Raw genomic sequence first — 57654 nt, 5'->3', positions numbered from 1 at the left:
TCAGGTCGTCGAAGTAGTAGGTACGGTCTGACGGCATGGGTGCGTAGCCGCCGGCGCCGACGAAGTAGTCGAAGAAGACACTCACCTTGTTGTAGGTGATGGTCAGGTTCAGATTCTGGGTTGGCTTGGTTAGGTCGTAGGTCGTGGGGCCGTCCGGGATGTAGTGCGTGGACGTGTCGCCGAAGTCGAATGTGAGGGTCTCCCATGCGCCGGATGTCGTGGTGAAGGCATCCGTTTCGACGTTCTGTCCGGGGTTACCGGCGTTCTCGGCCTTCATCCGGACCCGCACGCCTGCAGCAGGGCTGTAAACGCGCATCGTCATTTTGGTCTGGGTGGCTGTGAACGGGATCGTGTCGACGGAGAGGTTGGCGCCGGTGGACACGGTGGTGCCCGCGGTCGCCGACGCCGTGACTGACTTGGACACGGTGCCGACCTTGTTCGTGCCACCGGCCGGGTCGGCCACGACTGCGCCACCGTTGTTACCGAAGTCGGTGAGCGTGTACGTTTTCGCGGGGTCATCGAACGTGAGCGACCATGCCGGGGGCGGAGGCGGCGTCGAGGTCGTGTTGAACGCCTGCTGCGCGGTGGCAGCGGCGGCGTTCGCGTTTCCGGCCAGATCGGTGAACGTCCCGGCAGCCACGCTGACCCCGACGGTTCCCGTCGAGTTGGCCGGAGGCGAAACCACCAGGGTCGCGTGAGTGGCATCGGCGCGGACAAACGCACCCGCGGTGCCACCGGTGACCACGACGTCATCAGCGGTGAAGCTGGTGCCGACGTCCCTGTTGAACGCGAACGCGAACGTCACATCACCGGTCGCGGATGCGGTCGGAACGTTGTCCGTGATGGCGAGCGTCAGCGGCGTGGTGGTGTTGAACCCCTGCTGGGCGCTGGCGGCAGCGGTGTTGGCTGTGCCGGGCAGGTCGGTGAACGTGGACTCGGCCATGCTCACGTCGATGTTTCCGCTCGAGTTCTCAGCGGGCGGAACAACCAGGGTGGCCGTCTTGGCGTCAACGCGGGTGAAGGAACCCCGCGACCCACCCTTGACGACGATGTCGTCGGCGGTGAAGCTGCAGACATCCTCGCTGAAGGTGAACGTGAACGTGACCTTGCCGGTCGCCGTGTCGCCATCGACGTTGTCGGTAATGGCGACTGTGGGCGGCGTGGTGTCGTCAGAGGGATAGAGGACCACGCAGCTGGGTTGTCCGACCCCGGCCTGGTTCACCGCCAAACCCTTGTCGTTGATGACGTGGTCCAGGGTTCCGGCGCCGAGCTGGACGCTCAGCAGGTTGTGTAGCTTCACCCCCGGCTTGCGGGGCACCTCGAAACCGACCGAGGCGTGGATGGTGGGATCGACGTTGTTGAAGACGTAGCTGCCACCGCCCCACAACTCGTTCGTGGTGACAGTGTCGGCAACCTTGTAACCGGCCCAACCCAGGACGCCATCGTGCTGCCAGGCTGCCTGGTTGGGGGCGTCATAGGGCAGTTCGTTCTGGAAGAAGACGGTCCTGCCGTTCTCCCCGTTCCAGATGACGTTGTATTGCTGGTAGTGCTCGACGAAGAGTCCGGTGGCGGTGACGTTGTCGCCGTTGATGATGACACCGTTCTGTCCGGTGCTGATGTCCCAGCCGAAACTGCCGGGCTTGCCGTGGTCGGCACGCCAGGCCCAGATGTTATCGAGGATGGTGTTGTCGGTGTTGACCTCCAGGCTGACGGTGGCCTTTCCTACGTGCGGGCCACCGATCCTGAAGAACACGTCCTGCAGCGCCGTCGGGTTGGCCGGGCTGGACGTCCCGCGATGGCCGGCCTTGGTGCCGACCTGGAGCAGCACCGGCGAGTTCTTTGTTCCCGCATCGATCGTGATGCCGGCGATGTCGATGCCCTGGACGTCGGCGGTGCTCATTACCACTGCACCGTCCACGGCGGTCAAAGTGGCCAGGCCCATGCCGAGCACCACGGTGTCAGCAGCCTTGACTGCGATCGTCTTGTCGACGTCGTACGCCCCGGGTGTGAACAACAAGTTCAGGCCCTTGGCGAGCTTGCTGTTGATGGCCGATGCCGAATCATTGGGTTTGGCGATGAAGAACTTCGACAACGGGATCGAGCGCCCGGGCGTCGGTCCGTTCTCCCAGGTGGTTCCCGAGTAGTTGGTCCTCGGCGCGGGCACGAAGACCTGCCATGCGCCTGCGGAATCCACGTAGAGGTAGGGCTTCTCCCGGCTCGCCGGGTTCTTGGCGAGGGTGGTGTACGGGGGCTCCGGGTAGGACTCTGCCGGTGCGCCTTTAACCCCGGCGAACACCTGGTTCCACACGCCGTTCGACCAGGCACCAATGCTGCTGTCCCGCACCAGATACTGCTGCTGAGAGCCGTTGACGATATCGCCCGTCTTGGAATCAGCGATGAAGCCACCGCTGGCGAACTGCGGCCCGTCGGTGCAGAAGTCCATCAACGAGAGTTTGCCGCCGGTGATGTTGACGCGCCGAATCGGCGAGGCCTGCGACGCAGCCCAGAAATTGGTTCCCGCCCGGCAGCCATCCAGACCCGTGACGTTGATCGTGAGGTTGGAAACCGAGCGCCAGAAACTGTCCAGCGCAAAACAGCCCGTTGCGGGCCTGCACCGGTTGTACACGTCGACGTGGCCATTGATAGTGACATCCGTCGGCGAGAGGCCCAGGCCCGCCACCTCGGTGTAATAGCCGACCTGAATGATGAGAGGTTTCTCGGCGCTGCCGTAGACGCCTGGCTTGAACAGGAGAGAGTATCGGTTCGTTCCCATTTCATCATTGACCTGTGTGGCCGTGATGGCGTCGACCGAGGCCTGGATATCGGCCACCGGCATACTGGGGTCGAAGATCCGGACGTTCGGGCCGAAGTCCGGGGTCGTGGCCACGGGTGCTGGTTTGACGGGGGCTGCAAGGGCAGCGGCGGGGGCCACCACGCCTGTCCCGGCCGTGAGTACGCCCAGCAGGACGGCAACGGCTCCCGCGATCAGGCGCCCGCGAAATATCGCAGGTTTGCGGCGTTGGGATATGGGGGGCGGTGGGCGGTGCTGGAGGTGGGCTAGCGGCATTGCTGGACCTGTTCTCTGGTTTACGGACTCCACGCCGGCTGCAACGGCTTCACCGTCATGTCTTGTGGGCAGGACGAACAGTGCAGGCAAACGGGTAGCCCGCTGTGCTGGCATAGGGTGCTATGCCGGAGCAGGGGGCATCCGGGTGGGGGTGGATGGGGTGGTTAAACGGAGAGAGACCTTGCCATTAGGACAGCCGTGGGAGCGCTCCCGTCCGGGGAAGCGTAACACCGCCTCTGCGGTCGGACAAGAGGGAAGCTGGCAATAACAGCACTACAGGTCCCCACGCGGATTTCTCCAGGGCGCCCTCGACTAGGAAGCGCTCTCCGGTCCGTGGGTGTCGTTGTGGGCGTCTGAGCCGCAGTGTGGCCAACGGTCTGACGCTCTCCGAACTGCCGCCGGAACCGCTCCGACCCGGCACAGGTTCACCTGCGGGGTGGAAGCCCGCTGGCGTTCCCGTGCACTGAACACCACGCACCACGCCGAAACCCTCGCCCGGAACGTCGCCGCCGTCCCGGGCAGCGTCCACAGCGCCAACTCGGCAGGATGCCACCGGCTCCTCAAAGACGGCGGCGCGGTACTGGTGACCGACGCAGCCGAACTCACAGAACTGCTCGCCAGCTAAACCCGGGAGCGGTGGCCGGTGCCTTGCGCGGGCCGGTCACCGCTGGCGGTCCGCCGTAGGGGCCGGTTGTACCGGGCCCCTCGGGCAGTCGCCATTTCAGGAGTTCTCGCCGGAAAAACAGTCACTCATATTGCCCAAGGCGATACTCACACATGCGTACTCGCGGACGGGCAACCATACTGCTGGGGTGACAATACTGACGGCCAGCTAGGAACCGGATCAACTCCAGGCACCATTTCATGGGCACCGGTATCTGTCGCGACCGCAGGTGCAGCACCATCGTCGCCTACGCACCCTGATTCTCTGCATCCAACCCGACGGGAGGTTCACATTGAAAGTTGCCAGTATGGCCTGGTCGTTGCGCTCTATGGGAGCCCCAGTGTCGGCTCCCTCGGGGGTTTTCCTTCCGCGCCTGCCGCAAGAAAGTTAGAGTGACGAAATGAAGGCCGCACGGGGATTTTATGTTGCAACGCAGACGATCAACGTCATCGTGGCCATGGTAGGTGTAGCCGGGATCATTGTGACCATCATCAACTTTCTTGAATTTCTTGAGAGCGTTCCGATCCCGGGCCTTCTGCCGGGAGCATCCGGGCCGGGAAACTTCTTCGCGGTCATGGGAGGCTTGGGAATGGCACTCTTGGCGGTTGTTGCTTTCCTAACCTTGCGTCGCGGTCATCGGTGGGCATGCTGGCTCAGCATTCCGATGTGGTTGGTTATATGGGTGATGGCGTATGTCTTGCAGTTCTTTTTCACCCAGTTGATTCCCGGTTTTAAGGGCAAGTACGGGATGCCGGTGGTCTTCGTCGTCGCAGGCATCTGCCTAGTCGGGGTCGGTATCGCGGCACGGACGTTCTTCCTGATGCCTGCACTGGAAAGGAAACAGCTAGGCGAAAAGAACGTCGTTCCCAGTCGCGAACTCTAGAACAGAAATTATCGGCTCCTGTGAGGGTAGTTCTGTGGCTCCGACTCTCCGGAACGTCAACGCCGAAAATGATCGCCTCGGGCGCTTCGCTAGAGCGCTCCATCTGATCCGTGTCTCTCTTGGCTGAACTGAGGGGGACCATGCGGCAGGTTCGTGCGTTCGACCCTGCGAGAGCGTCTATCCTGCATAGTGATTCCTGCCGCGAGAACACTGTGGCGGGTGAACGGCACCGGATAGTTTGAGTTGGTGTTGCGGCCCGTGTAGATGTGCAGACGACTTCGGACATTCAGTGCAGGCGACTTCGGAAAATGACACCAGCACAAACGCAGTCCCGCGGAGAGCCGCCACCGTAAGACCCGTCCGATGGAGTGCCCGGTGACGGTGGCATATCTGGTCCGCCCAAAAGTCGCGTGGCACACTGTTGCGCATGACCGCTTTGCTGGTCGGCTACGCGCGGGTGTCCACGGAGCAGCAGGACCTCACGGCGCAGCGCGACGCATTGTCAGCTATGGGGATCACCCCGGCCCGGATCTACGTTGATCACGGGCTGACGGGCACTGACCGGAACCGCCCGGGCCTCCGGGAAGCGATGGCGGCCTGCCGGGACGGGACACGTTTGTGGTCACAAAGCTGGACCGCCTGGCCAGGTCCGTTCGGGATGCCCACGAAATCGTCGACGAGCTCGCCCAGCGGAATGTGAAACTCAGCATCGGCGGATCGGTGCACGATCCGACCGACCCGGTGGGAAAGCTGCTGTTCAACGTCTTGGCCATGGTGGCTGAATTCGAGAGCGACCTGATTCGTGCCCGCACCCGCGAGGGCATGAAGATCGCGAAAGCCAAAGGCCGCCTGCGCGGCAAGAAACCCAAGCTGTCTCCGGCGCAGGAAGCCCACTTAGTGAAGCTGCACGACGCCGGCGAGCACACCACGGGCGAACTCGCGGAGCTCTTTTCCGTGGCCAGGTCCACGGTGTACCGGGCAGTCCAACGCGCCGGGCACAAGACGGGGCCAACTGCTAAGCGTTGACCGTGGTGAGCCGCGGGATCGCCAACGCAACAGCCCCTTCGAACCTGATGGTTCGGAGGGGCTGTTGGTGGTGCAGGGGCGGCCCGGCTGGGCGCCGGTGCCGTTACCCTAAGCCTTTAGAGAGGGCGGATGTTCTCTGCCTGCGGGCCCTTCGGACCCTGGGTCACATCGAATTCGACCTTCTGGTTCTCGTCCAGTGAACGGTAACCGCTGCTAGCGATCGCCGAGTAGTGGGCGAAAACGTCAGCTGATCCGTCATCGGGGGCAATGAAGCCAAAACCCTTTTCGGCGTTGAACCATTTAACTGTGCCTGTTGCCATGGCTGCATTCCTTTATGTGACTCTGATTTTCTCTGCAGACACGGATGCCCGCAGAGCGGAGAACGTCCCCCGCTGTCCCCAACGTACGGGGCTGACGCATAACGTGCAAGGGTATAAGTGCCCTTGCGACACTTTGTGTCTCTCTCAGTTGTCCGCGGCATACATGGCAAGCAGGTCCCGGCCGAACTGGTGCGGCGACGTTTCGGACGGGCTATGGCCTCCGCCGTAGACCGAAATCCGGGCACCTATCGACTGCGCGAACTGGCGGTGCAGCCGTAGCGGCCAAAGATCGTGCTGTCCCACAGCCACGAATTTCGGCACCTTGGCGGCGGCGATGGCCCGCCGGAGGTCCGGCACATGTTTCATCAGTTCGTAGATGTCCCGGACTGATTGCCGGCGCGTAAACCGGAACCGGTCCCGGACAAACCGGAGCCGGTTGGGGGAGACCTTGTTGACGTTGCGACGGATGGCCCAGATCATCACCGCGGCCCCCACCCGGCCGTTGGCCCAGCCGGTGAACCTCCCGATCCTCCTGACTCCGCGGAAACACTGCCCCGTCAAGGGCGGGCAGCTGAGGAGCGTGAGGCTGCGGAACAGTTCCGGGCGCTGTGAGTAGGCGATCTGCGCCAGGATCGCGGCAAAGGAGTAGCCCACCACATGCGACGGACCTTCGCCCGACTCAAGAACAGCGATGAAGTCGTTCACGAAGAGCTCATAGTCATAATGCCGTCGGGGCGGGACGAGGTTCTCCGGACCGGCGCCTGCCGATTCATACTGGCCCGCCAGATCGTAACTCAGCACGTAAAAGCCGGCCTCGGCGAGCTCGGGCATCATCACGGCGAAGTCCTCCTTGGAACCGGTGGCCCCGGGAACCAGCACCACCCGCGGGTTCTGCGGCTTTCCCATGGTGACCACCGCCAAGCCTCCGCTTGGTGCTGCAAACCGGCTACTCGTCGAGCCCTCGGGAAGGACGGCCCAGTCCCAGTCGCGGATCTCCGCGTCCCTTTGCGTCGCGTTGTCCGCAACCCCACCGGCGGAACGGGGTTCCTCCTGCGCCATGGAAAAGAGCCTCACCACGTTACGGTTCCGGCCGCACCGTCCACCGTGACGGTCTGTCCGTCGCGCAACCGAACGGTGGCATCAGCCACACCCACGACGGCGGGGATGCCGTACTCACGGGCCACCACCGCCCCGTGAGAGATGACACCGCCCATCTCCATCACCAGGGCACCCGCCGTCATAAACAACGGCGTCCAGCCGGGATCAGTGGACGGGGCCACCAGGATCTCCCCGGGTTCCAGGTGCGCCCCGATAGGATCCATGACCACCCGGACCTTCCCGGAGGCGGTGCCTGCGGACGCGGGCGTCCCTGACAGCCGGTCCGGTGCCGCAGTCTGGGGCAATCCTGAGGCCGCGGCCATCATGGCTGCCTCGACGTCGGTGCCGTCCGAGAGCAGGAGGCGCGGAACGCGCCGCCGCCGCAATTCGACGTCGTACAGCCGACGGCGGCCGGCGACAATTCCTTTCAGGTCCGCCCCGCGCAGGCCCACCCGCAGTTCATCGAAGTCCAGGAAGAACACGTCGCCGGCGGCCGCGACGGTGCCGTTCCCCGCCAGCTCGGCGCCCACGGCCATGAGCTGCCGGTGCATCTCCGCGAGCACCATCACGATGTAGAACTTGGGCAATTCACGCAGCCCGGACAGCTGGCGTGCCCGGCGCAGGCACAGCGCCACGAGTCTTCCGCGCAGCCGGCTATTCTCCCCGGCCCGGTCCACCAGCTCGCTGATCCGCGCCTCCGCATGATCGGCGGCCCTGGCAAACTGGCGGTCGGGCGCCTGTTCGGGATCCTCCACCCGGAGGTAGTTCGAGATCATTCCCAGGAGATGGTCGGGTTCCTCGGCCCACCTCGGCATCCCCAGGTCGATCTCCGCCACGGCCCGGTGGCCGTACTTGGACAGGAACTTCCGCAGCCCGGCCTGGGCAGCGGCAGGGAGCGTGCCTGCCCGATACAGCGCGGCCAGCTCACCGGGCTTCAGCTCCGAGAACACCCGCCGCGCGTCCGGGTCCCGGCCCAGGGACACCGCCAGGTGCCACAATTCCAGGTCCATAATGGTGGTCACGTTGTGGGGAAGCCCCCGAAGGACCGCCTCAAGTTCGCGAGGCTGGGCAATCCCGCGGAGCAGCCTGCGGGCCGCGGCCAGCATCAGGTACCCCACGGACGGCCCCGGCAGGGTGGCCTGGATCAACCCGTTGATGACACCGGTTCCCAGGACATTCTCCGCGTGCTTCAGCCGCCTCGCCGCAGAGGCCGGGAGGCGGAGCTTCAGCCTGGCTTCGAGGCGGTCCTGGAAACGGCGGGCCCTGCGCAGTTCCCCGTCCGGCCACAGCAGAGCACGGATCATGGCCGGAATGAGCCCTATCATCAGGCCCAGGCTCTGGGTTCCCTCGCTGCCCTTCGCCTCGGTCCTGCCGGCGCCCTGAGTGACCTTCCGGTCCGATTTCTTGCGGGGACGCCGGACAACGGCAAACCTCGGGTCCTCCAGCAGCGACGGGAAGACGGCAGCCGACCTTCCGTCCGCGAGCGGCAGCATCCTCACCAGTGCCTTACGGCCGGATTTGCTGCGGATGATCGGTGTCAGCTCGATGTACATCCGCAATCCCGGGTTCACGTATTTCCAAGGCCCCTTGTTGCCCCTCATGAGGCCCAGGACCGAGAGCCCCATCGGTGTGATGGGGCGGGTGAGTCCCTGGAGCAGCGTGCCGCACAGGTAAACCCGCGTATCCGAGCCAGCCGTTTGCTCCGTCCCGGCTTGTCCGCCGAACGGGTCGTCGTCCGGCAGCGGATACAGCGTGGTGATGGGCCGCGACTGGGTCAGCCAGGCCTTACCCCCGGCGTCGATCACCCACTCCACGTCCTGGGGCGCGCCAAACAGCCGTTGGGCGGCGTCGCCGAGGGAGGTCAGTTCGCGCAGCTGGTCCTTGGCCAGGCTTAGCGCCGTGCCGTCCGGCGGCTGCAGGATCCGGCCCGACGCGGTCTCCACTACGAAATGGTCGGGATTTACGGCGCCGGACACCACCGCCTGTCCCGGCCCCGGAGCGGCGTCAATGACGGTCTCGGTCCGCGTGCCGGTCACCGGGTTGGCGGTGAACAGCACGCCGGCCATGCCGGCGTCGACCATTTGTTGAACGACGACGGCGAGGCCCACCTCGCGGTGGCTGATCCCGTTCGAGGTGCGGTAGGCCACCGCACGGTCTGTCCATAGGGAGGCCCAGCAGCGGCGGACCGCCTCGACGACGGCATCGGCGCCAACGACGTCCATGAAGGAGTCCTGCTGCCCCGCAAAACTTGCGAACGGCAGATCCTCGGCGGTGGCCGAAGACCGCACCGCCACCGGCGCATTGCCCATCGTCCTGTAGGCTCCGCGGACTGCGGCCTCGACGTCGGGCGGCACCGGTGCTGCCACCACCGCCTCCCGGGCACGCCGCGCCAGTTCATCACGCTCCCCGCCCGACAGCCCGGGTGCCCCGTCCAGTACGGCCCCGTCCAGTACGGCCCCGTCCAGGCGGGCCGCAATGGCGTCCAGTTCCGCCGTCGCAGCCATCCGGTAACCCGCCGTCGTCAGGCAGAAACCAGGCGGAACCGGAAAGCCGGCAGCCACGAGTTTTCCGAGGTTCAGCGCTTTGCCGCCCACCAGTGCCAGCGACCCCGAGGCCAGCTGAGCGAGCTCAACAACGAGGCTGCCCCCGCCGGCGGTGTCCGGCCCCGGACCACGGCCTACCGAAACCATGTCCTGCTCCTAGCCGTTGTCCGCGCCCTCTCCGGTGTCCTCCCACATGACGTCCAGGTTGTGGAAGATCACGGGGCCGTCGCACAGGGCGGCCATTTTTGCAGCGAACTCCGATGTCTCAGGGCGTCCGGAGTTCTCCATCGCCGAGTCAAAGGAATCGAAGTCCACGATGGTGAAGTAGGTCCCTGGATGGTCCCGGTCCGCTGCGGCAACAATGCGGCGGAACGTGGGCGTGGTGCTGCCCTCCGTTCTCGACGGACGGCCCAGCTCTTCGATTTCCTTGATGCGGGACGTCTGGAATTGGATGATCTGCACAAACCCGGCCATGACGGCTCCTTGACGGCGTTGGATGCTGATGCGGATCAGGCTAGACCCCGCGGCGGGGCGCGCAAAGGGGAGAAGTGCCCTACTTTGTCCGGGCTACGGCGTGGGGATTCCCCGGACCGTGCGGTTGCGGCCCTGGGATTTGGCCTTGTACAGGGCGGCATCCGCCGTAGCGATCAGCTCGTCAAGGTCGGACGCCCCGTGACCGATGGGCGCGATGCCGTAACTGACCGTTGGCATCCGGGAACCGCCCGGGCCGCGTACTGCCTTCAAATGCCGGTTGATTTCCTGGGTGATGGCCTCTGCCCGGTCCGGGCTCACACCCGGAAGGAGGAAGATGAACTCCTCGCCGCCGTATCGTCCCACCAGGTCTGTTGAGCGGACCGTGCCGTTGCACGCGGCGGCGAAGGACTGCAGGGCCGTGTCTCCGGCAGCGTGGCCGTAGGTGTCGTTGACCGCCTTGAAATGGTCCAGGTCGGCCAGGATCAGCGAGCCCAACGCTCGGGTGTGCCGCAGCCGCTGCAGCTCGTCGGAGGCCAAATCCAGGAAGGCCGCGCGGTTGAGGAGCCCGGTGAGGCCGTCCTGGGTGGCGACGGCGCGAAGGGCGCGCGTCTGCTGTTCGCTGCTCAGGGCCGCCATACTGAAGGACACCACCACCAGCAGCACCATGGTGACCAGGGTGGTGACCGCCGAGCCGAAATAGGCAACGAAGATCCGGCCGTCCGGGCCTTCGCCGACGTACACGATCAGCCGGCAGAAGTAGTAGGCGGAGAAGAAAGCAGCGGCGATGGCCAGCGGGATCCGGACCCTGGAGTAGCCCGGTTCCAAGCGCCAGAGTTCGCGGGAGGCCAGGCCCAGCATCAGGCTCATCAGGGCGAGGAAGACGGCGCCTCCGGCCCAGATGTTTACCCCCGGATTTTCGAGGGCCGATGACACCGTCACCACCGCAGGGCCTGCGGCCAGCTGCCAGGAATGCGGCCGCGAAGCCCGCAACGACCTGGCACCTGCCCACACGCAGGCCGCCCCGGCCACAAGCAGGCAGTTCCCCAGCGGATTGGCCCACACCTGGTGCGCTGTTCCGTTGAAGAGGTAGGACGCGGAGCCCGCGAGGAAGAGCGTCAGGGCCACGCACCACCAAGCACTGTACGGGGAGCGCGTGCTGCGGTACGCGGCGAAGTAGAACAGGAGCGCCAACGTGAACGCGACAATGGCGAAGGCAACCCTGAGGGTTAAAGTGTCGAGTTGCATTCAGTTCCCCCGGCTCGCAACGAAGCGAGGTCCCGGACTGCACGCGGCCCGGGACACTACGCACACTTAGTATCGCATTCGGCGGCCCTGGCGGGATGCCGATATCGCGCCTGTTAACTGCGTGCGGGCCGCGGCCGGATCAGGGAGTCAGCAGCACCTTGATGGCGCGCCGTTCATCCATCGCCTTGTACGCTTCCGGCGCTTCCTCCAGCGGCATCACGGAGTCAAAAACGCGGCCGGGGTTGATGGCTCCGGACAGCACATCCGCCAGCAGTTCGGGGATGTACGTTCGCGCGGGAGCCATGCCGCCGGCGATGGAGACGTTGGAGTCGAACAGGTAGCGCAGCGGGACCTCGCCCCCGCCGGTGGGGACGCCCACGAAGCCAAGGGCCCCGCCCGGCCGGACACAGTGCAGCGCCTGCTCCATGGATTCCTTGGTGCCCACGCATTCCAGCACGGAATCGGCCAGCACTCCGCCCAGCAACTCGCGGACCTTGGCCACGCCGTCGTCGCCCCGTTCCTCCACGATGTCCGTGGCCCCGAACTCGCGGGCCAGCGCCTGCCGGTCCGCGTGGCGGGACATGGCAATGATCCGCTCCGCCCCCAGCCGCTTGGCCGCGAGGACGCCGCAAAGCCCGACGGCGCCGTCGCCCACCACTACAACGGTGCGGCCCGGTGCGACCTTGGCCGCAAGCGCCGCGTGGTGGCCGGTGGCCATGACATCGGACAGCGTCAGCAGGTTGGCTGTGAGCGCAGCGTCCGGCTCGGTGACGCCCGGAACCTTGACCAAGGTGCTCTCGGCGCGCGGAACGCGGACGGCCTGGCCCTGGCCGCCGTCGATCTTGTGTCCGGTGTCATCCCGGCCGCCCCAGCCGGCCAGGTGGTCGCAGGCAACGGTGACGCCGTTGAGGCACTGCGGGCACTCGCCGCAGCTGACCACGAACGGCGCGATGACAAAGTCGCCCGCCGCCAGTTCGGTCACGTCTTCTCCAACGCTCTCCACCACGCCGACGAATTCGTGGCCGATGGCCGTCGGTTTCTTCGTGGGCCTGACACCGCGGTACGGCCACAGGTCGGAGCCGCACACACAGGACGCCGTCACCCTGACCACCACGTCGGTGGGCAGCTGGATGGTGGGGTAGTCCCGGTCTTCAACCCGGATGTCTCCGGGGCCGTGGATGATGGTGGCGCGCATGGGGGCTCCTTCGGTGGGGTGCTGGGCCAGATCCGAGTCTAAACCCGGCTGCCGGACCCGTGCAGGCTGCGGCAGGAATCCGCTACCGCATTCCCTCCCGCCGGATCGCCGTGGCAATTGCCGCGGCCCGGGTCTCCACGCCGAGTTTGGCATAGATGTGCGCCAGGTGGGTTTTCACGGTGGCCTCGGAGATGAACAGCCGCCGGCCGAGCTCACGGTTGCTGAGGCCTTCGATCAGCAGGCTCAGCAACTCCGCCTCGCGGGGTGTCAGGATCTCGTCCGGGTTCCGCAGCTGCTGGAAAAGCCGGGACGCCACGGGTGCGCTCATCACGCTCTTGCCCTGCACCGCCCCGCGGATGGCGGCGAAGATCTCCTCCGGCGCCGCGTCCTTGAGCAGGTAGCCCATGGCTCCCGCGTCCACGGCGCGGACAATGTCCGCATCCGAGTCGTAGGTGGTGAACACGAGCACGGCCTGCCTGGCGTTTTGCCGCCGCAGCTGTTTGATGGCCTCGATCCCGTCCATGCCCGGCCCCATCGCCAGGTCCATCACCACCACCGCCGGGCTGAGCTGCTCCGCGAGGGCCAGGGCGTCCTCGCCGGAAGCCGCCTCCGCCACCACGTCAATGTCCGGCTGCGTTCCCAGCAGCGCCTTGAGCCCGCTGCGGACCACCAGATGGTCGTCCACCAGCAGCACGGTGATGGGCTTCACTGTTCGTCACCCGTGGGCAGTTGCGCGGCCACGATCGTCCCTTCCCCGGGGCTGCTTTCCACCGAAAATACTCCGCCCAGCTGCTCCACCCGCTGGCGCATCGCCCGGAGGCCGTAGCCTCCGGCGTCCGACGGCGGTGCCAGCGACAGCGGGTCGAAGCCGGCGCCGTCGTCGTACACATCCAGCGTGACGGAGCCCGGCAGGTAGCCCAGCGTCACGGTGGTGTTCGCCGCCGTTGCATGCAGCTGCGTGTTCGCCGCGGCGCTCTGGACCACACGGATCAGCGCGTGCCGGACGTCGGCGGGGATGGGCCGTGGCTCACCGGTCACGAACAAGCGCATACCCGGTATGTACTGGGAAGCTGCCTGGCTCAGGGCGTCCGGCAGCGGTGCGGTGTCCAGGCCGGGGGTGGCGAGTTCGTGGACCAGGCTGCGGGTCTCCGCCAGGTTCCGGCGGAGCATCCCGCTGGCGCTGAGGACGTCGTCGCGCGCGGACTGGCTGGGCCACGACCGGTTCGCGGCTTCCAGCAGGAGGAGGCTGCTGGCCAGGCCCTGCGTCACGGTGTCGTGGATTTCCCGGGCCACGCGTTCGCGCTCCTCGATGGTGCCGGCCCTGCGCTCGCTGGCCGCCAGCCGGCCCTGGGCCAGCGACACCTCGTCGTGCAGCCTGCGCTGTTCGGCGGCGTCCTGCTCGATCCGGTCGTAGATGAGCGTGAGCATCACGCCCACGGCCAGGGGTCCCAGGAGCATGGCAACATCGCTGCCGCCGCTCAGCCGGAACAGTCCGACGGCGGTGGCCGCCGCCGTCGCGCCTCCCGCCAAGTACGCCACCCAGCCGGTGAAGGCGGTCCGGCACAGGAAGAACAGCGCAAACGAGCACCACGCGAAGCTGGGCGCCGCAATCACCAGCACCGCCCAAAACGCCACCAGGACGAACATCCACACCGCCCATGGCCGGCGCTTTTGCGAGAGCACGGCGATGACGGCATAGAGCGAACACACTGCGGCCGCGAGGGCCAGCACCCACAGGTTATCCGCGGGGCTGTGCCGCATCACGTACCGGACCGCCGACGCCACCAGGAGCACGGCAAAGCCAAGATGGACGACGGCGTCAATGCGGCCCAGCGGGGTCCGAGGGGCTGGCGGTAAGGAGGGCATGGGGGTCCGGTTCCGGTGGAGGAGTTCTCCTCACCATGCTAGGGCCCGCGCCGTTATTGGTCTCTCAGCCATTTGGCTGATACGCCCAGCCCGATGGGGGAGGCTGCGGCAGACCATTGCCCGATGCCGGCTGCGCCCCCGGCCGGGAGGATGGATTCGAGGCCCGGGAACGAACCCGGGCAGTGCCGCTGAGGTCGTTTGAGACGCAAGCCTCTGATGCCCCGATCCAAGGAGAACCCGTGAAGAAGTCCAACAAGATCGCCGCCGCTGCTGCTGCCGGAGCACTGCTCCTGACCGGAGGGCTGACGGCTGCGGCCAACGCCGTGCCGGCACCCGTGCCCGCCGCTGTGCCCGCCGTCGACGTCCAGCCGTCGCCCGAAACCGTGGTGGCGCAGAACCGGATCAGCGTGGGTGCCTCCGCGGACGCCGTCAAGGCCGCCCTCGCCAAGTGCCAGGCCGACAAGCTGCCGTTCGTCACGGTGGCCCTGGTGGACCGGTTCGGCACCGTCCAGGCACTCCTTCGCGGCGACAACGCGGCCGAGCACACCATTGAGGCCGCGCAGCAGAAGGCCTACACCGCCGCGGCCTTCGGCACGCCCACCAGCGAGCTCGCCAAGCGCATCAACGGCAACGGACCCAGCATCGCGGACCTCCCCGGCACCCTGTTCCTCGCCGGCGGCGTCCCGGTCAAGGTCAACGGCGTGTCCGTGGCCGGCATCGGCGTGGGCGGTGCCCCGGACGGTGCCCTGGACGAAGCCTGCGCCACGGCCGGCGCCGAGTCCATTGCCGCTGCGGCCGCCGGAACCGCGAAGTAGGCTCTGGTCCATGGGGCGGTTCAGGACGTGGCGAGTTGCATCGGGCCGGCGGCGACTGGCAGTGCTCGCCGCCGCCGGCGGCATGGCAGCTTTCCTTGCTGGCTGCCAGGCTGGTCCGGGACAGCCGGAGCGGCTGGACTCGCCGCCGTCGACCGTTCACGTCACTCCCGGGACGCCGACGGCGATTCCGTCGGCAGGGCAGACCACGGACGCCACGCCCATGGCAGAATCTCCGCCTGCGTTGCCCCCTGAGGCGCAGGCGGAACTGGACCAGCGGCTCATCCGGGCGGCCAAAGCCAACGACGCCGCTGCGGTGGCGGAGCTCATCCGGGCCGGCGGCAACGTCAATGCCAAGGACGCCATCCAGGACTCGGCGTTCCTCTATGCCGGGGCCGAGGGGTTCAACGAAGTGCTGCAGCTGACCCTGGCCGCAGGCGCGGACGTCCGGAGCACCAACCGCTTCGGCGGAACGGCTCTCATCCCCGCCAGCGAACACGGGCATGTGGACACCGTCCGGATCCTCATTGCCGCCGGCGTGCCCGTGAACCACGTGAACAACCTGGGCTGGACCGCCATGCAGGAAGCCATCCTGCTCAACAACGGCGGCCCCAGGCAACAGGACGTAGTGCGGCAGCTCCTCGACGCGGGCGCGGACCCCGGCATCCGGGACCCCCAGGGGCGGACTGCACTGGAGAACGCCGAGCGGCTGGGCTTCGTGGAGATCGTGGCCCTGATCCGGGGCCGCTAGCCCAACTGAGTAGCAGCAGGTGTCGTTTTGAGGGTTCAAAACGACACCTGCTGCTACTTACATGGGTGGGGTTAGACGGCCTAGCGCCGTCACGACCTTCTTTCGACGGCCACAAGGCCCGACACGCGAGTACATGCGCGTGTCGGGCATTGCCTGCGGACAAAAGAAGGTCATGGCGGGGCGGACTCCGGTTAGACGGCCTCGAGGACGCTGACGTAGTTGGCGATGCCCACTCCGCCCATGTTCTGCACGGCGGCGCGGCGGGGGCTGGCGAGCTGCATGTCGCCGGCGGTGCCGGTGAGCTGCATGGCGGCGATGACGTGCTGCGAGACGCCGGTGGCGCCGACCGGGTGGCCCTTGGCTTTGAGCCCGCCCGAGACGTTGATGGGCAGCTTGCCGTCCTTGAAGACCCAGCCTTCCTGCACGGCGCGCGAACCCTGGCCGGGTTCGGTCAGCCCCATCGCCTCGTACATGAGCAGTTCGGCGATGGTGAAGCAGTCGTGCACTTCGGCGAAGTCCAGGTCCTCAAGCCCGACGCCGGCCATCCCCAGCGCGCGCTGCCAGGACGCACGCGTCGCGGCGAAAGCGGTCGGGTCCCGGCGCTCGGCCGGGAAGAAGTCGTTCGCCTGGCCGAAGCCGGCGAGCCGCACCGGGGCGGTTGCCCCGCCGGTCGGTGAGACGGACAGCACGACGGCGGCGGCGCCGTCGGACACGGGGGAGCAGTCGGTGCGGCGCAGCGGGTCGGCCACCATCGGGTTCTTGTCCGAGACGGTGCGGCAGAACTCCTCGCCGAGGTCCTTGCGGAGCTGGGCATAAGGGTTGTCCACACCGTTGCGGTGGTTCTTGGCCGCGATGCTGCCCAGGACATCGGACACCGGTCCGTAGCGCTTCTCATAGTGCTTGGCCACCTCGGCGAACAGGCCGGTGAAGCCGGTGGTGGAGGCCTTGCCGGCCATGTCGTAGTCCGCGCCGAGGAGGGCCGCGCCCACGACGTCCGCTCCGGCGTGCGTCATCTTTTCGGCACCGATGACCAGCACGGTCTTCGCGGTGCCTGCCAGCAGCGACTTAGTGCCCTGCTGGAACGCGGCAGAGCCGGAAGCGCAGGCGTTCTCCACGCGGGTGGAGGGCACGTTGGCCAGCTGCTCCGAGACCTGCAGGGCCAGGGAGGACGGGAATGCCAGCGGCATCATGCCGGAGTTGAACTGGCCGAGGTAGATTTCGTCGATCTGACTCGGTTCGATCCCGGCGTTGCCGATCGCCTCGGTGGCCACCTGGACGATCAGGGACTCGAGGGTTTCGTCGGTCAGCTTGCCGAAGCGGCTGTGGCCCCAGCCGGTGAGCAGGACTTCCTTGCCGAACTGGTCTTTGAGGCTCATGCTGCGGCTCCTTCGTTTTCGAGCTGGACGTCGAAGGCGGCTTCCGTCTTCGCGCGGAGTTCCTCCACGGTGACGCCCGGGGCGAGCCGGGTCAGCGTGAGCTGCCGGCCGCCGTCGTTCGCTTCATCCGGGTCTGCCTTCACCAGGTCAAAGACCGCGAGGTCGCTGATGATCCGGTCCACGCAGCTCAGGCCGGTGAGGGGAAGGGTGCACTCCTTGACGATCTTGGCGGTGCCGTCCTTGGCGTTATGTTCGGTCAGCACCACAACGCGCGGTGTGCCGGCCACCAGGTCCATGGCGCCGCCCATGCCCTTGACCATCTTGCCCGGGATGGTCCAGTTGGCGAGGTCGCCTGCTCCGGAGACCTGCATGGCGCCCAGGATGGCAACCTTCACGTGGCCGCCGCGGATCATGCCGAAGGACGCGGCCGAGTCGAAGATGCTGCCGCCGGGGAGGACCGTGACGGTCTGCTTGCCGGCGTTGATGAGGTCGGCGTCCTCCTCGCCCTCATAGGGGAACGGGCCCATGCCGAGCAGGCCGTTCTCGCTCTGCAGGACCACGCGGACGCCGTCGGGCAGGTTGTTGGCCACCAGCGTGGGGATGCCGATGCCGAGGTTGACGTAGTCGCCGTCGTTCAGTTCTTCGGCCGCGATGGCAGCCATTTCATCCCTGGTCCAGGCCATGGGGTTCTCCTTAGATAGATTCAGGGGGTTATGCAAATGCGAGTTCGGTCCGCGGGCGTACCGTGCGCTGCTCGATGTCCTTGACCCGGCCGCTGGCCTGCACCAGGCGCTGGATGAACACGCCGGGGGTGACCACATGGTTCGGATCCAGCTGTCCGGGTTCCACGATCACCTCGGCTTCGGCCACCGTGATGGCACCGGCCGTGGCCACCACCGGGTTGAAGTTGCGGGCCGTGTAACGGTAAATCAGGTTGCCGTCAGTGTCCGCAGTGTGCGCGTGGACCAGCGCAACGTCGGCCAGGATGGCGCGCTCCTGGACATACGTTTCGCCGTCGAACTCTGCCAGCGGCTTGCCCTCGGCGACGAGGGTGCCAACACCGGTCTTGGTGTAGAAGGCCGGGATGCCGGCGCCGCCGGCGCGGAGGCGTTCGGCGAGGGTTCCCTGCGGCGTGAACTCGACTTCCAGTTTGCCGGCAAGGTACTGCTCGGCGAAGAGCTTGTTCTCGCCCACATAGGAGGCGATCACCTTGCGGACCTGGCCGGCCTCGATCAGCACGCCCAGGCCCTTGCCGTCCACGCCCATGTTGTTGGACACCACGGTCAGGTCTTTGACGCCGGAATCGCGGACGGCCTCGATCAGATCAGCCGGGATACCGCTGAGGCCGAAGCCTCCGACGGCGAGCGTCATGCCGTCCCGCAGCACGTCCTGCAGCGCGGCGGCCGGGCCGGATTTCACCTTTGACATTGCATCTCCTCATTGAGCGGGCGGGTCCGCCAGCGCGGGTCCCCTGCGAAGCCGGTAATCCACTTTGTGGACTGTTGTTCTGGAATGGGAGCGTACGGGGCGTTTCTCGGGGCTGTCAAGGCGCGAATTTGCCGGAATCTAGAGCATTTTTACAGTGTGGACGGTATGCTGTGATGTGTCCATATTGTGGATGATTTCGAGGGTTCAGGGGAGAATTTGTGACTTCGGTGCCGGTCCAGGGGGCCCAAGTGGTGAGCAGGGTGGCCACCCTGCTGAGGATAGTGGGCAGGCAGCCCGAAGGCAGTCCGCTCGTTGAAGTGGTTCGGGAATCGGGCCTTACCCGTCCCACCGTCCACCGGCTGCTGAGTTCGCTGGCGTCCGAGGGGCTGCTGGACCAGGACCCGCAGAGCGGCAACTGGGTGCTCGGGCCGGAGATCCTGCTAATGGGTTCCGTGGCCTCAGCCCGCTTTCCGCTGGAGGACATCGCCCGGCCCAGCCTGCGCCGGCTGGCCGAGGAAACCGGTGAAAGCGCCTTCTTCTCCATCCGCCGGGGAACCGAAACAGTATGCCTGCTCCGCGAGGAAGGCAGCTTTCCCGTGCGTTCGTTTGTGCTGCACGAGGGCGTCCGGTTCCCGCTGGGTGTGGCGTCCGCCGGCACCGCGATCATGGCGTTCCTGCCCGAGGCCGAACAGGAGGAACTGCTCGCCAACTGGGCCGCGCACGCCGGTCAGTTCGCTGCAGCGCACACCGAAGCCCTGGTCCGGGACAACCTGGCCCAGACCAGGCAGGCGGGCTATTCGGTCAATCCCGGGCTGGTGCTGGAGGGCAGCTGGGGCATGGGCGCAGCGGTTTTCGACCAGCGAGGGCGCCCCGCCTGGGCGTTGTCGCTGACCGGCATCGAGCCGCGGTTCCGCGGGGACCGGCAGGCAACCCTGGGCCGCCTCCTGATGGAAGAGGCGCACCGAATCTCCACCCTGCTGACGCGGTCACCGGGCGGCGCTTAAGGGTTTGCCGGAGTATCGACAAATTATTCTGGTCGGAGCACGATTGGAACTGTATCGGCAGTGTCCAACCGATCGGACCGGCGGCGACGCCGCTTGCGTCAACCGGTCCCTTCCCCCACCGGATGCATAGCGGTGATCCTGCTGAGGAGTAAGGGTGGCGCGCCGGATATATTGACTGCCTTCCCGCCTGAGCCTGGGTAGGCGCGGTGGCAGGAGAACGCCGGAACCGTATCACCGGTTTCCCGGCACCTACGAGAACACAGGGAAACACACCGAAGGAATGAGTCTTATGGCTCTCCACAAAGAAAGCCGCCAGATCCCGCGCCTTATCCGCGTGCTCGTGGCGGCGCTGATCTCGCTGCTGATGCCGGTTGCACTCAGCGGCACTGCCGTCGCGGACGGCGGAAAATCACCCAGGACCTGGACTGTGCAGGTCGGTTCCGAGTCATCGGACCAGGCGATTCAGGGGATGTCCTTCCTCCCCGAAAACATCTACATTAACGCCGGGGACAAGATCACCTGGAAAGCGAACGCAGCAGAAATCCATACTGTGACGTTCCTTGCCGAAGGCCAGTCCCTGGAGTCCACGCAGCCGTTCAACCCGGAGAATCCCCAGTATGTTGAAGCCCAAGGCGGCAAGACTTACGACGGAAAGTCGTACTACAACTCGGGTGTCATGACGAACGTTTCGGACAGCGGCTTCAAGGAAGTGGGACGCTACACGCTGAAATTCCCGGACACGGGCGAGTTCATCTACTACTGCCTGGTCCATGGCATGGCCATGAAGGGGACCGTTCACGTTCGGGACGCGGGAACCGACTACCCCTACTCCCAGTCGCAGTACGACCGCCAGTCCAACAAACAGGAACGGAAGATCCTGCGGGACGGCTACGAGCAGTGGGACGCGGCGCGGGCCAAAGCCGATGACCATACCGTCATCGCAGGCACAGACAACGAGACGGCCATGCTCATGCGGTTCGTCCGGGCCCACATCGTAGTCCACGTTGGCGACGAAGTGACGTTTGTAAATGACGGCATGGGAGCTCCGCACACCGTCACCTTCGGCGAGGAGCCAGCCGACGAGTTCGCAGCCGTGGGCGACCCCGCTGACTTCACCGGCGGAGACCTCAGTTCCGGCCTGATGCTGCCGAAGAGCACCTTCACCGTGAAGTTCAACAAGGCCGGAGATTTCGATTACATCTGCGCCCTCCACGACTTCATGGGAATGAAGGGAACTGTGGAAGTCCGGGACTGACCGGAACCTGCGGACTCAGAGCCTGACCCCGGCGGCTGCCGGGGTCAGGCTATTTCCACCAGGTGTCGAAGATGGTGACCGGGACAGTGCGCTTGTGGCGGGTGCGGAGGTACTTCTGCTCGATCGATTCGGCCACGGACTCGGGGACCTCGCGGCCCTCGAGGTAGTCATCGATCTGGTCGTAGGTGATGCCGAGCTCGTCCTCGTCGGTGCGGCCGGGCTTGCCGTCCAGGAGATCGGCTGTGGGCACCTTCTCCCAGATCCGGGCGGGAGCGCCCAGCTCGGCGAGGAGTGCCCGGTTCTGGCGCTTGTTCAGCCCGAACAACGGCAGGATGTCCGCGCCGCCGTCGCCAAACTTGGTGAAGAATCCGGTGACGGATTCGGCGCCGTGGTCTGTGCCGATGACCAGGTAGTTGTGCTCGCCGGCGAGAGCGTACTGCGCGATCATGCGGGTGCGGGCCTTGGTGTTGCCCTTGTGGAAGTCGGAGATTCCGTTGCCCACGGTCTTCTCGAATTCGTCCTCGAAGCCGTCCACCGCAGCGGAGATGTTGAACGTCCACTCGGTCTTGGCCTTGATGAAGTCCAGGGCGGCCTGGGCGTCGTCCTCATCGTGCTGCACACCGTAGGGGAGACGGACCGCCACGAAATTGGCGTCCGTTCCTTCTGCCGCGAGCTCTTCGACAGCGAGCTGGGCAAGCCGGCCCGCGAGCGAGGAATCAAGGCCGCCGGAGATGCCCAGCACGAAGCCCTTGGTGTTCGTTGCCTTGAGGTAGTCCTTCAGGAACGTGACGCGTTTGCGCACCTCCCCGGCGGGGTCGATCCGGGGCTGGACGCCCATTTCTTCAATGATCCTGGCCTGGAGTTCGCGCATGTGATCCAGACTAGTCAGCAGTGTCAACCATGCTCAACTGTGTCCGCCTGAATCAGGCCCGGACTTACTGGGTGCCGAGCCCCGGTGGAGCATGCGGAGCCTACGGCTACCCGAGCCCCGGCGTAGCCGGTGTAGCCGGTGTAGCCACAGCCGCAGCCGGCGCCGGCCCGGTGGAGGCACGGACCGTAAGGTGGGTGGGCATCACGGACCGGCTGCGGGTGCCGCCGCCGGCCAGCGGGTTCAGCTGGGCCAGCAGCATGGACACCGCCACCCGGCCCGCCTGTTCGATCGGGGACGCCATGGTGGACAGCGGCGGATTGCAGAAGTCGGCGCCGAAGATGTCGTCGCAGCCCACAATGCTCATGTCCTCCGGAACCCGGATGCCGCGTTCGCGAAGGCGCTGGAGCATGCCGATGGCGATGAGGTCGTTGAACGCGATGCAGGCCGTCACTCCGCTGTGCACGGCGGCGTCCGCAGCGGCTGCGCCGGACTGCGTCTTGGGGGCGAAGGGTCCCAGCCGGCGCACTTCCACGCCGCGTTCCTCGGCAGCGACGGACAGGGCGGTCCAGCGGCGTTCGCTGGACTGCGAGGTGGGCGGCCCGGCCATGTAGGCGATGCGGGTGTGGCCCAGCGAGATGAGGTGGTCCAGGGCCTGGCTAGTAGCTGACGGGGTATCAATGAGGACGGCGGGGACGCCGGGGACGTCGCGGTTGATCGTAACCATCGGCATCTTCGCCGCAGCCGCGAGCAAGGCGTCGTCGCTCAGCCGGGAGGCGGCCACCACAATGCCGTCGGCACTCTTGCGCAGCTGCTCCATGGTGCTGGCCTCCACCTCGTCGGATTCCTCCGTATCCACCAGCAACTGGGTGTAGCCGGCCGCCTTGAGCTGGAGCTGGGTTCCCCGGATGAGGTCGAAGTAGAACGGGTTGGTGATGTCCGGGACCAGCACTCCCACCGCGCCGGTGCGGCCGGAGCTCAGTGCCTTGGCCTGGCTGTTGGGGATGTAGTTCAGCTGCGCTGCGGCCGCCTCGATCCGCTGCCGCGTCCTGATGTTGACGCGGTCCGGCGTGGAGAGGGCCCGGGACACAGTGGAGGCCGCCACGCCGCAGAGCGCGGCAATGTCGTGGATGGTGGGCGGACGGTCCACAGCTGCTGGTTGCGTCGTAGCCACGGCGCTCCTCTCTGAACGTGGTGGCCGGGCCGTGACGGCCGGGTCGGGTGGGCGGGCCTGTGACTGCCACCACAGAACCGTTCTGCAAAGAATGCCATAGATTGTCAAAGTTTGGCAACCGGTTGTCATTGATGACCAGGCTGGCTAAACTGGGCTGGACACCGTTTGTGAACTGCGTCACCGCACTGGAGCCTGAGCAAGCTGCCCGGCGCGGCGGCCGCGAACCCCAGGAGATCCGCGTGAGCGAAACAACAACCGCAGTCTGGCCCCTCTCAGGTTTCGGGGACGAGATAGATCCGGATCCCGCGGTGCAGGCGGCGGTCCTGCTGGCGCTGGGCGCCAGCCACATCGAGGTGCGCAGCGCCTGGGGCACCAACGTCTCCGAACTTGAAGCGCCGCAGGTCGCGGCCCTCAGGGGCATCCTTGATGAGAAGGGCCTCAAGGTCTCGGCAGTCGCCAGCCCCATCGGCAAAGTGGACGTGAGCCTGCCGGTGGAACACGAACTGGACCGGCTGCGCCAGGTCATTTCCGTGGCCAAGGGCCTGGACACCAAATACATCCGGATCTTCTCCTTCTACCGCGCCGAGGACCAGAGCGCCGAAGACATCCGCGACGACGTCATGGTCCGCATGGGTGCGCTGGCAGCGCTGGCTGCGGAGTCCGGCGTCGTACTCCTGCATGAAAACGAAAAGGGCATCTTCGGTGACACCCCCGAGCGGGTCCTGGACATCATGAAGGCCGTGGATTCCCCGGCGCTGCGCATCGCGTGGGACAACGCCAACTTTGTCCAGGTGGGCGTCAAGCCGTACACCGACGGCTATGCCATGCTGCGGCCGTACCTTGAGTACTTCCAGGTCAAGGACGCTCTGGCCGGCACCGGCGAAGTGGTTCCCTCCGGCGAGGGCGACGGCGAACTGGATGCCACCATCGCCGCCCTGAAGGCGGACGGCTTTACCGGCTTCGCCTCGCTGGAACCGCACCTGGCCAGCGCCCACGAGCTGGGCGGCTTCTCGGGCCCGGTGGCGTTCGGCATCGCGGCCCGGGCCTTCGCGGCGCTCGCTGCCAAGAACGGGGTTGAACTCTCTTGAGCACGACGGCGGCAGTCATCGGCTGCGGCGATGTTTCCGCCGTGCACTTTGAGGCGGTGGCAAAGCTCGACGGCGCCACGCTGGTTGCGGTCTGCGATCCGGATCCGCAGCGGCTGGCCGCCGCGGTGGCCGCCTACGGCGTCCCCGGCTTCGCCGACCACCTGAGCCTGATCGACGCCGTCCGGCCCGACGTGGTGCACATCTGCACCCCGCACGACCAGCATGCCTCGCTGGCGGCGGACTGCCTGGAACGCGGCGTCAATGTGATCGTGGAAAAGCCGCTGGCCCACACGCTGGCGGAAGGCCGGCGGCTGGTGGGGGCCGCCTCGGCGGGCACCGCAAAAATCGCGGTGTGCTTCCAGAACCGGTACAACGCGACGTCGCAGGCCATGCACTCGCTGCTCCGGTCCGGCGAGCTGGGCGCGGTGGTTGGGGCGTCCGCAACGGTCATGTGGCAGCGCTCCGCCGAGTACTACGAAAGCCGGCCGTGGCGCGGAACCTGGGCGGGTGGCGGCGGCGGGCTGATGATGAACCAGGCCATCCACACCGTTGACCTGCTCCAATGGCTGGTGGGCGACGTTGTCAGTGTCACCGGCAATGCCTCCACGCGCTTCCTCGGCGGCACCATCGAGGTGGAGGACACCGCGGAATTCGTGGCGGAACATGCCAACGGGGCCCGGAGTGCGTTCTATGCCACCCTGGCGAATGCGTACAACGCGCCCGTGACGCTGGATGTGGTCACTGAAAAAGCGGTCCTCAGCCTGCGCGGCGACCTCACGGTGACGCATGCGGACGGACGCGTGGACGTCATTCCGGAGCGCACCAGCGAATCCGGCGGCAGATCCTATTGGGGAGTCTCGCACGAGCTGCTGATTGACGACTTCTACGCTCGCCTGGACGACCCGGAGCCGTTCTGGATCAGTCCGGCGGAGGCCGAAAAGTCGCTGGGCATCATCAAGGATGTCTACCGGCAGAGCTACCCGGAGTCGGCCGACCACGTGTCTTGAAGCCATTGAAGCAACCGGTTGTCGGACATCAGATGGCCTGAGAACGTTTCATTCCAGCCCTCGAAAAGTAATTCTGCAACATCTTTGACAATCGGTTGCCAAACGAAGCAACAATGCGTACTGTGAGTCTCACAAGGCCGGTGTGGCCCACGCCACACCGGCCTTACTCTGCAAGTCTCCCGTTCCACAGATCCAAGGAGCCAACAATGAAGTTAGGTCCCAAGGCGGTAGCAACCGCCCTCGTACTCAGCGCCTCGCTGGCGCTCACCGCGTGCGGCGGCGGCGCCGGAGCGGGCACAAACGCCGGCGCCGCCTCAACGTCTCTCACACTGGGCACCCTGCGCGACATCACTTCGTGGGATCCCGCACAGGCCCATGTGGGCCACGTCCTCCAGCCGTACCAGGCCGCGTATGACAGCCTGATCCTGCGCGAACCGGACGGCAAGCTCAGCCCCATGCTGGCCACCGCGTGGAAGTACAACGACACCAACACCAAGCTCACGGTAGACCTCCGGACGGACGTCACCTTCAGCGACGGCGCCAAGTTCGATGCCGAAGCAGCCAAAGCCAACCTGGACCACTTCAAGAAGGCCAACGGACCGCAGATGGCGCAACTGGGCTCCGTGAAAGACGTCGCCGTGGTGGACGCGGACACGATTGACATAAACCTCAGCGCCGCTGAGCCTGCCCTGGAATACTTCCTGAGCCAGGCTGCTGGCCTGATGGGAAGCCCCAAAGCCCTGGGAACTGACGCCATCAAGACTGTACCGGTGGGCTCAGGGCCCTACGTGATGGACAAAGCCGCATCGGTCAAGGACAGCCAGACGGTCTTCACCGCGCGCAAGGATTACTGGAACAAGGGTCTCCAGAAGTACCAAAAGCTCACCCTCAAGATCCTCACGGATCTCACTGCCCGTACCAACGCCCTGGTGTCCGGCCAGGTTGACGCCACCCTCCTGGACCCCAAGAATGGCAAGCAGGCCGAGGGCGCCAAGATGAAGCTGGAAGCCAACCAAGTTGACTGGTCCGGTTTGCTCCTGCTGGACCGTGACGGAACCAAGAACCCGGCCCTGGCCAACGTCAAGGTCCGCCAAGCCATCAATTACGCGTTCGACCGCAAAACCATCCTTGACCAGGTCATGCTGGGCCAGGGAACGCCCACTTCGCAGCCGTTCGGCAAGGACAGCGGCGCATGGACCGAAGAGCTGGAGAACTACTACAGCTACGATCCCGCCAAGGCCAAGCAGCTCCTGAAGGAATCCGGCTTCGAGGGCAACGTGACCATTGATGTCCCCACCCTTCCCGGCGCTGAAACGCTCATCTCGGTCCTGAAGCAGCAGCTCGCGGATGTCGGCATTACCCTGAACCCGGGCGCGGCCATTACCAACACCTACACGGCCGACGTTGCGGCGCAGAAGTACCATGCACTGTTCTTCAACCTGTTCCAGGGTGAGCCCACGGTTGCGATTGACCAGATCGTCTCCACCAAGGCGCTCTACAACCCGTTCAAGAACACCACACCGGAGCTCGAGGCAAAGATTCAGGCTGTCCGCACCGGCGGTGAGGATGCCGGCAAGCTGGCCCAGGACGTCAACAAATACGTCGTGGAACAGGCATGGTTCGCACCGCTGTTCCGCGTGAACCAGATGTACTACCACAACGACAAAGTGAACGTGACGCCGCAGGTACAGCAGGCTGTTCCGTCCATCTACAACTACTCGCCTGCCAAGTAGGACACCATGATCAAGTTCATTGCGAAAAGGCTGGGCAGCGGTCTGGTGGTGTTGTTCGTAGTCTCGGCGCTCACCTTCACCCTGCTGTACACCTCCAGCGGCAGTATTGCCCGGAACATCCTGGGCGACCAGGCCACCCCTGAACAGGTTGCCTTGAAAGAACAGGAGCTGGGCCTCGACCAGCCCCTGGTGGTCCGTTACTTCGCCTGGTTGGGCGACGCCTTGAGCGGAAACCTTGGAGCCTCGTGGTTCACGTCCGAGCCGGTGGCCAACTCCCTGGCCACCCGCATCCCGGTTACCATGACCATGGTTTTCGCCGCAATGATCCTGATCGCCATTTGCGCCGCACTGATCGGTGTAGCCGCTGCAGTCAAGCGCGGCTGGGTGGACAGGGTGGTCCAGGTGGCCGCCATCGTGGGCGACTCCATCCCGGGGTACGTCATCGGTGTGTTCCTCGTGACCCTCCTGGCCATCCAGCTGGGCTTCTTTCCGGCCACCAGCACCATCTCCCCGGAGGCCGGTCCCGAAGCATGGGTCTACTCAATGACCCTTCCCGTGATCGCCCTGCTGATCAACGGCGTGACCGGCGGTGCACAGCAAATCCGCAGCGCTGTGATCAAGCAGCTTGAGCGCGATTACGTCCGCACGCTGCGCAGCCGCGGCATTGGAGAGCGCGAAATCCTCTTCAAGCACGTGCTGCGCAGCGCCGCCCCGGCAGGCCTCACTGTCTTGAGCCTGCAGCTGATCGGCATGCTGGGCGGCGTGGTGATCATCGAACAGATCTTCGCCCTTCCAGGCATGGGACCGCTCGCGGTCACCGCCACCGGCCAGTCCGACCTTCCCGTGGTCATGGGAGTAGTCATGTACACCGTGGTGGTGGTCATCGTGGTGAACCTCCTGGTGGACATTCTTAATGGTTGGCTCAACCCGAAAGTGCGTGTGTCATGAGCGATTCCGTAGATTCAGCGGCAGTGGCCGCACCAGTCCGCACCGGCCAGAGCGGCACAGTAGTCCGTTCCACCGTGGTGCGCCGCCTCCTCAGGAACCCGATGGGCATCGCGTCGCTGGTGATCCTCGGATCCATCGCCTTGCTGGCTATCTTCGCACCGGTCCTGGCCCCGTTCGAGGAAAACTTCGCGAACATCACCAAGACGCTGGCACCTGCGGACTCGGTGAACATCCTGGGCACGGACAGTGCCGGACGCGACACCTGGAGCCGACTGCTCTTCGGCGCCCAGCTGACGCTCCTTTCCGCCTTGCTCTGCGCCGGGGTTGCCATCGCCATCGGACTCCCTGCCGGCCTGATCGCCGGCTACTACGCCGGGAAGTTCGAGGCCGTCTCCAACTGGGTGGTCAGCATCCTCATGAGCCTTCCGGGCCTGATCGTCCTGCTCACCATCCGCGCAGCGTTTGGACCCTCAGTGTGGATTTCGATGGTCGCCTTCGGCGTCCTCATCAGCCCGTCCTACTTCCGGCTGACCCGCACCGCGGTCCAGTCGGTGCGCAACGAGCTGTATGTCGATGCGGCACGGGTGTCCGGGCTCTCCGACTGGAGCATCATCGCCCGCCACATCTTCTCGGTGGTCCGTGCCCCCATCATCATCCAGACCGCAGCCATTGCCGGCGTGGCCATCGCCATCCAGTCCGGACTCGAGTTCCTGGGACTCGGCGACCCCACCAAGGCGACCTGGGGCGTCATGCTCTCCGAAGGCTTCAAGAACGTCTACCTGACCCCGACGCTGCTGCTGTGGCCGGCACTCGCCATGGCACTGACCATCGGCGGACTCGTCCTACTCGGCAACGCCATCCGCGATGCCCTGGAAGACGGCGAGAAGATCAAGCACCGCAAGAAGAAGGTCCATGCAGCCGAAGACGCTGCTTCAGCCAGCGCCTCGAAGGTAGCGCGCAAGACCCTTGCCGCCGTCGAAGCCGGAACCGAACACCACTTGGTCAAGGTGACCAATCTCGGCGTCGGATACCCGCAGGCCGACGGCTCCATCAAGAAGGTAGTGGACGACGTCTCCTTCCACGTGGACCGCGGTGAGATCCTGGGCATCGTGGGTGAGTCCGGATCGGGCAAGTCCCAGACGGCGTTCTCGATCCTTGGCCTGCTGCCGGACAACGCCCGTATTGTGGGCGGCACCATCCAGTTCGACGGCAACTACACCGTGGCCCCGGGCGACGAACGCGTGAACCAGGCTCGGCTGTCCAAGCTGCGCGGAAAACGGATTTCCTACATTCCGCAGGAGCCCATGAGCAACCTGGACCCAGCCTTCACCATCGGCTACCAGCTGGTGACCCCTATGGTGCGCGTGCTCGGCATCAGCAAGGACGAAGCCCGCAAACGGGCACTGAAGCTTTTGACCGACGTCGGAATCGTCAACCCGGAACGGACCTTCAACGCCTACCCTCACGAAGTCTCCGGCGGCATGGCCCAGCGAGTGCTGATCGCCGGCGCCATCAGCTGCGAACCGGACTTGGTAATCGCGGACGAGCCCACCACGGCATTGGACGTGACGGTGCAGGCAGACGTGCTGGATCTCCTACGGGAGCTCCAACAGCGACTAAACATCGGCGTGATCCTGGTGACGCACAACTTCGGCGTGGTGGCCGACCTTTGCGACCGCGTGGCCGTGATGCAGAACGGCCGCCTGGTTGAGGAAGGATCCGTCCGCGACATCCTCCGCAACCCGAAGGAGCCGTACACCCAGACCCTCCTGGCGTCGATGCTGGAAGGCAAAACCCCCATGTCCATGCTTGTATCCAGCCAGAAGGAGCCGGTCGCGTGAGCACTGTTGAAGTCAACGAAATTGCCCCGCTCCCGACGGGCCCGCTCCTGACGGTGGACAACCTGGTTGTCGAATACCCCAGCAAGAAGTTCCGGGCCAAGCCCTTCCGGGCCCTGACAGACATCAACATCACCATCGGCCGGGGCGAGACCCTCGGCCTGGTGGGGGAGTCCGGTTCCGGCAAGACCACCCTTGGCCGTGCGGTCCTGGGCCTGGCCCCGGTGACGGGCGGCAAGATCACCTTCGAAGGCAAGGACATCAGCCACGCCACCCGCAGGCAGCGGCGGACCCTGAGCCGTGACCTGCAGGTGGTGTTCCAGGACCCTTACACCTCGCTCAACCCGGCCCTGGAGATCGGCGCCATCCTGGCCGAACCACTTGGCGTGCAGGGCATGGAACAGGCTGCCGCCAAGAAGCGCGTCAAGGAACTCCTGGACCAGGTGGGGCTGCCTTCGGATGCCATCCACCGCCTGCCGCGGGAGTTCAGCGGCGGCCAGCGCCAGCGCGTGGCCATTGCCCGGGCACTGGCCCTTTCGCCCAAGCTGATCGTCTGCGACGAACCCGTCAGCGCGCTTGACCTCTCCACCCAGGCACGCGTGCTGGACCTGTTCCTTCAGATCCAGAAGGACACCGGAGTTTCGTACCTGTTCGTCTCGCACGACCTTGACGTGGTCCGGCACATCAGCCACCGTGTGGCAGTGATGTACCACGGCGAAATCGTCGAGCAGGGACCTGCCGAAGTGGTGACCCGCGACCCCGAACATCCCTACACCCAGCGTCTCCTGCTGGCGTCCCCAGTACCCGATCCGGACCGGCAGGAACAACGCCGGGCGGATCGCCACCGCCTGCTGGACATCCAGCGGCAACAGACCGAACAGGCTGGCGCGCTCGCCTGACACCGGGCGTCAGCCACGGCAGCAGCAATACCAGCAAAGCGGCCCTCGAGGGTCCGGAACATTACGGAGGAACACAGTGGCCAAAATTGGCGTACAGGCGATGATGCTCAAAGACAGCTTCGCCGAGGTGGGGGCGTTCGAGACGCTCCGCAAGGTCAGCGCGATCGGTTACAACGCCGTCGAGATTTCCCAGATCCCGATGACCCCGGAGAACGTCGCCGAGCTGGACCGCTCCCGGACTGAACTGGGTATGGACATCGCGGCGCTGTCCGTCGCGACGGAGACCCCCAAGGGCCGCCCTGGTGACTCCCTGGCCGAGCACTTCGACAAGATCGTGGACGACGCCAAGCGGCTGGACTCAAAGCTGCTGCGGATCGGCATGCTGCCCTTCCCGGCCATGAAGTCGATCGGTGCCGTGGTGGATTTCGCCAAGCAGGCCAACGAATACGCTGAGCGCCTGCAGGAGCAGGGTCTGGGCCTGTACTACCACAACCACCACATCGAGTTCGCGAAGTTCGACGGCAAGTACATGCTGGACATCATCGCCGAGAACTCCCCGGCCATGGGCATGGAAATCGACGTGCACTGGGTGCAGCGCGGCGGGCTTGACCCGGTGCGCACCCTGGAAAAGTACGCCGGCCGCACCGCCATGGTGCACCTGAAGGACTACCGGATCGGCGAGCTGCCCGAAGCCTCCTTCGACATGCTGGATTCCGGAGACATCATGGGGTTCATGGCCGAATTCAAGAACGTTGTCCAGTTCGCGGAAGTGGGCGAAGGCAACCTGGACTTCGCCTCCATCATCCCCGCCGCGCAGGCTGCCGGCGCCAAGTACATGCTGGTGGAGCAGGACGAGCTCTACGGCCGCACCGTCTGGGACGCTTTGCAGACTTCGTACGACAACCTCGTGGCTCTGGGCCACTCGAACCTTTTCTAGACCGCACCGACTGACTACGGAGAATCAGCACATGAGTAAGAAAGTACGCCTCGGCATCATCGGCCTGGGCCAGCAGGGCGGCGCATACGCCAAGTTCATCACGGACGGCATGGTCCCGAACATGGAGATCGGCGCCATCTGCGACACCGACCCGGCGAAAAAGGAAGCCGCCGCGGCCACGTACCCGGACGCGCCGTTCTACGACGACTACATCGCCATGCTGGAAAGCGGTGACGTGGACGCCGTCGTCACCTGCGTGCCGCACTTCCTGCACCCCGAAATGGGCATCGAGACGCTCAAGCGCAACATCCACGCCCTCGTGGAGAAGCCGGCCGGCGTGTACACCAAGCAGGTCAAGGAGCTCAACGAGTTTGCCGCGAGCAAGCCCGAGCTGTCCTTCGCCATCATGTTCAACCAGCGCAACAACCCGCTGTACCGCAAGCTCAAGGAGATCGTCGAAAACGGCGAGATCGGCGATATCCGCCGCACCAACTGGATCATCACGAACTGGTGGCGTCCGCAGGGGTACTACAACTCCAGCGAATGGCGCGCCACATGGGGCGGCGAAGGCGGCGGCGTCCTGGTCAACCAGGCACCGCACCAGCTGGACCTGTGGCAGTGGATCTGCGGCGTCCCCAAGTCCGTCTACTCCAAGGTTGCCTACGGCTTCCGCCGCGACATCGCCGTGGAGGACGAGGTCACCGCGGTGGTGGACTACGGCAACGGCGCTACCGGCGTCTTCGTCACCGCCACGCATGACATCGTGGGCACCGACCGTTTCGAGATCCTGGGCGACCAGGGCAAGATCGTCGTCGAAAATTCCAAGACCGCAACGGTGACCCGCCTGAAGAAGCCCGAACGTGACCTCAGCGACGCCATGGACATGGACGATGTCCGCAAGCTCTTCATGGGCGAGCTGAATCCCGAGGAGTACTACAGCACCGAAGTCATCGAGTTCGAGTCCGTCTGGGGCGGCCAGCACGCCGGTGTCCTGGAGAACTTCGCCGCCAACATCCTGGACGGCACCCCGCTGCTTGCTCCGGGATCGGACGGCATCAACGGCGTCCGCCTGGCCAACGCCATCCACCTCTCCAGCTGGACCGGCACCGAAGTGGGCCTCGACTTCGACGAGGACGTGTTCCTGGCCGAGCTTAACAAGCGCATCGCGGACGAAGGCAAGTTCCCCGAACGCTCCTAGCCCAACGCTCTCTCACTTTTCGGCGCCGCGAGGCGGACGGTCTCTCACTGTCCTGGGGAAAGTGAGAGACCGTCGGCGTTAAAGGGACGGAAAGTGAGAGACCGTCGGCGTTAAAGGGACGGAAAGTGAGAGAGCGTTTGGCAACCGTCCCGCTGTTTGTTGCCGTGCCGCACTACGATGGAGCCGTGACTGAACCCAAGACGCCGGACGCTGCCGCACCAACAGCTCCGGCCAAAAAGCACGCCCGCGACGGCAAGTCCAACGCTACGATCTACGACATTGCGAAGGTTGCCGGCGTCAATCCGTCCACGGTTTCCCGTGCGCTCAGCAAACCGGGCCGGGTCAGCGCCAAGACACAGAAACTCATCGAGGACGCCGCCGCGGAGCTGAACTACCAGGTCAACCCGTTCGCCCGGGCCCTGCCCACCGGCCGAACCAACACCTTCGGCCTGATCGTTGCGGACATCACCAACCCCACCTTCTTCGACATCATCCGCGGCGCGGAAACCACCGCCACGGTGCGGGATTACACCCTGGTGCTCGCCGAATCCGCCGAGTCCGCCGTCACCGAGCTGACGGCAGCCCGCCGCATGATGGCCACCGTGGACGGCCTGATCCTGGCCAGCCCGCGCATGGACGACGACGACATCCGCGCCCTCGCCCGCGACAAGCCGGTGGTGGTCATCAACCGCGAGGTCGACGGCGTGCCGTGCGTGGTGCCCGACGTGAACAAGGGCATCAGCGAGGCCGTCCGCAGCCTGGCCGCCAACGGCCACCACAAGGTCGCCTTTGTTGCCGGGCCCCCGCAGTCCTGGATGTCCGCCCGCCGCTGGGAAGGTGTGCAGGCCGCCTGCGAGTGGTCGCGGCTTGAGGCCGTCAGACTCGAATCCAGCAAACCAACGGTCGACGGCGGCAGGCAGGTGGCGCGCGACGTCCGGGCCAGCGGTGCCACGGCCGTGCTGACCTACAACGACCTCCTGGCCATCGGACTCATGCAGGAGCTCCAGGCAGCGGGCATGGTGGTGCCGGACCAGATCAGCATCGTGGGCTTCGACGACATCTTCGGGGCGGATTTCACCACGCCGCCGCTCACCACCGTCCGCTCGCCGCTGGGGGAGTGCGGCTCCGGTGCCACCACCCTGCTCCTTGACCTGCTCCACGGCACGGGGGAGCCGGCGGGGACGCTGCGCGTCGAAACGGAGCTGGTGCTGCGGGGCTCCAGCGGACGGCTCCTCCCCGCGGGCTGAGGCCGGGCAGCCCCGCCACCCGGGCAGCCCTGCCACCCCGGCCGCCCGGCCACCCCGCAACTTAATGGCAATTTATGGCAACCGGTTGACAAATGCCCTTGGCAACCCGGACCATTGATCTATGTCACAGTCGATTGCCGCCAACCCAGACCGGCTCCTGCCCGCGGATCCCGGAACGCGCAGCATTGCGCGCGACCTCCTGCAGCGCGTCCAGGACCTCCCCATCATTTCCCCGCACGGGCACGTTGACGCCGCTGTCATCGAGCACAACACCCCCTTCCCGGACCCGGCAGCGCTGCTGGTCAGCCCGGACCACTACGTCACCCGCCTGATCCACGCCAGCGGCGTTCCGCTGGACCGGCTGCGGGACTCCAATACCACCCAGCCGGACTCCCGCGCCGTCTGGCACGAGTTCTGCAAGGCCTGGCCGCTGTTCGAAGGCACCGCCTCCGGCTACTGGCTCCGCACGCAGTTCGACAGCGTGTTCGGCCTCCAGCTGGAGATCAGCGCCGAGACCGCCGATGCCAGCTACGACGCGATTTCCGCCAAGCTGCTGGAACCGGGCTTCCGACCGCGCCAGCTCTTCAAGGACTTCAACATCGAGGTCCTGGCCACCACCGATGATCCCCTGGACAGCCTGGCCAGCCACAAGGCAATCGCCGACGACCCCACCTTCCACGGCCGCGTCCTGCCCACGTTCCGGCCGGACCAATACCTGAACATCGCCCACCCCGCGTGGTCCGCCAACGTTGACCGCCTCATCGCGGCAGCGGGCGACGGCGGCACCGGCTATGCCGGGTATATCACCGCGCTGGAAAACCGGCGTCGTTATTTCGTGGAGCACGGCGCAGTTTCCGCGGACCACGGCGTCCGCACGCCGTCAACGCTCAAGCTTGACGCCGGCGATGCGGCAAAGCTGTTTGACCGGGCCCGCTCCGGCCAGGCCACGGCGCAGGACCGCGAAGACTTCGAAGCCCACATGATGTACCAGATGGCGCGGATGTCCGTGGAAGACGGCCTGGTCATGACCATCCACCCGGGCTCGTACCGCAACCACCACGAACCCACCTTCAACACTTACGGCGCGGACACCGGCCACGACATCCCGTTCGCCGTCAACTACACCGAGGCGATCCGCCCGCTGCTGCAGGACTTCGGCACCGCCAAGGACTTCCACCTGGTGCTGTTCACCCTGGACGAGACCGTGTTCTCCCGCGAACTCGCGCCGCTGGCCGGCTTCTATCCGTCCGTGTACCTCGGCGCCCCGTGGTGGTTCCTGGACGCCCCGGACGCCATGCTGCGCTTCCGCTCGGCGGTCACCGAGACCGCCGGCTTCTCCCGCTCGTCCGGCTTCATCGACGACACCCGCGCGTTCTGCTCCATCCCCGCCCGCCACGACGCCTCCCGCCGGATCGAGGCCTCCTTCCTGGCCCGCCTGGTAGCGGAGCACCGCGTCAGCGAGGACCGCGCCCACGAACTGATCGTCGACCTCGTCGACGGCTCGCCCCGAAGGGTCTTCAAACTGTGAGCACCGAACTGCAACCTGAAGCGGCCGTAGAAGCTGTGGACCTGCCGCGGCTGAACCGCCGCCTGCGCCCGTCCGCCAAAGCGCCCGTACGCATCGTCCACCTCGGGCTGGGCGCCTTCCACCGCTCGCACCAGGCCTGGTACACCCACCAGGCGTCGGACGCCGCGCACTGGGGCATCGCCGCCTTCACCGGCCGCCGCCCCGATGCCGCGCTGGCCCTGGCCGAACAGGACGGGCTGTACACCGTGGTGGAACGGGCCGACGGCGGCGACACCTTCGCCGTGGTCAGCAGCATCGTGGAGGCCATCGACGGCGCCGACGTCCAGCGCCTGGCGGAGCTGATCGCGGCTCCGGCCACGGCCGTCGTCACCCTGACCATCACCGAAGCGGCCTACCGGCTCGGCGCGGACGGGCACCTCGACGCCAAGGCGCCCGACGTCGTCGCTGACCTTTCGCTGCTGGCCGGCAACGGATTCCCGACGACGCCGCTGGGCCGGCTGGTGCTGGCCCTCGCCGCCCGCCGGGCTGCCGGAGCGGGACCGCTGGCCGTGGTCTGCTGCGACAACCTCTCCAACAACGGCACCGTGGCGCACAACGCCGTGGTGGGCATGGCCGGCGCATGGGATGCGGGCCTCGGCGACTGGATCGATGCCAACATCAGCTTCGTCAGCACCTCGGTGGACCGCATCACGCCGCGCACCACGGAGGCGGATGTCGCCGCCGTCCAGGCCGCGTGCGGCTACCGGGACACTTCGCCCGTGGTTGCCGAACCCTTCGCCAACTGGGTGCTTAGCGGGGATTTCCCCGCCGGCCGTCCCCGCTGGGAGGACGCAGGCGCGGTCTTCGTGGCCGACATCGAGCCGTACGAGAACCGCAAGCTGTGGCTCCTGAACGGCGCGCACTCACTGCTGGCGTACGCGGGCCAGCTCCGCGGCCACACCACCGTGGCGCAGGCCCTGGCGGATCCAATGTGCCTCCGGGCCGTGGAAAAGTTCTGGGACGAAGCCGAGGCGAACCTCTCCGGGCCGGGCGGAAACGCCGCCGAGCTGCAAATCCCGGAGTACCGTGCCGCCCTGCTGGCACGCTTCAGCAACGCCAGGATCGCCCACCACCTCGCGCAGATCGCCATGGACGGCAGCACCAAGCTCCGGATGCGCGCCGTTCCGGTGCTGCAGGCCGAGCGTGCCGCCGGCAGGACCGGGGCGGCCGCCGCCCTCATGATTGCCGCCTGGATGGACTACAGCGCGGCCGCCGCCGCGTTCCAGGATCCCCTGGCTGAGGCCGTGGCCGCGGCCAACCTGCTCGACGGCACCGAACGGATCCGCGCCCTGCTGGACATCGTGGATCCGGTCCTGGCCGGGGACGGCGCCGTCGTTGAGCTGATCGAAGACCTGTGCGGAACGTTCGGGGAGCTGGCTGTCTCCCGTTAGCGTCCTCCGCACGCGCCGCTGCCCGGCTCCCGGATCCCCGGGACCCGGGCAGCGGTGTTTAATGAACTTTCAACAAATATTATGGCAACCGCTTGCCATTTGATTGCCAAGTGATTAGGATTACAACAAGAGCAAAGACCGGCGCACCGCCGGACTCCCCAGAATCCTCCTCCCGGCACAGACCGCAAAGACGCGATAGGACCTCCAGATGCTGAAGCCCCAAGCCAGCGAAACGCGCGAACTGGTCAACCTCGACGGCCTCTACGCTTTCAAGGTGGACTTTGACCGCGCCGGCCACCGCGAGGAATGGTTCAAGGCGCCCCTGGACACCGGGCTGGAAATGGGCGTCCCCGCCAGCTACAACGACGTCTTCCCGGACAAAGCCATCCGCGACCACGTGGGCTACGTCTGGTACCAGCGCGAAGTCCGCGTCCCGCGCGGCTGGGCAGGGGAGCGCATCCACCTCCGCCTCGACTCGGCAACGCACGAGGGCATGGTGTGGGTGGACGGGATCCTCGTGGCCCGGCACACCGGCGGCTACATGCCGTTCAGCGCGGACATCACGGACCACGTCACTCCGGGCAAGACATTCCGGCTCACGGTTTCCGTCAACAACGAGCTCACCCAGGCCACCATTCCGCCGGGCAGCATCACCGTCACGGAAGACGGCCGACGCCAGCAGAGCTACCTCCACGACTTCTACAACTACGCCGGCCTGCACCGCAGCCTCTGGCTGTACAGCACCCCGGCGGTCACCGTGGACGACATCACGGTGGTCACCGGCTTCGACGGCCCCACCGGCACGGTGGACTACACGATCGCGACGGCAGGCACCACCGCTGGCGGGACGGGTAGCGAAACGGTGACCGTTACGCTCAAGGACGCCGACGGCGTCGAGGTTTCCCGTGCGGACGGCGCCAGCGGCGCGCTGGTGATCAACGACGTCGTGCTCTGGCAGCCCGGCGCCGCCTACCTCTACAGCCTGACCGCCGAAATCCGCGAAGGCGGCCGGCTGCTGGACAGCTACACGCTGCCCGTCGGCGTCCGGACCGTGGAGGTCCGCGGCAAGGAATTCCTGATCAACGGCGAGCCTTTCTACTTCACCGGCTTCGGCATGCACGAGGACCACGTCACGGTCGGCAAGGGCAACAGCAACGCCCAGATGGTCAACGACTTCCAGCTCCTGGACTGGGTGGGCGCCAACTCGTTCCGCACCTCGCACTACCCCTACGCCGAGGAAGTCATGGAGTTCGCCGACCGCCACGGCATTGTGGTCATCGACGAAACCGCGGCTGTGGGCCTCCACCTCGGCTTCGGCGCCGTCTTTGGCGGCATCGCCAAGAAGACCTACGAGGACGGGGGCGTGGACGCCAATACGGCGGCCAACCACCGGCAGGCGATCACCGAACTCGTGGCCCGGGACAAGAACCACCCGTCCGTGGTCATCTGGTCCATCGCCAACGAACCCAACGGTTCCGAGGAAGGCGCACGCGAGTACTTCCAGCCCCTGGCGGAACTGACCCGCGAGCTGGACCCCACCCGCCCCGTGGGCTACGTCAACGTCATGTTCGACACCCCGGACAAGGAACTGCTCGGGGACCTCTTCGACGTCATCATGCTCAACCGCTACTACGGCTGGTACCTGAACAACGGGGACCTCGAAACAGCGGAACAGGTCCTGGAAAAGGAACTGCGCGAATGGGAAGCCAAGTACGGCAAACCCATGATCATGACCGAGTACGGCCCGGACACCATGCCCGGCTTCCACTCCATTTATGAGCAGCCTTGGAGCGAGGAATACCAGGCCGCCTTCCTATCCATGTACCACCGGGTGTTCGACCGGGTGGACGCCATGGTGGGCGAGCAGGTCTGGAACTTCGCGGACTTCCAGACGTCCAACGGCATCATGCGCGTGGACGGCAACAAGAAGGGCGTCTTCACCCGCGACCGCCGGCCCAAGCCCGCCGCGTACGCCCTCCGCCAGCGCTGGACCGCACTGGCCGGCACCAAGAATGCCGCCCCGAACAGCAGCATCACCACCCCGTAGCATTTCTGACCATTTTTTCGCCGGCTCCACGGAGGCGGCACCGGGTAAAGGAGCCCAATCATGAAAAAACCCAGCAAACTAGGAAAGCTCAGCATCCTCGGCTACGGCGCCGGCGATGCCGCCAACAACCTCGCCTTCACCACGGCCACCATGTTCCTCCTGGTCTACTACACGGACGTTGCAGGAATCTCGGCCGCAGCGGCAGGCACGCTGCTGCTGGTGGTCCGGATCTTCGACGCCTTCGCCGACGTTTTCGCCGGCCGCATGGTGGACCGCACTTTCAGCAGGCGCTTCGGGAAGTTCCGTCCATTCATCATGTTCGGCTCCATCCCGCTGCTGCTCCTGAGCGTGGCAACGTTCTCCGTCCCGCAGCTCGGCGAATCCGGCACCCTGCTCTACGCCTACGTCACCTACGCGGCACTCGGCCTGGCCTACAGCCTGGTCAACATCCCCTACGGCTCCCTGGCCGGCGCCATGACCCAGGACCCGGGGGAGCGCGCCAAGCTTGGCTCCGCACGCATGGTGGGCGGCCTGCTGGTGGGTTCGGCCCTCGGCATCTTCGTGGCACCGCTGATCAAGCCGGGCGCTGACCTGCAGTCAACCTTCACCACCATCACCCTGGTGTTCGTCGTTATCGGCGCAGCCCTGTATTTCTTCACCGTCATGACCGCCAAGGAACGCGTCCACCGCGCCGTCCCGAACGTCTCGGTCAAGCAGAGCATGGAAACCCTGAAGGGCAACAAGCCCCTCCTGATGCTGTGCATCAGCTCGTTCTTCTTCCTCTCCGGCTACCTGGCACTGACCTCGGTGCAGCTGTACTACCTGCGCGACGTCCTCGGAAACCTGGGCCTGTACCCGGTGCTGTCCATCATCCAGCTGGCCGCCACCTTCGTGCTGGCCGGGTTCATGCCCAGGCTGGTCCGCTCCATCGGCAAGAAGCGCGTCTACATCTACTCGTCGGTGCTCACCGTCATCGGCGGAACCATCATCTTCTTCACCCCCGCCAGCCAGGTCTGGATCGGTTTTTCCGGCCTCGTGATCAGCCTCGTGGGCGTCCTCGCCGTCAACATCGTGGTGTGGGCCCTGGAAGCCGACACGGTGGAGTACGGAGAATGGAAGACCGGCGTCCGCACCGAGGGCATCACCTACGCGCTGTTCTCCTTCACCCGCAAGACCGGCCAGGCCGTGGGCGGCGCCCTCGCCGCCTACGCCCTGGCACTGGGCGGCTACAAGTCCGGCGGTGCACAGACGGCCGACGCCCTCTTCGGAATCCAGCTTGCAGCCGGCGCCATCCCGGCAGTGCTGACCATCCTCGCCGTCCTGGTCATGTCCAAGTACAAACTGACCGACGCCATGCACGCCGAGATCCTCAACGAAATCCAGGCACGCCGCACCGGCGAAGAAGCCGCAGACGCCGCCAAGCCCCTCACCACCTCCAACTAAGCCCCGACCCACTCCTCGACCCAGCCCCGCTCGAAAGGAACAGCTGTGAAAATCATTGCCGCGGAAGTCTTCGTGACAAGCCCGTCCCGTAACTTCGTGACCCTCCGGATCACCACGGAGGACGGTGTGACCGGCATCGGTGACGCCACCCTGAACGGCCGCGAGCTCGCCGTCGCCGCATACCTCAAGGAACACGTCGCACAGCTGCTGATCGGCAAGGACCCGCACCGGATCGAGGACACCTGGCAGTTCCTGTACCGCAGCTCGTACTGGCGCCGCGGCCCGGTGACCATGGCCGCCATCGCCGCCGTGGACATGGCGCTGTGGGACATCAAGGGCAAGGTGGCCGGCATGCCGGTGTACCAGCTCCTGGGCGGTGCCTCCCGCAACGGCCTGCGTGCCTACGGCCACGCCTCCGGCGCGGACATCCCCTCCCTGTTCGACTCCGTCCGCGAGCACCTGGAACTCGGCTACAAGTCCGTCCGCATCCAGACCGCCGTTCCGGGCATCAAGGCCGTCTACGGCGTCGCCGCCCAGGCCCAGGCCTCCGGCGAACGCTATGACTACGAGCCCGCCGGCCGCGGCGCGTTCCCGGTGGAAGAGGACTGGGACACCCGGGCCTACCTGCGCCACCTGCCCACCGTGTTCGAGGCCGTCCGGAACGAATTCGGTCCGGAACTGCCGCTGCTGCACGACGGCCACCACCGCATGACCCCGATCCAGGCCGCCAAGCTGGGCAAGGCCCTGGAACCCTATGACCTGTTCTGGCTCGAGGACTGCACCCCGGCCGAGAACCAGGAAGCCCTGCGCCTGGTCCGCCAGCACACCACCACTCCGCTGGCCATCGGTGAAATCTTCAACACCGTGTACGACTACCAGACCATCATCAAGGAACAGCTGATCGACTACGTCCGGGCAGCCTCCACGCACTTCGGCGGCATCTCACCGCTGAAGAAGGTCATGGACTTCGCCGCGCAGTACCAGATCAAGTCCGGCTTCCACGGCCCCACCGACATCTCCCCGGTCGGTTTCGCCGCGCAGCTGCACGTGGGCCTGGCCATCCACAACTACGGCATCCAGGAATACATGCAGCACTCGGACAAGACCAACGAGGTCTTCCAGCAGTCCATGACCTTCAAGGACGGCTACCTGCACCCGGGCGACAAGCCCGGCATCGGCGTCGAATTCAACGAGGAGGCAGCGGCCGCGTTCCCGTACCAGCAGGCCTACCTGCCCTACAACCGCCTGGTTGACGGCACCGTCCATGACTGGTGAGGCACGAGTCGTGACAGAACACCCCGTGACAGAACAATCCGCGACACAACACGGCAGCACCAAGCACCGCATCATCGTCATGGGCGTCTCCGGCTGCGGCAAGACCACCATTGGCGACCTGGTGGCCCGCGAGCTGGGCGTACCGTTCCTCGACGGCGATTCGCTCCACCCCGTGGAGAACGTCGCCAAGATGGCCGCCGGCACGCCCCTGACGGACGAGGACCGCTGGCCCTGGCTGGCCACCGTGGGTTCCGAACTCGCAGCCGCCGGCAACGGCGGGCTGGTGCTGGCGTGCTCGGCGCTCAAGCGAAGCTACCGTGACGCCATCAGGGAACAGGCGCCGGACACCGTGTTCCTGCACCTGCACGGCAGCAAAGAGGTGCTGAGGTCACGGACTGAAGGCCGCTCCGGGCACTTCATGCCGCCTGCCCTGCTTGATTCCCAACTCGCAACGCTGGAACCGCTCGACGCCGACGAAGCCGGCATCGTGGTGGACATCGCCGCGCCGGTGGACCAGGTGGTGGCCGAAGCGCTGGCCGGGATCGCCGCCGTCGTGAACGCTGCCGGGGCTGTTAACGCCGACGCGGCCACCGCTCCGGCGGGTACCGCCGACGGTGCCGCGGGCACCCAGCCGCGCCAGTTCGACGTCGACCTCCAGGCCGCGCCGTTCAACCTCGACGACGCAGCGGTCCAGTGGGTGAACAGCACCCTGGAGTCGATGAGCCTCGAGGAAAAGATCGGCCAGCTGTTCATCAACCACAACAACGACTACTCCCCGGAGTACCTCGACGGTGTGCTGGAGAACTACCACGTGGGCGGCATGCGCTACCGGCCGGGCCCCTCCGCCGCCGTGCAGGAGCACATCCGCTACGCGCAGTCCAAGACCCGGATCCCGCTGCTGGTGGCTTCCAACCCGGAAATGGGGGGAGCCGGAAGCTGCGACGACGGGACGTTCGTGTCGACGCACCTGCAGGCCGGCTCGCACCCGGACAAGGCCATCGCCCGGCAGATGGGCCAGGTGGCCGGCGTCGAAACCGCCGCACTGGGCTGCAACTGGGCGTTCGCGCCGATCGTGGACATCCACTACAACTGGCGGAACACGGTCATCTCCACCCGGACCTTCGGCAACACGCCGGAGATCGTGGTGGAGCGCGCCAAGGAGTACTTCGACGGCATCAGCGAGTCACCCACCGCCTGCGCCATGAAGCACTTCCCGGGCGACGGCATGGACGAGCGCGACCAGCACGTGGTCACCTCGTACAACACCCTCGGCTATGAGGAGTGGAACCGGAGCTACGGGCACGTCTACCGGGAAATGATCGGGCACGGCGTGCAGTCCATCATGATCGGCCACATCGGGGCGCCGGAACTGTCCCGGCACTTCCGTCCCGGCCTGGCGGACAAGGACATCCGCCCGGCCACGCTGGCGCCGGAACTGCTCCAGGACCTGCTCCGCGGCGAACTCGGCTTCAACGGACTGATCCTCACCGACGCCTCACAGATGATCGGCCTGACCCAGGCCATGAAGCGCCGTGACCTGGTGCCGGCCACCATTGCGGCCGGCTGCGACATGTTCCTGTTCTTCCGCAACCCCGCGGAAGATTTCCAGTACATGCTGGACGGCTACAAGTCCGGCGTCATCACCGAGCAGCGCCTGCATGACGCGCTGCGCCGGATCCTTGCCCTCAAGGCATCGCTCGGTTTGCACCGGAAGGCACGCAACGAGCTAGTGCCGCCTGTGGAAGCACTCGCCGTGATCGGCAGTGACGCCCACCGCGCTGTCGCAGCCGACATCGCGGACAAGACCGTCACCCTGGTCAAGGACACCGCCAACAACCTGCCCATCACGCCGGCTACGCACAAACGGATCCGCCTGTACGGCATCTCCGGAGGTTCGGACTTCACCCGCGCCGACCCGCTGGCCTACCTGGACACCGTCAAGGCGGAGCTGGAAAACGCCGGCTTCGAGGTGCACCTGTTCAAGACGGCGGACCAGCGCGAAGCGGCAGGGGAGACCGGCGTGAACTTCATGTCGGTCATCTCCGAGGAAGCCACCGGCGACTACGCGGACAAGTACGACGCCGCGTTCGTGTTCGCCAATGTGAAGGGCTTCGCCCAGGAGGCAGCCATCCGGATCAAGTGGTCCACCCCGATGGCCGCGGAGATCCCGTGGTACGTCACAGAGGTCCCCACCGTGTTCGTCTCGCTCAACCAGCCCAACCACCTGATTGACGTGCCGATGGTGAAGACCGCCATCCACGCCCACGCAGGGTCGCCCGAGGCCATTCGGGCGACCATCCAAAAGATCATGGGCAGCTCGGAGTTCCAGGGAACGTTCAACGAGAACGTGTTCTGCGATTCCTTCGACACCCGGCTCTGATCCGGTCCAGGCAGGACACCAAGGCCGCACGCGCAGCAATTGCGCGTGCGGCCTTTGTGTGTCCGGCGTAGCGTGGGTGCATGGAACAAACGGCGTGCGTTGTTGCCGGCGGAGGGCCGGCGGGGATGATGCTGGGCCTGTTGCTGGCCCGGGCCGGTGTGGAAGTCACGGTGCTCGAAAAACACGGCGACTTCCTGCGGGATTTCCGCGGCGACACCGTGCACGCCTCCACCATCAGGCTGATCGACGAACTGGGACTCGGCGACGAATTCCGGAAGCTCCCGCAGAGCAGGTTGAACGCCGCCGCCTTTCCCCTCCCCAACGGCGGGATGCTGACGCTCGGCGATTTCGCCTCCTTGAAGCCGCCGTACAACTACATCGCCATGATGCCGCAATGGGACTTCCTGAACTTCCTGGCCACCGAGGCCGCGCGGGAACCCACGTTCCGGCTGCTGATGAGGCATGAAGCCACATCGTTGATGTTCGACGACGGCCGCGTCACCGGCGTCCGCTACCGGACCCGTGGGGGCAGCGAAGAGGCAAGTACCGAGGGGGCGATCCACGCGGACCTCGTGGTGGCCACGGACGGGCGGCATTCGGTGCTGCGCCGCTCCGCCGGCCTGCAGCCGAAGGAATACCCCGTTCCCTTCGACACCTGGTGGTTCAAGCTCCCGCGCCACGCGTCGGAAAAAGGCGCCGTGGCGGGCATCGTCCCGGCCTTCCGGGGCCGCGAAGCCATGATTGCGCTCTTCCGCGACGACTACTACCAGATGGGGTACCTCGGCCCCAAGGGAACGGATGCCCGGATCCGTGCCGAGGGAGTTGAACGGTTCAGGGAACGCGTCGCCGCGCTGCGGCCGGACCTGGCGGACCGTGTGGACGCCATCCGTTCATTGGATGACCTTCACTTCCTGGATGTGCGGCTGGACCGGCTGCGGCACTGGTACGTGGACGGGCTGTTGTGCATTGGCGACGCCGCCCATGCCATGTCCCCGGCAGGCGGGGTGGGCATCAACCTGGCCATCCAGGACGCGGTGGCCGCGGCCGCGCGGCTGGCCCCGGGCCTGCTGCAGGGGCGGGTGACAGTGCATGATCTCGCCGCGGTGGAACGGCGGCGCCGGATGCCCACCGTTCTGCTCCAGACCGTCCAGCGCATCATGCACCGGGCGGTTTTCGTCCCCCTGTTCGCCGGAAGGAGGGCCGGGGTTCCGTCAGTGGTGTTGTTCCTTGCCAGGCGCGTTCCGGCGCTGACAAGGCTCATGCCGCGGCTCATCGCCTTCGGGCCAAGGCCGGAGCACGCGCCCGGCTTTGCCCGCCGGGCCCAGCGCTCAGCCGCGTAAGGCGACGTAGTCGATCAGGCCCTTCACCGTGGCCACGGAGGCGTAGTCGCGTTCAGGGATGTCCACGCCTGTGGCCTCATCGATGGTTTCCACCAGCCTCAGGAAATCCAGCGAATCCAGCTCAAGGTCCTGCCGCAGCCTGGACCCCTCGTCGAGGCCGTCCAGCTCCACGTCCGGGGCCACCTGGTTGATGGCCGCGCGCACGGCCTGCCGCGCCTCCTGCTCATTCATAGCTCCTCCGGTTTTTGCAGCAGTTCGTCGATCCGGGCCAGGAAGCGGGCACCCCGGAGTCCGTCGCTCACCCGGTGGTCGGCGGACAGTGTGGCGGTGACGGCGGGCCGCACACCCAGCATGCCGTCCTGCGCCCAGGGCTGCTCCACCACCTTGCCCAGGCCCACCATGGCCACCTGCGGCGGGTAGATGACGCCGTACACAGACTCCACTCCAAGGTCGCCCAGATTCGTGACCGTGATGGTGGGATCGGCCATTTCCGCGCGCTGCAGGCGCCCCGCCCGGGCCCTGCCCACCAGGTCCCGGAGCTTCTGCATCAGCACGTCCACGGCCAGGGTGTCGGCATCGTGGATGGCAGGCGCCACCAGGCCTCCGTGCCGCAGGGCCACGGCCACCCCGAGGTGCACGGTGCTGCTCGGCCGGAACACCCCGTCCGTGAAAAAGCCGTTGACTTCCGGGATCTCGCGCGCGGCCACGGCTGTCGCCTTCAACAGCAGGGCGGACGGAACCAGCCGCGAGGCCACCGGACGCTGTTCGTTGACCTGTTGCATCCACCCGATGGCGGCGCGGAGGTCCAGCGTGGTGCTGACGTAGTAGTGCGGGATGGACTGCTTGGAACGGGTCATAAGCGAGCCGATGGACCTGCGGAGGCTGGACAAGCGGTCCTGCGCGTCCGACGGCGGTGCCTCCTCCGCGGGCTGCGCCTCTGCTGCCGTCGCTCCCGCTGCCGTCGTTTCCGCCGAGGCGGTACCTTCCGCGGAAGCGGGCGCACCGGCTCCCTGCACGGCACGCTGGATGTCAGCCTCGGTGACGGCGCCGTCCGGGCCCGTCCCCGGCACCGTGCCGATGTCGACGCCGAGCTGGTCCGCCAGCCGCCGTGCCCGGGGCGAGGACCGCACCCGGGTCGCGCGGGGTGCCGGGCCAGCAGCCGGAGCCGGGGCAGCTTCAGGAACCGGCGCGGCTTTTGGCACCGGCCCGGCTTCAGGAACCGGCCGCGCCGGCTGCACGGCCGCCGCGCGTTCCACGTCGGCGCGGGTGACCGCGCCGTGCTTGCCTGTGCCGCGGATTCCGGACGGGTCCACACCAAGCTGGTGTGCCAGGTGCCGGACCGGGGGAGGAACCTGCGCCGTGGCTGCTTCCGGACCGGCCTGTGCCGGCGGGACCGCCGGCTGCCCTCCTGCCTGGCCGGCGCCGTCGTCCGGGGTCTGGGTGATCCGGGCCAAGGGGGTGCCGATGGGAACAGTGGTGCCAACATCCACCAGGAGCTCGGCCACCACGCCCTCTTCGAAGGTCTCCACGTCCATGACGGTCTTGTCCGTGTCCACCACGGCCACCACATCACCGCGGTGCACGTAGTCGCCGGGCTTGATCAGCCACTCCACCATCTTGCCGTGCTCCATGTCCGCGCCCAGGGACGGCATCCTGAAATCACCCACGCGCGCCGACCGCCTCGCGGGCCGCGGCGGCGATGCGTTCCGCCGTGGGCAGTGCAGCCAGCTCCAGGTGTTTGGCGTAGGGCAACGGCACTTCGGCGCTGCAGACGCGGCCCACCGGTGCGTCCAGGTCGAAGAAGGCGTTCTCGGTGATCCGGGCGGACAGCTCTGCGGAGATGCTGCCGCTCCGCCAGCCTTCGTCCACCACCACGGCGCGGTGGGTCCGGGCCACACTCCCCAGGACGGCGGCGTCGTCGAGCGGGCGCAGCACGCGCAAATCCAGCACCTCAGCGTCGATTCCCTCGGCTGCCAACTGCGTGGCGGCGTCGAGCACTGCCGGCAGCGTTCCGCCGTAGGTGATGAGCGAAATGTCCTTGCCGGGGCGGCGGACGGCGGCCGTGCTGATATCCACCGGGCCGGCGTCGTCAGCGAGGTCCCCGGCCACGTTATACAGGGTTCCGTGCTCGAAGATCAGCACCGGATCCGGGTCTTCCAGCGCCGTCCACAGCATCCCGCGGGCGTCCTCGAGGGTTGCGGGGGTGAGGATCCGCAGCCCCGGGATGTGGGCGTACCACCCCTCCAGGCTGTGCGAATGCTGGGCTCCCAGCTGGCGCCCGGCGCCCGTGGTCATCCGGATGACCAGCGGCACGTTGAACTGCCCGCCGGACATGTGCAGCAGGGTAGCGGCGTTGTTGACCAGCTGGTCCAGAGCCAGCAGGCTGAAATTGACGGTCATGATCTCCACAATGGGCCGCATCCCGCCCAGGGCGGCCCCGATGCCGGCGCCCACAAAGCCGGATTCGGACAACGGCGTGTCCCGGATCCGCTCCGGGCCGAACTCCTCGAACAGGCCAAGGCTCACGGCGAAGCATCCGCCGTACGCGCCAACATCCTCGCCCATGAGGAACACCCGCTCGTCGCGCTGGAGGGCGTCCCGGATGGCTGCCCGCATGGCTTCGCGGTAGGTGGTCTTCATTGCGGGCGCCGTTCGCTGTACACGAACCGGGTCAGTTCCTCCACCGGCTCCAGCGTGCCGGCTTCGGCAAACTCGACGGCGGCCTTCACCTCCGCGTCCACGTCCTGCTGGATTTTCTTCCAGTCCTTCTCCGTCAGCTGGCCGGCGTCTTCCAGCGCTTTCCGCAGCGTGTTGATCGGATCGCGTTCCATCCAGCGGGAGACCTCCGTTTTTTCCCGGTACCGTTCGGGATCGAACATGGAGTGGGCCCTGAACCGATAGGTCCGGAGCTCGAGGAAGTGCGGTCCGCCGCCGGACCGGACGGCGTCCACGGCGCGGCGAGCAGCCTCTTCGACGGCGAGCACATCCATCCCGTCCGCGGACCACGAGGCGATTTCGTAGCTGGCCGCCTTGAGGGCAATATCGGTCTGCGATTCGGAGCGGGCCAGGGCCGTGCCCATGGCATACAGGTTGTTCTCGCAGCAGAACAGGACCGGCAGCTGCCAGAGCGCGGCGAGATTCAGGCTCTCGTGGAATTCCCCTTCGGCAACGGCGCCTTCGCCGAAGAAACAGGCGGTCACCCGGGAACGGCCGGACATCTTGTCCGCGAGCGCCAGGCCAACGGCCAGCGGCAGTCCGCCCGCCACGATCGCGTTGCCTCCGTAGAAGCGGGTGGCGGCGTCGAACAGGTGCATGGAGCCGCCGCGGCCCCGGCAGCAGCCTTCAACATAGCCGTACATTTCGGCCAGGATGGCGCCCGCGGACACGCCGCGCAGCAGCGCATGGCCGTGTTCCCGGTACGTTGCCACCACGGCGTCGTCCGGAGCCAGGGTACTCATCACCCCCGCGGCGACCGCTTCCTCGCCGATGTAGACGTGCAGGAACCCGCGGATTTTCGCGGCACTGTAGAGCTCCACACACTGCTCTTCGAGCCGCCGCACCCGCAGCATCTGATGGAGCAGGTGGCGTGTATGGTCGGAGTCCGAGCTTCCGGATCCCCGCGCTGCTGTGCCGCTCACGCCGGCGCTCCGGGGTAGGTGCCGGCCGGGGTCTCGATGGTTGACGTGTCACCCTCGGGGAGGCCGAGTTCGCGGGCTTTCAGGAGCCGCCGGAGGATCTTGCCGCTCCGGGTCTTGGGCAGCGCGTCGGTGAAGTCCAGCAGCCGGGGCGCCACCGCCGGGCCGAGCCGTTTGCGGGCAAAGCCGATGATGTCCAGCTTGAGCGCCTCCGAGGGCTGCCACCCGGTGCGCAGTTCCACGAAGGCCTTGACCACTTCGCCGGCAACGGCATCGGGCACGCCGATCACCCCGGCCTCGGCCACCGCTTCGTGCTCCATCAGCGAACTCTCCACCTCGAACGGTCCGATCAGGTGCCCGGAGGACTTGATGACGTCGTCGCCCCTGCCGACAAACCAGAAGTACCCGTCGGCGTCCTGCCTGGCCAGGTCTCCGGTGAGGTACCAGCCCCCGGCGAAGCAGCGCCGGTACCGTTCGTCTTCATGGAGGTAGCCGCGGAACATGGACGGCCAGCCCGGCCGGAGCGCCAGTTCGCCCACCGCATCCGGTTCGGTGAGCAACACGGCCTCGCCGTCCCGGAGCACCGGTTTGCCGTCCGGGTCCCGGGCCACAATCGCGGCCTCAACGCCGGGCAGGGGCCGGCCCATGGAACCGGGCCGGATCTCCATGGCGGGGTAGTTCGAAATCATGATGCCGCCGGTTTCGGTCTGCCACCAGTTGTCGTGGACGGGCTGGCCGAAGGCTTCCTGTCCCCACACCACCACTTCGGGGTTGAGCGGTTCGCCCACGCTCGCCACAAACCGCAGGGCGGACAGGTCATGCCCGGCGGCGTGGCCGGCACCGGCCTTCATCAGCATGCGCAGGGCGGTGGGGGCGGTGTACCAGACCGTGACGTGCTGCTCTGCGAGGATCCGGTACCACCGGTCCGCGTCCATCTCCTCTTCGTCCACGATGGTGGTCACGCCGTGGGTGAGGGGAGCGATCACACCGTAGGAGGTGCCGGTGACCCAGCCGGGGTCCGCCGTGCACCAGTAGATGTCGTCCGGGTGCAGGTCCAGTGCAAAGAAGCCGGTGGCGCGGTGGGCGGTGACGGCGTCGTGCACGTGGATCGCCCCTTTGGGGGTGCCGGTGGTGCCGCTGGTGAAGTGCAGCAGGGCCATTTCTTCGGCGCGGGTGGACGCCGTCTCCAGCGGCTGCGCGTCCCGCATGAGTTCGGCCAGGTCCAGGGTGCCCGGGTCCGGCCGGCCCTCGGCATCGATCAGGAGGACGTGCTCCAATTCCGGCAGCAGGTCCCGGATCTGCAGAACCTTCCGCCGGTACAGCGCCCGGGTGGTGACCAGGGCGCGGCCGGCCCCCAGCTGAAGGCGCTGGCGGACGGGTTCCGGGCCGAAGGCGGAGAACAGGGGGCAGAAAACGCTGGCGTTCTTGAGCGTCCCCAGTACCGCGACGTACAACTCCGGGCTGCGGCCCATGAGCGAAAAGACCCGTTCCCCGCGGCCGATTCCCAGCCCGTGCAGGACGCCGGCAAACCGTGCGGTCTGTTCGGCAAGTTCCGCGTAACTGAGGGAGCGCGCGGTGCCGTCGGCGCGGATGAACCGCAGGGCCTCGTGGCCGGCCCGTTCGCCTGCGGCATGGCGGTCCACGGCCTCGAAGGCTATGTTAACGCCGCCGTCCGGCAGCCCTGCCAGCTCATGGCGCGCCTCATCCCAGGAGAAAGCGGCGCGGCTGGCGTCGTAATCCACCATGTTGGGGCGGACGGCCAGGCCAAGGACGTCCTTCGGGATTGCGGGCCAGCGGGTCGATGGAGCGGTTCCGGCCGTCATGGTTCAATCGGACTCCTCGCCGGGAGAACTGGATAGAGTAGAAAGTCCCGTGGGACGCCCCCGGCCCGCTCTCCTGCCTGTTCTCCTGCCTGTTCTCCTGCCGGGGCAGGACGCGCCGTCACAAACCGCGGAGCCACTAAACTGGACCCCATGACTGCCACCAGCCCCCGTGCAGCTGACGCTGCTGCCGCCCGTGCCCGCCTGCTTGAACTCATCAAGGAACTCGCCGTTGTCCGCGGCAAGGTGATCCTGTCCAGCGGGGCCGAGGCTGACTACTACATCGACCTCCGACGCATCACTTTGCACCACGAGGCGTCCAAGCTGGTGGGCCAGGTCATGCTCTCGCTGATCGACGACGCCGGCATCGACTTTGAGTGCGCCGGCGGCCTCACCATGGGCGCCGATCCGGTGGGCACCGCTGTGATGCATGCCGCCGTGGATGCCGGCCGCACCGTGGACGCGTTTGTTGTCCGCAAGGCCCAGAAGTCCTACGGCATGGGCCGCCAAGTGGAAGGACCCTCCGTCGAGGGCCGCAAGGTCCTGGTGCTCGAGGACACGTCCACCACCGGCGGATCCGCACTGACCGCCGTCGAGGGTGTCCGCAAGGCCGGCGGCAACGTTGTGGCCGTCGCCGTGATTGTGGACCGCGACACCGGCGCCAAGGAAAAAATTGAAGCGGAGACCGGCGTTCCCTACCTGTTCGCGTTCGGCAAGGATGAGCTCGGCCTGAGCTAGCGTGCGGGCCGGCGGCAGCGCGCTCTGCAGCAGCGCGTTTCAGCTGCATGATTCAGCCGGGAGCTAACCCCGCTTGAATGGCCTAGAGGCGGGACCCTACAATTTGCGTAGCTCAAATTCAAGTCACGCACCTGGAGAGACCGCGCCATGCTCCCGTCCAACCCAGCACCGAACCCAGTTCCCAACACCGTCGAACAGATCCAGAACCTCATCCTGGAGAGTGCCGACTTCGAGGAATTCCTCAACGAACTGGCGCGCTTTTCCGCGCACCAGATGGCGGGCGACGGTGACGACGCCCTCTGCGGCATCACGCTGCTCCGGGATCGCAAGGCGGCCACCATCGGCTGGAGCAGCGATTCGGCGCGTGAGGTGGACGAGATCCAGTATTCGCTCTCGCAGGGGCCCTGCCTGACGGCTGCCGAGGAGGAGCGGGAGGTCCACGTCCCGGACCTTTTCGAAGAGGACCGCTGGGGCCCGGACTACGCCGACGCCGTTGCCTCGCACGGACTGCGTTCGGTGTTGTCCCTCCCGTTCCACCTCCAGGGCGATGCGAAGGCCGCCCTGAACCTCTACTCGGATGTCCCGCACAAGTTCGATGAGAAGGCGGCGGCGCGCGCCCGGGGGTACACACGCGAAGTGTCGCAGGCGCTGCGCCTGGCCGTCAGGTTTTCGCTGCACACGGACAGCGCCACCAACCTCCGGGCAACGCTGGAGTCCCGGACCACCATCGACATCGCCGTGGGCATCGTGATGGCGCAGAACCGCTGCAGCCAGGAAGCGGCCGTGCAGATCCTGACGGACGCGTCCAGCAACAGCAACGTCAAGCTGCGGGACATCGCCAAGTCCCTGGTGGATTCCGTCGGCGGGGCGGGCACCCGGACCCACTTCGAGGAGCCCAGGCAGGGCAAGTCCCGGGTGGGCTGACCGGAGGCAGGCCCGGGACAGCCTGACCCGGGCCGCACTGCGGGGCTTGTGTTGCCGGCGCGCGGAAGCTACGCTGTCCGAGGTTGAGCCGTCGGCCATAGACACCCTTTTTTGGAGTACCTATGGACCGCAAACTTCACGCCCTCGTTAAGCTGGACGTCGCCGCCGACGTTGTTCGGATCGATGTCCGGGGCAGCCTCAACCAGGAATCCCGACCCGCCTTGGTGCACGTCATCCGCCGTATCCGCCGGATGGGTGTCACTGCCCACATCCGGGTGGATCTCTCCCAGGCCGCGTTCGTGGAATCGCCCGCTTTGGTGGGGCTCCGCAACGACCTCAACGCGGTCGACGGCGGCACCTCCGACGGCGGTCCTGCAGCGGGTTCCGGCGTTTCACTCGAATTCATGCCCAGGCTGGACAGCATCGGCCCTGATGCCGGACCCGGTGTGAAGACTGTTGAAATCACCGGTGAATTCGCCGCCTCCATCGACCCCTCCGGTTGCGGACCGTTGGCCCAGTACTCCGACGACGAACTCCTGGCTGCCAGCGACTCGGTCTTCGGGTTGCTGGACGATCCCGCTGCCATTGCCGGAACTGAGCTGCTGGCGCAGTATGACGCGATCGGGGTGGAAATTTCGCGGCGGGAGAATGCAGAAGCCGGCCGGAACGCCGCAACGGAGGCCCTGCGGGCGCTTCCGGCCGAGCCCGCGAACTAGCCGGTTTCGCTCGTTTCATATCCGGCTTCCGCTGTGGCTACGGTAGAGGTGTGCCGCAAGTCCAGGAGCCACCACAGCCTGAGGGCGGCCCCGGATCAGCCGAGGGCCGCCTCCTCAAGCATGCAGCAGAACTCAGGCGGTTTTCCCGGCGCAACTTCCTGGCGGGGGCGGGTGCGGCAGCGCTGCTGGCCACCGACATGTTTTTCACCCGGTATGTCCAGGCCGAGCGCCGCACCAACAGGATCCTGACGGTGGGCGATGATTTCGCGGAGAGCTACTACCCGAACGCCAGCTGGATCCTGTTTCCCGGCTACAAGACCAGCTGGGAGGAAGCGCAGTGGATCCTCAATTCCCTGCGCGGTGCACTGCGCCAGCGCGGCCAGCTGGCCGCCGTCGGCTATTCCAACCAGGGGCTGGACATTGACCAGATCGTGATTGCGGTGATTGAGCATGTCCGGGCCAAGCAGCTGACCCGCCTGTATTTCTACGGCCACAGTTTCGGCGGCATGGTGGCAACGCAGGTTGCTGCCCGGCTTCGCGAACTGCACGGCGTGGAGGTGGAATTCATCCTGCTGGACTCCAGCCCGTACAGCAAGTACGACGTCCTGGACCAGAGCTGGTTCGAAGGCGTGGTGGTGCTCTACGAGGGCGGATTCCGGGTTCCCACGGTGCTGCGCGGCGGGTACGAGCTGGGCGAGCGCATCGTGCACAAAGATGAACGGTCCTGGCGCCAGGTGGTGGACCAGAGCCTGGAGCAGCTTTCGCCGATCGCGCCGTCCAGTGTGCTGATCCAGTCCGAATCCGCCTACATCTACCACTTCGACGCCACCCGGTTCGCGGACAAGCTGGGCGGGACGCGGATGGCCTTCATCGGCAATCCCCGGGACGGCACCGTGAATTACCAGACAGCCCGCGAATCGTGGTCGCGGACGTTTGCGGCCAACATGGTGTCCAATGACCGCCGAACCGACGACGCCCTTCCGGCGCATGCCAGCCCCCAGTGGAACCCGTTTGTCTACCGGCCCATCCTGGAGGAGCTGCAGGATGAGATCTTCCCGCTGCCTACCGGCGGCCCCAAGATGACCGCCTTCTGACCTGCTGCCCGGATCCTGACCTGCCCCCGAAGCCTGCGCCCGGAGCCGGGCTAGATCTGGCTCTTGAGGTCAGCCACCGAGTTCAGGATCTGGTTGGGCCGGAACGGGTAGGCGGCAATGTCGTCCTTGTGCGTGATTCCGCTGAGGACCAGCACGGTGTGCAGCCCTGCCTCCATCCCGGCGATGATGTCGGTGTCCATCCGGTCGCCGATCATGGCGGTGGTCTCGGAGTGGGCGTCGATCTGGTTCATGGCCGAGCGGAACATCATGGGGTTCGGCTTGCCCACAATGTAGGGTTCGCGGCCGGTGGCCTTGGTGATCAGTGCTGCGATGGCGCCGGTGGCGGGCATGGGGCCGTCCTTGGACGGGCCGGTGGCATCCGGGTTGGTGGCGATGAAGCGGGCGCCGGCAAGGATCAGCCGGATGGCCATGGTGATGGCCTCGAAGGAGTAGGTGCGGGTTTCGCCGAGCACCACGAAGTCGGGGTTCTGGTCGGTGAGGATGAAGCCGGCCTCGTGCAGCGCCGTCGTGAGTCCTGCTTCGCCGATGGTGTACGCGCGGTTCCCGGAATCCGAGCCGCGCACCTGGTCCTTCAGGAACTGGGCGGTGGCCAGTGCCGAAGTCCAGATATTCTCCTCCGGGATCTCCAGGCCGGAGGACTTCAGCCGTGCGGCCAGGTCGCGGGGCGTGAAGATGGAGTTGTTGGTGAGCACCAGGAAGCGCTTGGACGTGTCCACCCAGCGCTGGATCAGTTCCGCGGCGCCGGGGATGGGCTGGTTTTCGTGGACCAGCACGCCGTCCATGTCCGTCAGCCAGCATTCGATCTCCTGGCCGCTCCGGTAGAGCGCTGCCGATGAACGTACTTCGTCTGACTTTGCCATGCTGATCCTCCAACGGTGATGGGCCGGTTCCGGCTCCCAGTCTGTCATTTTTGGCGCGCCGGAACATCCGGAACCGAAGAATGACGGACCGGGCCGGCCGCTGGAAGCTGGACGGCTACGCCGCGGCTAAAGTTGAAGCGTGACTGACCCCCAGACCCCAGCAGCGCCCGCCTCCCCGCCTGGTTCCCCCTCCGGCGAGGAACCGGAGCCCAAGGCGGAGGTCGGCGTCGGGCCCTGGGAAGGCGAGCTTCCCGAAGGGGAACACTGGGACCCGGACCTCCTGGCCGACGGCGACCGCCGCAACGTGGTGGACAAGTACCGCTACTGGAAGCACGAGGCGATCGTGGCGGACCTGGATTCGAAGCGCCACGACTTCCACATCGCGATCGAAAACTGGCAGCACGACCTCAACATCGGCACCGTGGTGCGCACCGCCAACGCGTTCCTCGCCAAGGAAGTGCACATCATCGGACGACGCCGGTGGAACCGTCGCGGGGCCATGGTCACCGACCGCTACCAGCACGTCCGCCACCACCCCACCGTGGAGGACTTCGTGGCGTGGGCGCAGGGGGAGGGGCTGGCGATTATCGGGATCGACATCTTCCCCGATTCCGTGCCGCTGGAAACCTACGACCTCCCGAAGAACTGCGTCCTGGTGTTCGGCCAGGAAGGTCCGGGCCTGACACCGGAGGTCCACGAGGCGGCCCTGGACACCCTGTCGATCGAGCAGTTCGGCTCCACCCGGTCCATCAACGCGGCGTCCGCGGCCGCCATCGCCATGCACGCCTGGATCCGCAGGCACGTGTTCAGCCAGTCCGTCTAGTCCCTTCGAAGTGCCACCTCGGTGCAGCGGGCCAGTGCAAAGTGTTACCCGGCCAGTGACCCGAAACACTGCCGCTTCGCAGAAATGGCTAGGATGGGTGCTAGCCGACGAGGTTCACTCCAGGGTCAACACAACCCGTAGACGAAATTCACTTTAGGAGTCAGCATGCCCATTGCAACCCCAGAGATCTACTCCGAGATGATCGACCGCGCCAAGGCGGGCGGCTTCGCATTTCCGGCCGTGAACGTCACGTCCTCGCAGACGCTGAACGCGGCCCTGCGCGGCTTCGCCGAGGCTGAGTCCGACGGCATCGTCCAGGTTTCCACCGGCGGTGCAGCCTACTGGTCCGGCGCCTCCACCAAGGACATGGTTGCCGGCTCCCTGGGCTTCGCCGCGTTCGCCCGCGAAGTCGCCAAGAACTACGGCGTGAACATCGCGCTGCACACCGACCACTGCCCCAAGGACAAGCTGGACGGCTTTGTCCTGCCGCTGCTGGCAGCCTCCGAGGCCGAGGTCAAGGCCGGACGCAACCCGATCTTCAACTCGCACATGTGGGACGGCTCCGCCGAGACCCTGCAGGAAAACCTCCGCATCGCCCGTGAACTGCTCGAGCGCACCGCTGCTGCCAAGATGATCCTCGAGGTCGAGATCGGCACGGTCGGCGGCGAGGAAGACGGCGTCGAGAACGAGATCAACGAAAAGCTCTACACCACGGTGGAAGACGCCCTGGCCACCATCGAAGCCCTCGGTGCCGGCGAGAACGGCCGCTACATCACGGCCCTGACCTTCGGCAACGTACACGGCGTGTACAAGCCGGGCGGCGTGAAGCTGCGTCCGGAAATCCTCAAGGACATCCAGGCCCAGGTCGGCGCGAAGATCGGCAAGGACAGCCCGTTCGACCTGGTGTTCCACGGCGGTTCCGGTTCCTCGGACCAGGAAATCGCGGACGCCGTTTCCTACGGCACCATCAAGATGAACATCGACACCGACACCCAGTACGCCTACACGCGCCCCGTGGCGGACCACATGTTCAAGAACTACGACGGCGTGCTGAAGGTTGACGGCGAAGTCGGCAACAAGAAGACCTACGACCCGCGCGTCTGGGGTGCCTCCGCTGAAGCCGGACTCGCCGCCCGCGTGGTGGAAGCCACCAAGCAGCTCGGCTCGGCCGGAAAGACGTTCTAATCATGTCCGACGAATTCCGCAGGAACCTGATGGGCCCGGAGCCCACGCTCCTGCCCGCGGAGTCTGAGATCTACCAGCACCTGGCCCTCGGCCAGGAGGCACTGGATCTTGTGGCGAAGCACCCCACGTCCTCGCTCCTCTGGGCCATCCTGGCCGAGGAAGCCTGGAACGAGGGCCGGGTCGTCGACTCCTACGCCTACGCCCGCGTGGGCTACCACCGGGGCCTGGATTCGCTGCGGCGCAACGGCTGGCGCGGAGTGGGACCCATCCCGTGGGAGCACGAGCCCAACCGCGGCTTCCTGCGCGCCCTGTACTCCTTGGGCCGTGCAGCGTCCGCCATCGGCGAGGCGGAGGAACCGGAGCGCATTGAGAAGTTCCTCAATGACTCCGATCCCACTGCCAAGGCAGCCATCGGCGAAAACCTCAACTGAACAGACGACGGCGGCTCCCC

The 57654-nt window shown here is 66.3% G+C and carries 49 protein-coding genes and 3 pseudogenes; 31 read left to right on the top strand and 21 right to left on the bottom strand.

Going from position 1 to position 57654, the window contains the following annotated elements; translation table 11 throughout:
- Together BS38_RS27725 and BS38_RS25790 are read right to left on the bottom strand one after the other, a co-directional pair.
- On the bottom strand, window positions 1-1189 hold a 1189-nt coding region (locus BS38_RS27725; protein WP_231511359.1), incomplete at its 3' end, for an Ig-like domain-containing protein.
- Window positions 1187-3067 (bottom strand): annotated as a pseudogene (locus BS38_RS25790) (adenylyl cyclase); the annotation flags it as partial. The gene BS38_RS27725 and the pseudogene BS38_RS25790, both read right to left, overlap by 3 nt.
- 353 nt (window positions 3068-3420) lie before the next feature.
- Here BS38_RS25790 and BS38_RS0120335 point away from each other — a divergent pair.
- The 4 genes and pseudogenes from BS38_RS0120335 to BS38_RS25785 form a co-directional block, all read left to right on the top strand.
- A pseudogene (locus tag BS38_RS0120335) lies at window positions 3421-3692 on the top strand (DNA-processing protein DprA); the annotation flags it as partial.
- An 18-nt stretch (window positions 3693-3710) separates the two neighbouring features.
- A complete protein-coding gene (locus tag BS38_RS27980) occupies window positions 3711-4127 on the top strand; it encodes an RCC1-like domain-containing protein (RefSeq protein ID WP_156037196.1) in 417 nt (138 codons plus the stop codon).
- Window positions 4128-4131: 4 nt separating this feature from the next.
- A complete protein-coding gene (locus tag BS38_RS0120330) occupies window positions 4132-4614 on the top strand; it encodes a hypothetical protein (protein WP_028272443.1) in 483 nt (160 codons plus the stop codon).
- Window positions 4615-5041: 427 nt separating this feature from the next.
- Window positions 5042-5640 (top strand): annotated as a pseudogene (locus BS38_RS25785) (recombinase family protein).
- Window positions 5641-5756: 116 nt separating this feature from the next.
- Here BS38_RS25785 and BS38_RS0120320 read toward each other — a convergent pair.
- From BS38_RS0120320 to BS38_RS0120285, 8 genes are all read right to left on the bottom strand, one after another.
- Window positions 5757-5960 (bottom strand): cold-shock protein, encoded by a 204-nt coding sequence (locus BS38_RS0120320; protein WP_013599688.1) that lies wholly within the window; start codon window positions 5958-5960, stop codon window positions 5757-5759.
- 144 nt (window positions 5961-6104) lie between these two features.
- Window positions 6105-7019 (bottom strand): alpha/beta fold hydrolase, encoded by a 915-nt coding sequence (locus BS38_RS0120315; RefSeq protein ID WP_043439415.1) that lies wholly within the window; start codon window positions 7017-7019, stop codon window positions 6105-6107.
- A gap of 11 nt (window positions 7020-7030) precedes the next feature.
- The gene (locus BS38_RS0120310) at window positions 7031-9748 is read right to left on the bottom strand and encodes a PEP/pyruvate-binding domain-containing protein (RefSeq protein ID WP_028272441.1); all 2718 of its coding nucleotides are present in this window, start codon (window positions 9746-9748) and stop codon (window positions 7031-7033) included.
- Window positions 9749-9757: 9 nt separating this feature from the next.
- Entirely contained in the window at window positions 9758-10075 is a 318-nt protein-coding gene (locus BS38_RS0120305; protein WP_028272440.1) for a hypothetical protein, read from the bottom strand.
- 93 nt (window positions 10076-10168) lie between these two features.
- On the bottom strand, window positions 10169-11320 hold the full coding sequence (locus BS38_RS0120300; RefSeq protein ID WP_028272439.1) for a GGDEF domain-containing protein: 1152 nt from the start codon (window positions 11318-11320) through the stop codon (window positions 10169-10171).
- A gap of 139 nt (window positions 11321-11459) precedes the next feature.
- Window positions 11460-12515: a zinc-dependent alcohol dehydrogenase family protein gene (locus tag BS38_RS0120295; RefSeq protein ID WP_028272438.1), complete on the bottom strand. Its 1056-nt coding sequence runs from the start codon at window positions 12513-12515 to the stop codon at window positions 11460-11462.
- A gap of 82 nt (window positions 12516-12597) precedes the next feature.
- Complete coding sequence (locus BS38_RS0120290; RefSeq protein WP_028272437.1) at window positions 12598-13224, bottom strand: response regulator; 627 nt, start codon at window positions 13222-13224, stop codon at window positions 12598-12600.
- Entirely contained in the window at window positions 13221-14381 is a 1161-nt protein-coding gene (locus tag BS38_RS0120285) for a sensor histidine kinase (protein WP_028272436.1), read from the bottom strand. Before BS38_RS0120285 ends, BS38_RS0120290 begins: the two co-directional genes overlap by 4 nt.
- Window positions 14382-14620: 239 nt before the next feature.
- Between BS38_RS0120285 and BS38_RS0120280 the strand changes: the two genes are divergently transcribed.
- Complete coding sequence (locus BS38_RS0120280; RefSeq protein WP_028272435.1) at window positions 14621-15196, top strand: GlcG/HbpS family heme-binding protein; 576 nt, start codon at window positions 14621-14623, stop codon at window positions 15194-15196.
- A gap of 82 nt (window positions 15197-15278) precedes the next feature.
- On the top strand, window positions 15279-15944 hold the full coding sequence (locus tag BS38_RS27720; RefSeq protein WP_442853355.1) for an ankyrin repeat domain-containing protein: 666 nt from the start codon (window positions 15279-15281) through the stop codon (window positions 15942-15944).
- A 191-nt stretch (window positions 15945-16135) separates the two neighbouring features.
- Here the strand turns inward: BS38_RS27720 and BS38_RS0120270 are convergent, their stop codons facing one another.
- Genes BS38_RS0120270 through BS38_RS0120260 form a run of 3 tightly spaced genes read right to left on the bottom strand, consistent with a single transcriptional unit; the run spans window position 16136 to window position 18748 of the window.
- Window positions 16136-17320, bottom strand: coding sequence for an acetyl-CoA acetyltransferase (locus BS38_RS0120270; protein ID WP_028272433.1), 1185 nt, complete (start codon window positions 17318-17320; stop codon window positions 16136-16138).
- Window positions 17317-18003 carry a CoA transferase subunit B gene (locus BS38_RS0120265; protein ID WP_028272432.1) on the bottom strand — a complete coding sequence of 229 codons (687 nt, stop codon included), beginning with the start codon at window positions 18001-18003 and terminating at the stop codon, window positions 17317-17319. Before BS38_RS0120265 ends, BS38_RS0120270 begins: the two co-directional genes overlap by 4 nt.
- Before the next feature lie 28 nt (window positions 18004-18031).
- Window positions 18032-18748 (bottom strand): CoA transferase subunit A, encoded by a 717-nt coding sequence (locus tag BS38_RS0120260; protein ID WP_028272431.1) that lies wholly within the window; start codon window positions 18746-18748, stop codon window positions 18032-18034.
- A 218-nt stretch (window positions 18749-18966) separates the two neighbouring features.
- Between BS38_RS0120260 and BS38_RS0120255 the strand changes: the two genes are divergently transcribed.
- Window positions 18967-19752, top strand: coding sequence for an IclR family transcriptional regulator (locus tag BS38_RS0120255; RefSeq protein WP_028272430.1), 786 nt, complete (start codon window positions 18967-18969; stop codon window positions 19750-19752).
- A gap of 289 nt (window positions 19753-20041) precedes the next feature.
- Window positions 20042-21007: a plastocyanin/azurin family copper-binding protein gene (locus tag BS38_RS0120250; RefSeq protein ID WP_028272429.1), complete on the top strand. Its 966-nt coding sequence runs from the start codon at window positions 20042-20044 to the stop codon at window positions 21005-21007.
- A 49-nt stretch (window positions 21008-21056) separates the two neighbouring features.
- Here the strand turns inward: BS38_RS0120250 and nadE are convergent, their stop codons facing one another.
- Complete coding sequence (nadE, locus tag BS38_RS0120245; protein ID WP_028272428.1) at window positions 21057-21878, bottom strand: ammonia-dependent NAD(+) synthetase; 822 nt, start codon at window positions 21876-21878, stop codon at window positions 21057-21059.
- Between the two features lie 106 nt (window positions 21879-21984).
- Window positions 21985-23049, bottom strand: coding sequence for a LacI family DNA-binding transcriptional regulator (locus tag BS38_RS25780; protein ID WP_231511355.1), 1065 nt, complete (start codon window positions 23047-23049; stop codon window positions 21985-21987).
- 239 nt (window positions 23050-23288) lie between these two features.
- Between BS38_RS25780 and BS38_RS0120235 the strand changes: the two genes are divergently transcribed.
- From BS38_RS0120235 to BS38_RS0120160, 16 genes are all read left to right on the top strand, one after another.
- Window positions 23289-24137, top strand: a complete 849-nt coding sequence (locus BS38_RS0120235) for a sugar phosphate isomerase/epimerase family protein (RefSeq protein WP_028272427.1) — start codon at window positions 23289-23291, stop codon at window positions 24135-24137.
- Window positions 24134-25144 carry a Gfo/Idh/MocA family protein gene (locus BS38_RS0120230; protein ID WP_028272426.1) on the top strand — a complete coding sequence of 337 codons (1011 nt, stop codon included), beginning with the start codon at window positions 24134-24136 and terminating at the stop codon, window positions 25142-25144. The genes BS38_RS0120235 and BS38_RS0120230 overlap by 4 nt, the downstream gene beginning before the upstream one ends.
- 206 nt (window positions 25145-25350) lie before the next feature.
- The gene (locus tag BS38_RS0120225) at window positions 25351-26877 is read left to right on the top strand and encodes an ABC transporter substrate-binding protein (RefSeq protein ID WP_028272425.1); all 1527 of its coding nucleotides are present in this window, start codon (window positions 25351-25353) and stop codon (window positions 26875-26877) included.
- A 6-nt stretch (window positions 26878-26883) separates the two neighbouring features.
- Complete coding sequence (locus BS38_RS0120220) at window positions 26884-27825, top strand: ABC transporter permease (RefSeq protein ID WP_028272424.1); 942 nt, start codon at window positions 26884-26886, stop codon at window positions 27823-27825.
- Window positions 27822-29666: a dipeptide/oligopeptide/nickel ABC transporter permease/ATP-binding protein gene (locus BS38_RS0120215; protein WP_028272423.1), complete on the top strand. Its 1845-nt coding sequence runs from the start codon at window positions 27822-27824 to the stop codon at window positions 29664-29666. The genes BS38_RS0120220 and BS38_RS0120215 overlap by 4 nt, the downstream gene beginning before the upstream one ends.
- Window positions 29663-30562 (top strand): ATP-binding cassette domain-containing protein, encoded by a 900-nt coding sequence (locus BS38_RS0120210; RefSeq protein ID WP_028272422.1) that lies wholly within the window; start codon window positions 29663-29665, stop codon window positions 30560-30562. The genes BS38_RS0120215 and BS38_RS0120210 overlap by 4 nt, the downstream gene beginning before the upstream one ends.
- A gap of 76 nt (window positions 30563-30638) precedes the next feature.
- Window positions 30639-31499 carry a sugar phosphate isomerase/epimerase family protein gene (locus BS38_RS0120205; RefSeq protein WP_231511353.1) on the top strand — a complete coding sequence of 287 codons (861 nt, stop codon included), beginning with the start codon at window positions 30639-30641 and terminating at the stop codon, window positions 31497-31499.
- Between the two features lie 31 nt (window positions 31500-31530).
- Window positions 31531-32697: a Gfo/Idh/MocA family protein gene (locus tag BS38_RS0120200; protein WP_028272420.1), complete on the top strand. Its 1167-nt coding sequence runs from the start codon at window positions 31531-31533 to the stop codon at window positions 32695-32697.
- Between the two features lie 185 nt (window positions 32698-32882).
- Window positions 32883-33944 carry a LacI family DNA-binding transcriptional regulator gene (locus BS38_RS0120195; RefSeq protein WP_028272275.1) on the top strand — a complete coding sequence of 354 codons (1062 nt, stop codon included), beginning with the start codon at window positions 32883-32885 and terminating at the stop codon, window positions 33942-33944.
- 121 nt (window positions 33945-34065) lie between these two features.
- Window positions 34066-35472, top strand: coding sequence for a glucuronate isomerase (gene uxaC / locus BS38_RS0120190; RefSeq protein WP_028272274.1), 1407 nt, complete (start codon window positions 34066-34068; stop codon window positions 35470-35472).
- Window positions 35469-36902, top strand: a complete 1434-nt coding sequence (locus tag BS38_RS0120185; protein WP_081818977.1) for a mannitol dehydrogenase family protein — start codon at window positions 35469-35471, stop codon at window positions 36900-36902. Before uxaC ends, BS38_RS0120185 begins: the two co-directional genes overlap by 4 nt.
- A 208-nt stretch (window positions 36903-37110) precedes the next feature.
- Complete coding sequence (gene uidA, locus BS38_RS0120180) at window positions 37111-38949, top strand: beta-glucuronidase (protein WP_028272272.1); 1839 nt, start codon at window positions 37111-37113, stop codon at window positions 38947-38949.
- 60 nt (window positions 38950-39009) lie between these two features.
- Window positions 39010-40392, top strand: coding sequence for a glucuronide transporter (gene uidB / locus BS38_RS0120175; RefSeq protein ID WP_028272271.1), 1383 nt, complete (start codon window positions 39010-39012; stop codon window positions 40390-40392).
- A 45-nt stretch (window positions 40393-40437) separates the two neighbouring features.
- Window positions 40438-41667 (top strand): D-mannonate dehydratase ManD, encoded by a 1230-nt coding sequence (gene manD, locus BS38_RS0120170; protein ID WP_028272270.1) that lies wholly within the window; start codon window positions 40438-40440, stop codon window positions 41665-41667.
- A 79-nt stretch (window positions 41668-41746) separates the two neighbouring features.
- Window positions 41747-44047, top strand: a complete 2301-nt coding sequence (locus tag BS38_RS0120165; RefSeq protein WP_043439299.1) for a gluconokinase, GntK/IdnK-type — start codon at window positions 41747-41749, stop codon at window positions 44045-44047.
- Between the two features lie 80 nt (window positions 44048-44127).
- A complete protein-coding gene (locus BS38_RS0120160; RefSeq protein WP_028272268.1) occupies window positions 44128-45387 on the top strand; it encodes an FAD-dependent oxidoreductase in 1260 nt (419 codons plus the stop codon).
- Here the strand turns inward: BS38_RS0120160 and BS38_RS0120155 are convergent.
- From BS38_RS0120155 to acsA, 5 genes are read right to left on the bottom strand one after another with little or no spacing between them, the layout of a single operon-like run.
- Window positions 45376-45618 (bottom strand): acyl carrier protein, encoded by a 243-nt coding sequence (locus BS38_RS0120155; RefSeq protein ID WP_028272267.1) that lies wholly within the window; start codon window positions 45616-45618, stop codon window positions 45376-45378. The two genes, BS38_RS0120160 and BS38_RS0120155, sit on opposite strands and share 12 nt — an antisense overlap.
- Window positions 45615-47054, bottom strand: coding sequence for a dihydrolipoamide acetyltransferase family protein (locus BS38_RS0120150; protein WP_028272266.1), 1440 nt, complete (start codon window positions 47052-47054; stop codon window positions 45615-45617). The genes BS38_RS0120155 and BS38_RS0120150 overlap by 4 nt, the downstream gene beginning before the upstream one ends.
- Entirely contained in the window at window positions 47047-48027 is a 981-nt protein-coding gene (locus BS38_RS0120145; protein WP_028272265.1) for an alpha-ketoacid dehydrogenase subunit beta, read from the bottom strand. The genes BS38_RS0120150 and BS38_RS0120145 overlap by 8 nt, the downstream gene beginning before the upstream one ends.
- Window positions 48024-49025 (bottom strand): pyruvate dehydrogenase (acetyl-transferring) E1 component subunit alpha, encoded by a 1002-nt coding sequence (pdhA, locus tag BS38_RS0120140; protein WP_028272264.1) that lies wholly within the window; start codon window positions 49023-49025, stop codon window positions 48024-48026. Before pdhA ends, BS38_RS0120145 begins: the two co-directional genes overlap by 4 nt.
- Window positions 49022-50845: an acetate--CoA ligase gene (acsA, locus tag BS38_RS0120135; protein WP_028272263.1), complete on the bottom strand. Its 1824-nt coding sequence runs from the start codon at window positions 50843-50845 to the stop codon at window positions 49022-49024. The genes pdhA and acsA overlap by 4 nt, the downstream gene beginning before the upstream one ends.
- A gap of 150 nt (window positions 50846-50995) precedes the next feature.
- Here acsA and pyrE point away from each other — a divergent pair, with 150 nt between their 5' ends.
- The 4 genes from pyrE to BS38_RS0120115 all read left to right on the top strand — a co-directional run bounded on the left by pyrE (window position 50996) and on the right by BS38_RS0120115 (window position 54314).
- The gene (pyrE, locus tag BS38_RS0120130; RefSeq protein ID WP_028272262.1) at window positions 50996-51580 is read left to right on the top strand and encodes an orotate phosphoribosyltransferase; all 585 of its coding nucleotides are present in this window, start codon (window positions 50996-50998) and stop codon (window positions 51578-51580) included.
- 147 nt (window positions 51581-51727) lie between these two features.
- On the top strand, window positions 51728-52504 hold the full coding sequence (locus BS38_RS0120125; RefSeq protein WP_028272261.1) for a GAF and ANTAR domain-containing protein: 777 nt from the start codon (window positions 51728-51730) through the stop codon (window positions 52502-52504).
- 122 nt (window positions 52505-52626) lie between these two features.
- Window positions 52627-53220, top strand: a complete 594-nt coding sequence (locus BS38_RS25775; RefSeq protein WP_051629028.1) for a hypothetical protein — start codon at window positions 52627-52629, stop codon at window positions 53218-53220.
- A 50-nt stretch (window positions 53221-53270) separates the two neighbouring features.
- Window positions 53271-54314 (top strand): thioesterase domain-containing protein, encoded by a 1044-nt coding sequence (locus BS38_RS0120115; protein ID WP_028272260.1) that lies wholly within the window; start codon window positions 53271-53273, stop codon window positions 54312-54314.
- A gap of 50 nt (window positions 54315-54364) precedes the next feature.
- On the opposite strand, the gene BS38_RS0120110 is transcribed toward BS38_RS0120115, so the two are convergent.
- A complete protein-coding gene (locus tag BS38_RS0120110) occupies window positions 54365-55195 on the bottom strand; it encodes an HAD-IIA family hydrolase (protein WP_028272259.1) in 831 nt (276 codons plus the stop codon).
- A 139-nt stretch (window positions 55196-55334) separates the two neighbouring features.
- Here BS38_RS0120110 and BS38_RS0120105 point away from each other — a divergent pair, with 139 nt between their 5' ends.
- The 3 genes from BS38_RS0120105 to BS38_RS0120095 all read left to right on the top strand — a co-directional run bounded on the left by BS38_RS0120105 (window position 55335) and on the right by BS38_RS0120095 (window position 57634).
- A complete protein-coding gene (locus BS38_RS0120105) occupies window positions 55335-56018 on the top strand; it encodes a TrmH family RNA methyltransferase (protein ID WP_028272258.1) in 684 nt (227 codons plus the stop codon).
- 165 nt (window positions 56019-56183) lie between these two features.
- Window positions 56184-57203 carry a class II fructose-bisphosphate aldolase gene (fbaA, locus tag BS38_RS0120100; protein WP_028272257.1) on the top strand — a complete coding sequence of 340 codons (1020 nt, stop codon included), beginning with the start codon at window positions 56184-56186 and terminating at the stop codon, window positions 57201-57203.
- A gap of 2 nt (window positions 57204-57205) precedes the next feature.
- Window positions 57206-57634 (top strand): DUF3151 domain-containing protein, encoded by a 429-nt coding sequence (locus BS38_RS0120095; RefSeq protein ID WP_028272256.1) that lies wholly within the window; start codon window positions 57206-57208, stop codon window positions 57632-57634.
- Window positions 57635-57654 lie beyond the last annotated feature (20 nt).

It is taken from the genome of Arthrobacter sp. UNC362MFTsu5.1, assembly GCF_000685965.1.
Taxonomy (GTDB): domain Bacteria; phylum Actinomycetota; class Actinomycetes; order Actinomycetales; family Micrococcaceae; genus Arthrobacter.
The sequence above is the reverse complement of the archived record's forward strand: the minus strand, read 5'-3'. Positions and strand labels throughout refer to the sequence as shown.

What these genes read in the sequence shown, in the direction of transcription:
- uidA (WP_028272272.1), top strand. Translation starts at nt 37,111, where the DNA reads ATGCTGAAGCCCCAAGCCAGCGAAACGCGCGAACTGGTCAACCTCGAC.
- BS38_RS0120270 (WP_028272433.1), bottom strand. Translation starts at nt 17,320, where the DNA reads ATGAGCCTCAAAGACCAGTTCGGCAAGGAAGTCCTGCTCACCGGCTGG.
- BS38_RS0120320 (WP_013599688.1), bottom strand. Translation starts at nt 5,960, where the DNA reads ATGGCAACAGGCACAGTTAAATGGTTCAACGCCGAAAAGGGTTTTGGC.
- pyrE (WP_028272262.1), top strand. Translation starts at nt 50,996, where the DNA reads ATGACTGCCACCAGCCCCCGTGCAGCTGACGCTGCTGCCGCCCGTGCC.
- BS38_RS0120295 (WP_028272438.1), bottom strand. Translation starts at nt 12,515, where the DNA reads ATGCGCGCCACCATCATCCACGGCCCCGGAGACATCCGGGTTGAAGAC.
- BS38_RS0120305 (WP_028272440.1), bottom strand. Translation starts at nt 10,075, where the DNA reads ATGGCCGGGTTTGTGCAGATCATCCAATTCCAGACGTCCCGCATCAAG.
- fbaA (WP_028272257.1), top strand. Translation starts at nt 56,184, where the DNA reads ATGCCCATTGCAACCCCAGAGATCTACTCCGAGATGATCGACCGCGCC.
- BS38_RS0120330 (WP_028272443.1), top strand. Translation starts at nt 4,132, where the DNA reads ATGAAGGCCGCACGGGGATTTTATGTTGCAACGCAGACGATCAACGTC.
- BS38_RS0120260 (WP_028272431.1), bottom strand. Translation starts at nt 18,748, where the DNA reads ATGTCAAAGGTGAAATCCGGCCCGGCCGCCGCGCTGCAGGACGTGCTG.
- nadE (WP_028272428.1), bottom strand. Translation starts at nt 21,878, where the DNA reads ATGCGCGAACTCCAGGCCAGGATCATTGAAGAAATGGGCGTCCAGCCC.
- BS38_RS0120285 (WP_028272436.1), bottom strand. Translation starts at nt 14,381, where the DNA reads ATGCCCTCCTTACCGCCAGCCCCTCGGACCCCGCTGGGCCGCATTGAC.
- BS38_RS0120110 (WP_028272259.1), bottom strand. Translation starts at nt 55,195, where the DNA reads ATGGCAAAGTCAGACGAAGTACGTTCATCGGCAGCGCTCTACCGGAGC.
- acsA (WP_028272263.1), bottom strand. Translation starts at nt 50,845, where the DNA reads ATGACGGCCGGAACCGCTCCATCGACCCGCTGGCCCGCAATCCCGAAG.
- BS38_RS27720 (WP_442853355.1), top strand. Translation starts at nt 15,279, where the DNA reads ATGGCAGCTTTCCTTGCTGGCTGCCAGGCTGGTCCGGGACAGCCGGAG.
- BS38_RS0120310 (WP_028272441.1), bottom strand. Translation starts at nt 9,748, where the DNA reads ATGGTTTCGGTAGGCCGTGGTCCGGGGCCGGACACCGCCGGCGGGGGC.
- BS38_RS0120315 (WP_043439415.1), bottom strand. Translation starts at nt 7,019, where the DNA reads ATGGCGCAGGAGGAACCCCGTTCCGCCGGTGGGGTTGCGGACAACGCG.
- uxaC (WP_028272274.1), top strand. Translation starts at nt 34,066, where the DNA reads ATGTCACAGTCGATTGCCGCCAACCCAGACCGGCTCCTGCCCGCGGAT.
- BS38_RS0120155 (WP_028272267.1), bottom strand. Translation starts at nt 45,618, where the DNA reads ATGAATGAGCAGGAGGCGCGGCAGGCCGTGCGCGCGGCCATCAACCAG.
- BS38_RS0120265 (WP_028272432.1), bottom strand. Translation starts at nt 18,003, where the DNA reads ATGGCCTGGACCAGGGATGAAATGGCTGCCATCGCGGCCGAAGAACTG.
- BS38_RS0120145 (WP_028272265.1), bottom strand. Translation starts at nt 48,027, where the DNA reads ATGAAGACCACCTACCGCGAAGCCATGCGGGCAGCCATCCGGGACGCC.
- BS38_RS0120220 (WP_028272424.1), top strand. Translation starts at nt 26,884, where the DNA reads ATGATCAAGTTCATTGCGAAAAGGCTGGGCAGCGGTCTGGTGGTGTTG.
- BS38_RS0120215 (WP_028272423.1), top strand. Translation starts at nt 27,822, where the DNA reads ATGAGCGATTCCGTAGATTCAGCGGCAGTGGCCGCACCAGTCCGCACC.
- BS38_RS0120125 (WP_028272261.1), top strand. Translation starts at nt 51,728, where the DNA reads ATGCTCCCGTCCAACCCAGCACCGAACCCAGTTCCCAACACCGTCGAA.
- BS38_RS25775 (WP_051629028.1), top strand. Translation starts at nt 52,627, where the DNA reads ATGGACCGCAAACTTCACGCCCTCGTTAAGCTGGACGTCGCCGCCGAC.
- uidB (WP_028272271.1), top strand. Translation starts at nt 39,010, where the DNA reads ATGAAAAAACCCAGCAAACTAGGAAAGCTCAGCATCCTCGGCTACGGC.
- BS38_RS0120165 (WP_043439299.1), top strand. Translation starts at nt 41,747, where the DNA reads ATGGGCGTCTCCGGCTGCGGCAAGACCACCATTGGCGACCTGGTGGCC.
- BS38_RS0120225 (WP_028272425.1), top strand. Translation starts at nt 25,351, where the DNA reads ATGAAGTTAGGTCCCAAGGCGGTAGCAACCGCCCTCGTACTCAGCGCC.
- BS38_RS0120300 (WP_028272439.1), bottom strand. Translation starts at nt 11,320, where the DNA reads ATGCAACTCGACACTTTAACCCTCAGGGTTGCCTTCGCCATTGTCGCG.
- BS38_RS0120200 (WP_028272420.1), top strand. Translation starts at nt 31,531, where the DNA reads ATGAGTAAGAAAGTACGCCTCGGCATCATCGGCCTGGGCCAGCAGGGC.
- BS38_RS0120095 (WP_028272256.1), top strand. Translation starts at nt 57,206, where the DNA reads ATGTCCGACGAATTCCGCAGGAACCTGATGGGCCCGGAGCCCACGCTC.
- BS38_RS0120250 (WP_028272429.1), top strand. Translation starts at nt 20,042, where the DNA reads ATGGCTCTCCACAAAGAAAGCCGCCAGATCCCGCGCCTTATCCGCGTG.
- BS38_RS0120160 (WP_028272268.1), top strand. Translation starts at nt 44,128, where the DNA reads ATGGAACAAACGGCGTGCGTTGTTGCCGGCGGAGGGCCGGCGGGGATG.